The organism is Agreia pratensis, from assembly GCF_900177685.1.
In the GTDB taxonomy this organism is placed as follows: Bacteria; Actinomycetota; Actinomycetes; order Actinomycetales; family Microbacteriaceae; genus Agreia; species Agreia pratensis.
In genome coordinates this window covers 395335-451525 of record NZ_FXAY01000002.1, presented here as the reverse complement: position 1 = coordinate 451525, position 56191 = coordinate 395335, and the positions used below count along the sequence as shown (strand labels likewise).

Below are 56191 nucleotides of genomic sequence, written 5' to 3'. Positions count from 1 at the left end.
CGGGTGTGGCCTCGGCCGAACGCACATTCGAGCTCCTCGACGCCGACGAGCAGCAGCCCGACGAGGTCACGGCCGAATTGCCGATCCGCACAGACGGCCATGTTCGTTTCGACGACGTCTCGTTCAGCTACGACCCCGAGAAGCCGCTGATTGAGTCGCTCTCGCTCGAGGCCAAGCCTGGTCAGACTGTCGCGATCGTCGGCCCGACCGGAGCCGGCAAGACGACTCTGGTCAATCTCGTGATGCGCTTCTACGAGCTGACAGGCGGGCGCATCCTGCTCGACGGTGTCGACATCACCCGGCTTTCTCGTGGCACTCTGCGTTCTCGCGTCGGAATGGTTCTCCAAGATGCATGGCTGTTCGAGGGCACGATCCGCGAGAACATCCGCTACGGGCGTCTCGATGCCACAGACGACGAGGTAGTCGAGGCGGCCAAGGCCACCATGGTCGACCGTTTCGTGCGTCAGTTACCCCTCGGCTACGACACGGTGCTCGACGCCGACGGTGGCAGCGTCTCGGCAGGAGAACGACAGCTCATCACCATCGCCCGCGCGTTCATCGCCAACCCGTCGCTGCTCATTCTCGACGAGGCCACCTCGTCGGTCGACACTCGCACCGAACTTCTCGTACAGCACGCCATGGCCGCCCTGCGCACCGATCGCACGTCGTTCGTGATCGCGCACCGGCTCTCCACCATCCGCGATGCAGACACGATCCTGGTGATGCAGAGTGGTCGCATCGTCGAGCAGGGCAACCACGACGAACTCCTCGAGGCCCATGGCGCCTACTACACGCTATACATGACTCAGTTCCGCGGCGAAGAGATCGACGACCCCGCCCCTCACGAGGGCCAATCGCCCGCTGCTCCCTGAGCCTGTCGAGGGGAACCAACAGAAGGGACGGCTCAGATATGGACTGGACACTCGAAGTGATCGTGCTGCCTGTCGCAGACGTCGAACGTTCGATCGCGTTCTACCGCGACCAACTCGGCTTCACTCTCGACCACGATACGCAGACGCCGCAAATGCGGGTAGTGCAGCTCACTCCGCGAGGATCGGGCTGCTCGATCGTTCTGGGCATGTCGCAGATGAAGCCCGGTTCGATGAATGGCCTGCAGCTCGTCGTGTCAGATGCCGATGCCGCCCGGGCGGAGCTTCTCTCTCGTGGCGTCGAGGTCAGCGAGCTCAGCATCTTCGACGCAGAGCGCGACGGCGGTACGTTCTTCTTCTTCGACGATCCCGACGGCAACAGCTGGGCAGTGCAAGAGATGAAGATCCGCGCCGATAAGCCGCTCATCCCCCGGGCGTAGCGTCCGCTTGGCGCATAACTGTCTCACTTCGCGATTGTGGGTCGATATGCGCCACGTCGATCGGCGGATGGGCCCGCGGCCGCAGCAACAACGACGAAGCGCCCTCGTCCCTGACGGGAGGAGGGCGCTTCGCGTTGCCGCTGTGGCAGGTATTACCGCGTGCTCATTACTGCGAGCGAGTGATTAGACGCTGCGCAGGTCGTCGAGCAGCTGGTCGCCCGGACGGACGTTCACCGTGTTCGCGCGAATCTCTGCGCGGCCGAGCAGCTCATCCATACGACGCTGGCGCGAACGGTTGATGAGCGTGATGACCATGCCCTTCTTGCCCGCGCGGCCGGTGCGGCCGGAGCGGTGCAGGTAGGTCTTGTACTCGTCGGGCGCGTCGGCCTGGATGACCAGGTTGATGTCGTCGACGTGGATTCCGCGAGCAGCGACGTCGGTTGCGACGAGCACGTTGACCCGGCCGCTGGTGAGCAGCTGGAGGTTGCGAGTGCGGCGTGACTGGTTGAGGTCACCGTGCAGGCTGGTGGCGGGGATACCGGCGTCGTCGAGCTGGTCGGCCAGCTCTTCGGCGAAGGCACGGGTACGGGCGAAGACCAGGGTCTTGCCGGGGCCCGAGGCCAGCTGCTGGATGATCTCGCGCTTGTCGCGCTGCTCGATGAGCAGCACGCGGTGGTCGATCGTGGAGGAAGCCTGGTCTTCACCGGCGACCTCGTGCACTGCCGGGTTCACGAGGAACTCGTTGACCAGCTGGGCCACGCCCTTGTCGAGCGTTGCCGAGAACAGCAGACGCTGTCCGCCATCGGCGACCAGACGCAGGATGCGCTGCACCGGCTCGAGGAAGCCCAGGTCGCACATGTGGTCGGCCTCGTCGAGCACCGTGATGGTGACCTTGGAGAGGTCGAGACGACCCTGCTCCACGAGGTCTTCGAGACGGCCGGGAGTCGCGATGATGATGTCGGTTCCGCGCTGCAGAGCCGAGACCTGCTTGAACTGCGGCACGCCTCCGAACACCGTGGTGGTGTTCAGGCCGACGGCGCGAGCGATGGGCTGCACCGTGCGGTCGATCTGCATGGCGAGCTCACGGGTCGGAGCAAGGATGAGGGCGCGGGGAAGGCGACCGGGCTTGCGGCCCTTCGCTCCACCGTTCTCCATAAGACGCTCGACGACGGGTGCACCGAAGGCGATGGTCTTGCCGGAGCCGGTCTTGCCGCGACCGAGCACATCTTTTCCGGCGAGAACGTCGGGGATGGTCGCAGCCTGGATCGGGAACGGGCTGAGGGCACCCATCGACTGCAGCTGGCGCTCGATGTTGTCTCCGAGACCGAGGTCCTTGAACGAGACACCTTCGACCTCGACGGCGGTCGTGGCCTGGGCCTCGAGGCGCTCCAGCACGACATCGTCTACCGGCGCGTGTCCGGCGCTGGGACGGTCGTCGCGCTTCGGGTAGAAGTCGGATCCGCGGTCGTTGCTGCGCTGCGGGCGGTCACCGTAGGAGGGACGCTCGGTGCGCGCCGGACGGTCACCGTAGGACGGGCGCTCGGTGCGAGCCGGACGGTCACCATAAGAAGGGCGGTCATTGCTGCGCTGCGGACGGTCACCATACGACGGACGCTCAGAACGCTGCGGGCGGTCACCGTAGGACGGACGCTCCGTGCGAGCAGACCGGTCACCATACGAGGGACGCTCTGTGCGATCGCCGTAGGACGGACGCTCGGAACGCTGCGGACGATCGCCATACGACGGACGCTCGGTGCGCGCCGGACGGTCGCCATACGAAGGGCGGTCATTGCTGCGCTGCGGACGATCACCGTACGAAGGACGCTCGGAACGCTGCGGGCGGTCGCCGTACGACGGACGCTCGGAACGCTGCGGGCGGTCGCCGTACGACGGACGCTCGGTGCGAGCAGACCGGTCACCGTACGACGGGCGGTCGTTGCTGCGCTGGGGACGGTCGCCATACGACGGACGGTCGTTGCTGCGCTGCGGACGGTCACCGTAGGACGGGCGCTCGGTGCGGTCACCGTAGGAAGGACGCTCTGAACGCTGCGGGCGATCACCGTACGACGGACGCTCGGTGCGAGCAGACCGGTCACCATACGAGGGACGGTCGTTGCTACGCTGCGGGCGGTCACCATACGACGGACGCTCAGAACGCTGCGGGCGATCGCCATACGACGGGCGCTCACTGTTGCTGTATGCCGGGCGCTCAGAGGAGCGCGCTGCACGCTCGTCGGCGTTCCAGCGGGCCTTCTTGGGGGCGCCGGATGCGGGGGCGGCCTGGTAGCCGCGGTGTCCGGGCGACTTGCTGCCGGACTTCGAGCCGTTCGGCACGTAGTTCTTGGCAGGCTTGAAGCCGCCGGATTTGTTGGTTTTAGGCATGGTACTTTCCGGGTTTTATTAGATTGCATGGCAAAACGACAACCGGAATTGGTTGTAACTTCGCTAGAACCCGGAATATCTTCAGTCCGGGGCCGTGTCATACGTTGACAATTCCTTGTGAGCAACGGGGATATTCGTATACGACACGAATGACCGCTGGCCAGCGCGTCCATACGCTGACAAAGGAAAACCGGCCCACCAGACTTACAAACCCTTCCGCGACAGAATCGCGGTGTCTAGAGCCGACTTGTAAACGTTACACGCCGGCCGCGCCTTTGTCACGCTATCGATCGAAGCGCGCGCCCTCGGGCACCGACAGTCGCACGGCCAAGATCAGCACGATCAGTCCGTTGACGAGCGGCACGAACACGAGAAATGCGAAGAAGCCCGACAGATTGCTGTCGTGCAGGCGGCGAACAAAGAGAGCGATCGTCGGCACCGCTGAGACGAGCAAGAACAGCCACGGCAGAGCAAAACAAATATAAAAGCCGATCCGGGGTGGTTCCACGGTTCCGTCGGCGGCTACCTGGCCCGCGTGATGGGCATCGTGGATTCACACAACCGCGCGCAAGGCGCGACCTTGTGGGAGTCCACGATGAATCATACGAGACACGTCGCACGTCGCGACAGAACACAGTCGCCTGTTACGCGACACGTCCTTCTTCGCGTTCTATACGCCGCGCCTTGCGCCGCTCGAGTGCGCCGTAGACCACGGAGTACAGCACCGGCAGAACGAGCAGCGTGAGCACCGTCGACGAGACCAGCCCACCGATGACGACGAGCGCGAGCGGCTGCGAGATGAAACCGCCGTGACCTGTGAGCCCGACCGCCATGGGCAGGAGCGCGAAGATCGTGGCCAACGCCGTCATCAGAATGGGCCGAAGTCGGCGGCTCGCGCCATCGATCAGAGCCTCGCGCACAGAGCGCCCCTTCTCGCGATACTGGTTCACGAGGTCGATGAGAACAATGGCATTGGTCACGACGATTCCGATGAGCATGAGCACACCGATGATCGAGGGCACGCCGAGCGGGATACCGGACACGAGCTGCAGGATGATCGCGCCGGTTGCCGCAAACGGCACCGACACGAGCAGCAGGAGCGGCTGCAGCAGACTGCGGAACGTCGCGACCATCACCACATACACAATCAGGATGGCGACGAGCAGCGCGATTCCGAGCTGGCTGAACGCATCTCCCTGGTCGCTGGTCACCCCGCCGAGAGTAGCGGTCGCTCCGGCGGGGAGCTTGGTGTCGTTGACAGCCGCCTGCACCTCCGCGCTCGCCGTACCGAGGTTGTCGCTCGCCGGCGTCGCCGTGATGGTGGCGGTACGCACACCCTTGACCGTCGTGATCGATGCCGGCCCGTCGACCGTCTCGACCTTCGCGACCGAGTCGAGGCGAACCAATCCCGCCGCGCTGGGAATCTGCAGCCCAGCGAGGTCTGCGACCGTCGCCGGCGAGGTCTGCGATTGGATGTACATCGTGTAGCTGGTGTCGTCGATGAAGATCGTGCCGAGAGTCTGCGGCTGCATCGCCTGCGACACGATTCCGCCCACGACGGTCTCGCTGAGTCCCGCCTCCGTCGCTTTGACCCTGTCGACGGTGACGGCGATATAGGGCCGCGAGTTGCTGAGATTGCTCTCGCTCTGTGTGATCGCGTCGAGCTTCGAGACCTTGGCCAGAATGGCATCGGATGCCGTCTGCAGGTCGGCCGCGCTGGTCGCGGTCACGTCGATGGCGATGTCGCTCGATGTTCCGAATCCGGCCGAGGCCGCCACCTGGATGTCACCGGCGTCGCTGGTCTTCTCGAGCGTCGTGCGAACGGTCTCGGCGAGGGCGTCTTGATCGGCACTCTCGTCGGTGGTGATCGAGTAGGTGATCGCTCCGGCTCCGCCGCCGACGAAGGCGTCTCGAAGCGCGGAACCGCTCGAGCCGATGCTGAGCTGCACGGTCGTGATGCCCTTGATGCCGAGCAGCGCCTTCTCGACCGACTGTGCGGCCGTGTTCTGCGCATCCAGACTCGTGCCGACGGGCACCGTCTGCGTGACAGTCAGGGTGTTCTGCCCGCTCGACCCGAGAAAGTTCGTCTTCATGAACGGGGTCAGGCCGAGAGTGAGCAGCAGCAGCAGTGTCGCCGACACGAGCGTGATGACCGGTCGCTTCAGCGTGCCCTCGAGAATCGGCAGGTAGCGCTTCTGCAGCGCAGACGGCTTCTCCTCCTCGATGACCAACTGTTCCTGCCGCCTGGCGCGGCGCGACTCGAGCCCTGTGGCAGCGTCGACCGGCACGACGGGAGCGGATGCGATGTCGTGCGCGTGTGTCTTCGTCTTGCGTGAGCGGAGGAACCAGTAGGCGAGCACGGGCACGATCGTGAGCGCCACGATGAGGGAGGCCAGCAGCGCGATGGTGACCGTCAGAGCGAACGGCCGGAACAACTCGCCTGTCGTCCCCTCGACGAACGAGATCGGAAGGAACACGGCGACGGTCGTGATCGTCGACGCGGTGATGGCACCGGCCACCTCGCGAACGGCCTCGACGATGATGGCGGCTCTCGCCGCGCCCGCCCGGTCGGTGCCGCCCTGCATGCGGGCCACTCCCTCGGGCGACGCCAGATGCCTTCGAATGTTCTCGATCACGACGATGGAGTCGTCGACCACTCGTCCGATGGCGATCGTGAGCGCACCGAGGGTGAGGATGTTGAGCGAGTACCCCGCGGTCTGCAGACCGATGAAGGTGATGAGCAACGAGGTGGGAATCGAGATCGCGGTCACGAGCGTCGACCGGATCGACAACAGGAACACGAGGATCACCACGACGGCGAAGAAGAGACCGAGCAGGCCCTCTTCGGTGAGCGCCTGAATCGACTGCTGAATGTAGGGGGCCTGGTCGAATACCACCGTGAAGGTGGCGCCGTCGAGAGCGGTCTTGAGCTTGGGCAGCAGGTCTTGAACGGCGTTCGACACCTCGACCGTGTTCGCCGCGGGCAGCTTCGTGATGGCGATGGTGAGGGCGGGTTTGCCGTCGACCCTCGAGATCGAGGTGACGGGGTTGTCTGTCAGCGCGACCGACGCCACATCGGCGATCGTGTAGACGCCACCCTCCGGCTTCGGCGCTCCCCCGAGCGGCAGGCCCTGGATGTCCGCGACGCTCGTGAGCTTCGTTCCGGCCTGCACAGAGAGGGTCTTGTCATTCTCTGTGAGCGAGCCGGCCGGAATCAGGAGCCCGTTGTTCTTGACGGCATCCCGGATCGCCTGGGTCGACAGTCCGGCCGAGGCCAGCTTCGCCGGATCGGGCGTGATCGTCACCCGTTGACCGATGTCGCCCACCAGTTGCGCGTCACGAACACCCGCCACGTCGGTGATATCAGGAAGAGTGTTAGCCCGAAGCAGTGCCGCGAGCGCTTTGGTATCGGTGGTGCCATCCGCCGGAGTCACAGCGATCTGCACGACCGGGAAGTCGTCGATTCCACCCGACAAGACCTGAGGATCGAGGTCTTCGGGCAGGCTCGACTTGATGCGGTTGATCGCCTGGTTGATCTTCTGCTCGGCGGTCGCGAGGTTGGTGCCGTAGGTGAAGGTGGCGCTGATGATCGAGAGATTCGTACTCGATGTCGCGGTGGTGGTCTCGATGCCGGCCACGCCCTGAATGGCGGTCTCTATCGGAACGGATACATCGTCGTTGACGACCTCGGGCGATGCTCCGGGATAGTTCGTCAGCACGGCGAGCTGCGGAAACTCGATCGACGGGATGAGCTCCTGCTTCAAGCTCGTCAGCGCCAGACCGCCGAAGACGGCCGCCACAATGGTGACGAGCGCGATCAACGCACGGTTCTTCATGCTGAGAATGGCGAGAAAATGCACAGGGGTACCTTCTGTCGAGCGGCGCAGCGACCGTTTCGCTTAGTCAACTATGACATCCGGCCTCGGGGTGGCCGCACTCGCGAGGCCATGCTTACGGCGAACAGCCCAGCAATGCAAGGCGTTGTGACTCGAGATCATCCCCGCCAGTATCGGAACATGAAACGTATCCTCTACAGCGGCGGCGGCGTCGTTACCGGCGACCAAGTGGCGGATGCCATCCTCGAGTACGCAAGTGAGCTCGCCCGACAGGAATCCAGCGACACGCTGGACGTGCCCAGCATCAATGACGCGGGCCAGCTCGTCCACACCCAATTGCTGCTCGGCCCTGCCAGCCAGTTCATCGTCGAAGAGGTCGAGACCCCGATCGAAGACCCGGTAGACCCAGAACTCGTGGATAAGATCCGCGAGAGGACCAGCCACCTGCAGGCACCCAAGCCCGTGGCGTCGAGCAACACCTCGGACTACCCCGATCTCGACGAACCCACCGAAGTACCTGACCCGCCGCTGGCCTGATCCGCGTGGCCTGACGCGTCAGGCCACGTCGCCGAACGCCTGCGCACCGGGAACCGGATTGCGCATGATCGCCTGCCAGGCCCGGCCGAGCGCATCCATGCCCTGTTCGAGTTGCGCGATCGGGCAGCCGAGCGGGATGCGCAGAAATCGCTCGAGGGCCCCGTCGAGCCCGAATCGCGGCCCGGCCGTGATGAGGAGCCCTTCGGCTCGCGCCGCGAGCGCGAGCTGAGACGACACGGGAGACCCGAGCGCCACCCAGCTCGCGATGCCGCCGACCACAGGCGGTGCGCTCCATTCCGGAAAGCCGGTGGCGACGAGCTGCTGCAGGCGATCGCGCCCGGCCCGAAGCTGCTCGCGACGACCCTCGAGAATCGCCGGCATGTCGTCGAGCATGCGCGTGACGATGAGCTGCTCGAGAACCGGCGTGCCGAGATCACTGGCCGGTCGGGCCGCCGCCAGGGTTCGGATGAGCCCGGGTTCCGCGCGGATCCAGCCCACACGCAGGCCGTCCCAGATGGTCTTGCCGACAGAGCCGATAGAGACCACGCTGCGTTCGTCTCCCGGCGTCGCGTAGGCGGCGAACGGAAGATAACTGCCCTCGCGGTCGATATCGAGTTCGCCCGAGGTCTCGTCGATGAGCAGCGTCGTTCCCGCTCGCATCGCCTGATCTATGGTGCGTTCGCGGAGTTCGTCGGACATCGACTCGCCGGTGGGGTTGTGAAAGTCGGGCATGAGGTAGCCCACAGCGGGAGTCGTTCGGCGCATGAGCTGCTCGAGCGCCGACTCGTCCCACCCCTCGCCCGGCGTGACGCTCACCGGCACGAGTCGTGCCCCGGCCAGGGCGAGGGCCTCGTACGCGTGCGGATAGCTCGGCAACTCGACGAGAGCCCGATCGCCGCGGCTGAGCAGCACCCGCGACAGCAGGGCGATGGCGGCCTGCGCACCCGTGGTTACGAGGATCTGCTCTCTGCTCGTCGGCAGCCCCCGCGCCGTGTAGCGTGCAGCGACGGCATCGCGCAGCTCCGGTATTCCCTCGAAGTTGTAGCCCGGGCCTTGCAGATAACGACCGAAGTCGTCCATCGACTGCTGCGTCGCCAGGGCGATGCCCGGGCTCGCCGGCATGACCGCCTTCGTGAAATCGAGAAACCCTCCTTCTGCGTCGACGGCGAGGTGTGCCCGGCCGGGTACTCGGGTGACGCTGCCCGAGCCTCTGACGCTCGTGGTGTAGCCGCCCTCGCGCAGTTCGCGATAGGCGCTGGTGACCAAGGTGCGACTCACCTCGAGCGCCTGCGCCAGCTCGCGTTCGGCGGGGAGCCTCGTGCCGGCGGGGATGCGGCCGTCGAGAACGAGAAGGCGGATGCGGTCGAACAGCGCTTGATACAGCGGCCCACCACCGTCTTTCCAGTCGCCGAGCAGCGAACGTAGTGCGCGTGTGCCGAGAAGAGCATCAGACATGAAACCACTTTAGCGAGATTGGCTTCTTGATCCAGGGCCAATTCTGCAATTGGATGCATGAATGACCTTTTCGTTCGCTCGTCGTCTCGCTCGCCTCATCACCGGTCTCGCGTTGTACGCCTTCGCCGACGCCCTGATGATCCGAGCCGCTCTCGGAGTCGACCCGTGGACTGTCTTCGCTCAGGGCCTCATGGCTCAGACGGGCCTCGGCTACGGCCTGCTCACGAACATCATCGGCGCGCTCGTGCTTCTGCTGTGGATCCCACTGAGGCAGAGGCCCGGACTCGGCACCGTACTGAACGTGCTGCTCATCGGACCCATCATCGAGCTGAGCGTGTGGCTCCTGCCGTCGATGCCGAACGTATGGGCCCAGGCGGGCATGTTCGCCGCTGGGCTCGTGCTACTCGCCGTCGCGAGCGGCATCTACATCGGCGCCCAGATGGGGCCGGGGCCGCGCGACGGGCTGATGACCGGCATCCACAATCGTCTCGGATGGCCGATCTGGGTAGGCCGCTTCGGCGTCGAGGCCACGGTGCTGCTCATCGGCTGGCTGCTGGGCGGCAATGTCGGCCTGGGAACGCTCGCGTTCGCGCTGCTCATCGGCCCGCTCTGCAACATCACTCTCCCCTTGATGGGCGTGCGTCGGCCCGCGATCAAAGGCGCGCACGGCGCCAACCCAGAGCAATCGACTGAGGTGCCGCTCTCCGATCGACTCGGGTCGGCCACCCACTAGACTCCCCTGAGAAGGGGTGATGGTTGCCCTCCTGAGACGGAAATCCTGTTCTGTCCGACGACGAGTTGAGGCGACATGTCTGGACCAATTCGAGTCAGCACTGACGGTATGAGCTGGCCGACCGGCGCACGTATGGCGGCCTCATCGTGACTCCCGACTCACGTGCTTCCGAGCCTGCGCCGTCATTCGAGATGCTCGCCCTGCGCGCGCGCATCTTCACGGTGGCCTTCTGGGTCGCCGTCATTCTGATCGGCATCGCGATCCTCGCCTTAGCCCCGTCGCGCACGAACCTGATATTCATGTTCGGCGGCACATCACTGGCCGCGGCCATATGGTTGCTCGCCTACACCGCCCTGCAGCAGGACGCAGCCGCCGCGTGGTACCGCGACACGTTCAATTCCGATCCTCTCCTCGCGCTTCGCACCATCGATGTCGGGTATCTCTCAGAGATCATCACGACGCAGTCGATGCGCCGGTTCGCGACCGTCCGCCTTGTCACCACTCGTTTTCCCCTCTTTCCGGGCTCTGCCAGTGTCGACATCGTTCACCGCGTCGCGGGCTTGCGCGATGATCCGGATGCTGTCGGGGCGTTTGCGGGAACCGACGCAGCGGCACACTTCGAGCCGATCGATCATGGCGGTTTCTCCCGTCGCCTCGAACGGCTCTCACCGTCGGCGTTGACGGCCCTGGGCTGGGTTCTCGCGATCGTCGGCGTGGCCCTCGCCGCGTTAGGCCTCGTCGTGGCGCTGACGTCAGACGACAGTGGTCCAAGCCTGATCGCCGCGTGGCTCTGCTTCATCGTGGGCGTTATGCTCGCGGCCAGCAGGGGAGGTCTGGTGCTGCCGGCACGCCGTGCGTCGTGGGCTCGACAGATGGGCGGCCCATCGGCCGCCAGGCTACTCAGCGAGGCCGGAGCGCCCCTTCGCGAGCGAATTCTTGCCGCGCTGCAACGGACGCCTGGCGTCCAGTCCGCCGTCGATGTCGTGCAGCGCTCCTACCCTCTGGCGACCGCATGGGATGCTGTTGCTCTGGTTCGCTACGCCCGTTCCACCACAGAGGAGTCCCGATGACCAACCCGTACCGGCCAGGTAACACCCGCACCGACCCCCTGGCGATCGTCTCGCTCGTCTCGGCCTTCTTCCTCTCGCTGGCGGCCGTCATCACCGGCCACATCGCGCTGCACCGGATCAAGCGCACCGGCGACAAGGGACGCGGGCTCGCTATAGCGGGCGTCGTCATCGGGTACGCGGGCCTCGTCGCCGGAGCGATCACGATCGTGCTGGTCATCACGAGCCTGTCTGGCATCGGCGACCAGATCCAGGACAACGAGCGCGACCCGTCGTCATCGTCGACCGAGGCTCCGTCGACGAGCGCGGTCGACGGCGCCCCGTCTCCCTCACTCGCCGAGAACCGCGACTGGACGGGCACCATCACGATCAATGGTCAGGACGTCGGCGTCACGCTCGACGGAGCCGCCGCTCCGCAGGCCGTGTCGTCGTTCCTCTCGCTCAGCGACGACGGCTTCTTCGACGGCACCTCATGTCACCGGCTGGTGACCGAGGGCATCTACGTGCTGCAGTGCGGCGACCCCACGGGCACAGGAACGGGCGGCCCGGGATACTCGTACGGCCCCATCGAGAACGCCCCGAAAGACGACGTCTACCCTGCCGGCACCCTCGCGATGGCGCGCATCGGCGGCGACGGCGAGAGCATGGGCAGCCAGTTCTTCATCGTCTACGCCGATTCGACGATCCCCTCGGATGCCGCGGGCGGCTACACGGTGCTCGGCACCATCACCAGCGGACTCGACGTGGTCACCAAAATCGCCGATGACGGCACCAAGAGCGGCGCCAGCGACGGAAAGCCTGCCGACCCCGCCGTGATCGACGGGGTCAGCTTGAAGTAGGCGTCAGACCAGAAAGTTCGGTGCGTCAGGCCCGCGAGCGCAGCAGCGTGAACGACCCACCCGAGACGATCAGGGTGGTGACCGGGCCAGCGACGACCTGCGCGGGATCGCTCGACGTAGCCAATTCCCACTCCGATCCGGGCGCATCCGGAACCTGGAACTCGACGCCGTTCTCGGCCGCGTTCAACAGCAAGGCGAACGAGTCCGCGCCCTCGTGAGTGAACACGAGCGTCTCGGTGCGAGCGTTCGGGTTGTCCCAGTCGTGGTCGTCGAAGCTCTCTCCATCGCTTCGCACGATCTCCACGGCGTCGGAGGCGATCGCATCCGGCACCTCTGACAGCACCTCGGGGGCCTGACGGAACCAGGTGGGCCGCAGCGCCGGATTCTCAGCGCGGAGAGCGATCAGGAAGCGGGTGAACTCGAACAGCTCGTGGTCGGCGTGCTCCCAGTCGAACCACGAGATCTCATCGTCCTGGCAGTAGGCGTTGTTGTTGCCGCCCTGGGTGCGCCCGAGCTCGTCGCCCCCGAGCAGCATGGGCACGCCGGCCGAGAGCAGCAGCGTGGCGAGCAGATTGCGCCGCTTCCGGTCACGCCGTGCGTTGATTGCCTCGTCGTCGGTCGGTCCCTCTGCTCCCCCGTTCGACGACTTGTTGTCACTCTCGCCGTCGTTGTTGTCTTCTCCGTTGGCGGCATTGTGCTTGGAGTTGTACGACGTGAGGTCGTGCAGGGTGAAGCCGTCGTGTGCGGTGACGAAGTTGACGCTCGAGAGCGGCGAGCGCCGTGACGCCTCGTAGACGTCGGGCGACCCGAGAATGCGCTGCGAGACCGTGCCCAGCACAGAGTCGCTTCCGTTCCAGAAGTCGCGCACGTCGTCGCGGAACTTGCCGTTCCACTCCGACCAGTCGGCGGGAAATCCGCCCACCTGATAGCCCGCGGTGTCCCAGGGCTCGGCGATCATCTTCACGGGCGCGAGCACCGGGTCCTGCGCGATGAGAGTGAGAAAGGCGCTGTGCAACTCGGCGTCGCCGCCCTGGCGGGTCAGCGTCGTGGCCAGATCGAAACGGAATCCGTCGACGTGCATCTCGGTCACCCAGTAGCGCAGGCTGTCCATGATCAGGCCGAGTGCGGCCGGGTGGCTGACGTTCAGGCTGTTGCCCGTGCCCGTGGTATCGAAGTAGTGCGCCTCGTCGCCCTCGACCAGTCGGTAGTACGCCGCGTTGTCGATGCCCTTGAAGCTGAGCGTCGGGCCCAGGTCGTTGCCTTCGGCTGTGTGGTTGTAGACCACGTCGAGAATCACCTCGAGGCCCGCGGCGTGAATGGCCTTGACCATCTCTTTGAACTCGGTGACCTGCCCACCCGCCTGGCCCGCGGCATCCGACACGTATTCGTTGTGCGGCGCGAAGAACCCGATCGAGTTGTAGCCCCAGTAGTTGCGAAGCCCCTTCTCTGTGAGGTGGCTGTCCTGCACGAACTGGTGCACGGGTAGCAGCTCGACGGCGGTGACGCCGAGATCGGTGAGATGTTTCAGGGCGGCCGGATGTGCCAGGCCCGCGTAGGTGCCTCGGATCTCCTCGGGCACCTCGGGATGCAGCTTGGTGAACCCCTTCACGTGGGTCTCGTAGATCACCGACTCCGAGAGCAGGGTGCGCGGGGCGGTGTCGCCCTGCCAGTCGAACTCGGAATCGGTGATGACGCAGCGCGGAGAGTGCGGTGCGGAATCCGAGTCGTCTCGCTCATCGGGAGAGTTCATGTCGTGGCCGAAGAACGACTGATTGTCGGCGGCCCAGTCGTAACCGCCCTCGATTGCGGTGGCGTGCGGATCGAGGAGCAGTTTGTTCACGTTGTGACGCAGCCCCGCGGCCGGATTCCACTCGCCGTCGACTCGGATGCCGTATCGGGTACCGACGCCGACACCATCGACGAATCCGTGGAAGACGTGTCCGGTGCGCTGAGGTAGTTCGACGCGGCTCTCTTCCCCGTTCTCGTCGAAGACACTCACGAACACGACGTCGGCCGTCTCGGAGTAGAGGGCGAAGTTGTAGCGGCCGTCGATGAGGGAGAAGCCGAGGGGGTAGGGAAGGGAGCGGGCGGAGGCCATCGGTGATCCTGTCTGAAGAGAGCGAAGCTATCGCTATCGCAGACTAGAAGCGCCAAGCGCTCATCGACGGATCGGTGCTGGGGGCTAGCGCTCCGCCGCAGTTTGTGATGCGGCGGAGCCAGTACGGGCTACGCGCCGATGAGCCTCTCGGCGAGGTACGCCTGCAGGCGGTCGAGCGACACACGCTCCTGCGCCATCGAGTCGCGCTCGCGCACGGTCACCGCGTTGTCCTCGAGCGACTCGAAGTCGACCGTGATCGCGAAGGGCGTGCCGATCTCGTCTTGACGACGGTAGCGGCGGCCGATGGCGCCGGCGTCATCGAAGTCGACGTTCCAGCTCTGGCGCAGGTCTTGCGCCACCTTGCGAGCGAGAGGCGACAGGGCCTCGTTGCGCGAGAGAGGAAGCACGGCGGCCTTGACCGGCGCGATTCGCGGGTCGAGCTTCAGCACGGTGCGCTTGTCGACGCCGCCCTTCGAGTTCGGCGCCTCGTCTTCGTGATACGAGTCGACCAGGAACGCCATGAGCGCCCGGGTCAGACCGAACGACGGCTCGATCACATAGGGGATCCAACGCTCGTTCGACGTCTGGTCGAAGTACGACAGGTCGGTGCCCGAGGCTTCGGAGTGCGTCTTGAGGTCGAAGTCGGTGCGGTTCGCGACACCCATGAGCTCGCCCCACTGGCTGCCCGGGAACTGGAAGCGATACTCGATGTCGACCGTGCGCTTGGAGTAGTGCGACAGCTTCTCCTGCGGGTGCTCGAACTGGCGGATGTTCTCGGGGTTGATTCCGAGCCCGATGAACCATTCCCAGCTCTGGTCGATCCAGTACTGGTGCGCCTCTTCGTCGGTGCCGGGCTGCACGAAGTACTCCATCTCCATCTGCTCGAACTCGCGGGTGCGGAAGATGAAGTTTCCGGGCGTGATCTCGTTGCGGAAGGCCTTGCCGACCTGGGCGATACCGAACGGCGGCTTCTGCCTCGAGGTGTTGAGCACCGTGGCGAAGTCCACGAAGATTCCCTGAGCGGTCTCGGGTCGCAGGTATGCCATGCCCGACTCGTCTTCGAGCACGCCAAGGGTGGTCTTCAGCATTCCCGAGAACTTCTTGACCTCAGACCACTGGCCCACGTTGCCTGTGTCGGGGTCGCGCACGTCGGCGAGGCCGTTGACCGGCGGATGCCCGTGCTTGGCCTCGTAGGCCTCGAGCAGGTGGTCGGCGCGGTAGCGCTTGTTGGTCGCGAGCGACTCGACCATCGGGTCGTTGAAGACCTCGACGTGGCCCGAGGCCTCCCATACCTGGCGGGGAAGAATGACAGCGGAGTCGAGGCCCACGACGTTGTCACGGCTCTGAACCATGAACTTCCACCACTGCCGCTTGATGTTCTCTTTCAGCTCCACGCCGAGGGGGCCGTAATCCCAGGCACTGCGAGTGCCGCCATAGATCTCTCCCGTGGGAAAGACGAATCCTCGGCGCTTGGCGAGGGCAATGACAGAATCAAGAGGAGATGTGGGCATAACGGCTTCCGTAAGTCGCCCACCGGCCGGCTGCCAGCGGGTGGATAAGCCACAATCTTATGGGAGGGGCCATGGGGGACCGCGACACCGAGCACTGGCCATTCTGATGATGAGGCCGCTTGTCACGGTTGCCGCGACCTATCGAGGCACCCGATGACCTCACTGCTCGATCTCGACATCAGCACCGGTCCCGGGCTCTGGATCGCCGACATCCTGGCCCTCGCTGCGCTGGCGGCGCTCGTCGTACGCCGTCCCGCTCGGCGATGGATGCTGGTGGCCGGCCTCGGCGCGCTCGTCGGCCTGATCGTCGGCCTGGCCGTCGTCTTCGTCGTGCAGGATCTCCTCGACGTATTCAACTCCCCCATCAGCGTGGTGTCTCGACTCTGGATCTACGCGGCCTCCGCCGCATGCGGACTCGCCGCCGCGAGCCTGTGGGTGACCCGCGGGTGGCGTCGAGCCGTCGGGGTCTTCGCCGTTCCCTGGTTTCTCGTCACTGCGGCTCTCGGGGTGAACGCCGGATTCGGTCTCGAGCCGACGATCGGCGATCTCATCGGAATCGAAACGCAGCCAGCGCTGGCGGTTCCGCCTCTCGTTCCACGCACGTCCTCAGATGCAGACAGCACGATTCCTCTCGCCGACCGGTGGATGCCGCCCTCGGAGCTGCCGGGATCGCGAACGGGTCGCATCGTCATCCCTGCCATCTCCTCTGACTTCGCGGCAAGAGACGCCGTCGAGTGGTTGCCGCCGGCCGCTCTCGTCGACGACCCGCCCGATCTGCCCGTTGTCGTCATGATGATGGGTCAGCCCGGCAGCCCCAGCGTCGACATCATCGGAGATGTCCTCGACGAGTTCGCTGCTCACCACTCGGGACTCGCGCCCATCGTCGTCTCCGTCGATCAGCTCGGTGGCGCCGACACCAACAACCCGCTGTGCATCGACGGATATCAGGGAGACGCACGAACGTATCTGTCGACCGATGTGCCCGCGTTCATCCGGTCCACCTTCAACGTGCAGGATGCACGCGAGGCCTGGACAGTGGCGGGGTTCTCGAATGGCGGCATCTGCGCGCTCACCCTCGGAGCCCTCTATCCAGAGACGTTCGGCAACATCATCGATGTTTCCGGCGAACTGCAACCCGATCTCGGTTCGGTCGAGAAGACGATCGACACAGGCTTCGACGGCGACAGCGCGGCATACAAGCGAGCGAAGCCCACGTCGATCCTGGCCACGCACCGCTTCACCGACACCTGGGCGATCTTCGCCAGCGGCGCATTCGACGAGCCGTACCTCGGTGCATCCAGAATTCTCGAGAAGGATGCCTCCGCCGCGGGGATGACGACGAGTCTCGCGATCTCGCCCGGAACGTCTCACGGCGGCGCGACGCTCGAATACGGCCTGCGCCACGCCTTCGAGACCCTCTATCCCCGGCTCGGCCTGTCGACGGAGTGAATCACGACGACGAGCTCACCTCGGCCACATTGACATGAGGTTCGCGCGGAGTAGTGTTCTCACTCGTGACTAACGAAGTCAAGTCGGCAAAACGCTGGTTTATCGGCGAACCGCTCCCGACCGACAAACTCGAAGGGCAGCTTCTTCCGAAGCGGCTCGCGCTGCCCATCTTCGCCAGCGACCCGCTTTCCTCCGTGGCGTACGCGCCGCAGGAGTTGCTGATGATCCTGCTCATCGGCGGTCTCGCGTTTCTGAGCTTCGCACCCTGGGTCGCAGCGGCGGTCGTGATTCTGCTCGTGGTCGTCGTGGCCTCGTACCGTCAGCTGGTGAAGGCGTACCCCTCGGGCGGCGGAGACTACGAGGTCGCACACAAGAACCTCGGCGAGAAGGCAGGGCTCGTCGTCGCCTCTGCGCTGCTGGTCGACTACGTTCTGACCGTGGCCGTCTCGGTCGCCTCGGGCGTCGACAACATCATCTCGGCCCTCCCCTTCCTCAATGACTACCGGGTAGAGATCGCCGTCTTCTTCGTGATCGTGCTGGCCGCGGTGAACCTCCGGGGCGTCGCCGAGTCGAGCAAGGCCTTCGCCATTCCCACCTATCTCTTCGTGGGCAGCGTCGCGCTGATGATCATCACGGGTCTGGTCCAGGCGATCCTGGGCCACGCTCCCGTCGCCGAATCGGCCGACTACGGCGTCAAGGCCGAGAGTCTCGGCCAGGCCGCCGTCATCCTGCTTCTTCTGAGGGCTTTCTCGAGCGGTTGCAGCGCCCTCACCGGCGTCGAAGCCATCTCCAACGGTGTACCCGCGTTTCGCACTCCCAAAGTGAAGAACGCCCAGCGCACCCTCGTTCTCATGGGCAGCATCGCCATCATGCTCTTCGCCGGACTCGTGACGCTGGCACTCATCGCGCGTGTTCACTACGCCGAGGACGCCTGCCATCTCATCGGCTTCGAGAACTGCGAAGGGCAGCCGCAGCGCAGCCTGATCGCACAGATCGCCTCGGCCGTCTTCGGCAACAACTCCGTGCTGTTCTACGTGATCCAGGCCGCCACCGCCGCGGTTCTGCTCCTCGCAGCGAACACCGCCTTCAACGGATTCCCGTTGCTCGGCTCCGTTCTGGCGAAAGACTCCTACGCACCGAAATCGCTGCTCACCCGCGGCGACCGCCTCGTCTTCTCGAACGGTGTGCTCATCCTCGGACTGTTCGCCACGCTCATCATCGTCGTCTACCAGGCCAGCCTCACCCACCTGATCCAGCTCTACATCATCGGCGTCTTCGTGTCGTTCACACTGGGGCAGACCGGAATGGTCAAGCACTGGTGGGGGCTGCTGAAGGGCGGATGCTCGAACCGCGGAGCCGTGTGGCGCGGCCTGGTGATCAACGCGTTCGGAGCCCTGCTCACCGCCGTGGTGCTCATCGTCGTGACCATCACGAAGTTCACCCACGGCGCCTGGCTGGTCTTCGCGATCATGCCCGTGCTCTACGTTCTGATGCTCGGCGTCAACCGCTACTACCGCGATGTGAACAAAGAGATCGAGGTCGACGCCACGACCACCTTCGGCGCCGATGGCGACCACGCCATCGTGCTCGTCGGGCGCATGCAGAAGCCCGTGCTCAAAGCGCTCGACTACGCGATCGCGGCCCAGCACGACAGCATCGAGGCCGTGCACCTGTCGATCGATGACGAGTCGACGAACGCGCTCGAAAAGGCCTGGGCAGAGATGAACATCCAGGTGCCCCTGAAGATCATCGTCTCGCCCTACCGCGACGTGGCCGAGCCTCTCTGCCAGTACATCGCGAAGCGACGCACGATCCACGGCTCCGAGGTCGTGACCGTCTACACGCCCATCTATATCGTCGGCCACTGGTGGGAAACCCTCCTGCACAATCACAAGGCGCGTCGTATCCGTAAGCGTCTGATGCTGGTGCACGGCGTCACGATTGCCCTGGTGCCCTGGCTTCTCGACTCCTCCGAAGTCATCTACGGCCGCAGGTCGCGCCCTCTGCCCGGAGCTGAACGCCGAGGCGAGCCTGTGCGCCCGGTTGCTCGCACGCCTCGCCAGGAACGGCGGCACGCGAAGTCGCATCAGCAGTAGGTGCTAAACTGACGCAAGTTTTGTAAGTTATTCGACTCCCGGGTGGCGTTCTCATCCCCCGGCCCGAGAGGTGAGGGGGTCTCGCATGGGGCGCGGCCGTCAAAAAGCTAAGCACACCAAGGTTGCTCGCGAGCTGAAGTATTTCAGTCCCGACACCAACTACTCCGCGCTCGAGCGCGAATTGAGCCACCCCTCCGACGGTGAGCCCGACTACTCCAAGTGGATCGACGAAGACGAAGACGAGTCCGAACTCGATGGCGTCTCTGTTGTGAACCCCGAGCTGCTCGATTCTGACGAGCCTCGGCAGAAGCGCGCCTAGTTCGCTGATCCCTCGTTCGGCTCGACATCATCGGAGTCGTCCGGGGCGGTGCCGACCTCAGCGTTGCCCTCGACCCGTTCGCTCGTCGTCATGACGACGGTGCGGGCACGCCGAGTCGAGGCACGGTCGACGGCCACGGCAACCGCGGCCGACAGCCCCACGAACACGATGACCATGATGATCCCGACGAAACCGAACACCTGCGCTCGCGAGTAATTCGGCTCTTCAGGAAACACGAACGTCAGAATCAGAGTGATGATAATCGCGAGAACGATGCCGACGGCGATGAACCGTACGAAGCGCGGCGATCGCCTCACCACCACGTCGTGCGTTGCGCTGACAGGGGCAGAAGAAGTCGAGTCGTCGGGATGAGCCACACCCCATTGTCTCGCACATTGCCGGGTGGCCGACGTGCCCCGAGAGCATAATCGTCTGATGGATCTCGACCGCACCGTGCTCACCCTGCGTGCAGCGGGCTGCGTCTTCGCAGAAGACGAGGCACGGCTGCTCATCGAGGCGACGAGCACGGGTTCGGCAATCGATCTCGATGCGCTCGACGCCCTCGTTGCCCGACGCGTCTCAGGCGTACCACTCGAACACCTCCTCGGCTGGGCCGAGTTCGCCGGATTCCGGGTTCTGGTCGACGAGGGCGTCTTCGTCCCTCGGCGCCGAACCGAGTTCCTCGCGACGCGTGCCGCCGAGTTGGCGCACGAGACAGAGCGTCCGGTCGTTCTCGATCTCTGCTGCGGGTCGGGGGCTATCGCGCTGGCGATCGCGAAATCGCTGGCGCTGTCGACGAGTCAGTGTGAAATCCATGCCGCCGATATCGACCCGGCCGCGGTGGCGACCGCTCGACGAAACCTTCCGCATCCGGCCGTCGTCGTCTGCGGCGACCTGTTCGAGCCGCTCCCCCGAACGCTGCGCGGGCGCGTTGATGTTCTCGTCTGCAACACCCCGTATGTGCCGACGGATGCGATCGGCTCGATGCCGCCGGAGGCCCGGCTCTTCGAGGCGGCGCTGGCGCTCGACGGCGGCGACGACGGCCTCGATGTGCAGCGCCGTGTGGCGGCCGAATGCCGCGCATGGCTCGCGCCGGGCGGCCATGTGCTGGTCGAGGCAAGCGCACAGCAGGCACCGCGATCGGTCGAGCTGTTCGAGCGGGCAGGGCTCACAAGCCGCGTCGAGTACTCCGACGACTACGACACCTCGATAGTGATCTCGACGAATCCGCGCTAGGGCCGATCGAAGGGGTGCAGCGACGCACGCGCTCCACGGCGAACGGCGTCGCTCACCGCATCGAGAATGGCGGATGCGAGGTTCCAGCGCTGCCAAAAAAGGCGGACTTCGGTGAACTCGCCGGGCGCCAGGTCAATCAGCTGGCCCGACGCGAGCTCGGCCGTGCACTGCCGCTCTGGGAGCATGGCCCAGCCGAAGCCCAGCACGACCGCTCGGGCGAAGTCGCTCGATGTGGGAACGAAGTGCCGAGCCTGCGCCGGCGCATCGGCGCCGCCGCTGCCGCGACGAACGAACTCGGCCTGCAATTCGTCGCGCCTGTCGAAATCGACTCGCGGCGCTCGCGCGAGCGACGAGGCGTCGCCCGGTTCGATCGCGTGATCGATCTGGAACCGGGGCGCACATACCGCCCGGTATCGCATGGCTCCAAGCGGTTCGACGGAGCACCCCTGAACGGCATCCCGCGTCGAGGTCACCGCCGCCATCACGGTTCCCGAACGCAGCAGCGACGTCGTGTGCTCCTGATCTTCACGATGAATGTCGAACACGACGTCGCCCGCTCGAGCCAGTGGCGCCACTGCCTCGAGAAACCAGGTCGCCAGACTGTCGGCGTTGACCGCGACCGCGAGGGGAAACGAGCCCTCGCGCTCGTCGATGCGGAGGGCCGCCCGAGCATCCGCCTCGAGAAGCGAGACCTGCCTGGCCAGCCGCAGGACCACCTCGCCAGCCTCGGTCGGCGCCACCGGTGTGGTGCGCTGAAGCACAATCTGTCCCGAGGACTGTTCGAGGGCCTTGATTCGCTGCGACACGGCAGAGGGCGTCACTCGGAGCCGACGAGCGGCGGCATCGAAGCTCCCTTCCTCTACGACGGCACGAAGCGTCTGGAGATGGTCGAGCTGAAAGGCAGTCATTAGCTCTCCTAATCATTGCTAAGAAAGATTAGCTGTACCTCGGCCAGCCCATCTCCTACTTTCGGAACATGCACCTCGAAACCACGCTGCTTTCCGCCTTGTTCGGCCTCGGCACCGGACTTGCGCTGATCGTCGCCATCGGCGCCCAGAACGCATACGTCTTGCGGCTCGGCATCGCGGGTCGGCTACGCACCGTCGCCGTGGTCGTCACGATCTGCGCCGTATCCGACGCCGTGCTCATCGCAGTAGGAGTGCTTGGGATCGGCGTGGTCATCGAGGAGGCGCCGGTAGCCCTCGTGGTCATCCGTGTCGTCGGGTCGGCTTTTCTCATCGTCTACGGACTCCTCGCGGCCCGTCGCGTCTTGCGCCCGCAGGCCCTCGAACCCGCCGCCCAGCACGGGTCGATCTCGCTGACGACAGCAGCGCTGACCACGCTGGCGCTCACCTGGCTCAACCCCCACGTCTACCTCGACACCGTCGTCTTTCTCGGCTCGGTCGCCAACCAGCAGGGCGCGGCCGAGCGGTGGTGGTGGGCCGGTGGCGCAATGGTCGGCAGCGTGCTGTGGTTCAGCGCACTCGGATTCGGAGCACGTCTGCTCCGACCGTTCTTCGCTCGACCGAGCTCGTGGCGCATTCTCGATGCCGTGATCGCCGTGGTCATGCTGACCCTCGGCATCCGGATGGCCGTCGGGTTCTGAGTTCGCGGAACCCCGTGTCGCTAGGCTGCACGCATGACCGCTGTCACGCTCATCCGCTCGGACTCCCTGAGCCAATCGGCCCCGTACGCGTACGCTTCGACGGCTCCTGCCGATGCGCGGCTCGTCTTTCTCGCCGGCGCCTGCCCACTCGATGCAGACGGCGACGTCACGGCTCGCGGCGACATCGCCGCCCAGGCCCGAACCTGCATGCAGAACCTCGAGTCGGCTCTCTCTGCGGCGGGAGCGAATCTCGACGACGTGCTGTCGACCCGCGTGCTCGTCGCGACGACCCGACAGCCCGATCTGGTGGCCGCATGGAATGTCGTGCGCGAGGCCTTCGATGAACACGACGCGCCGAGCACACTTCTCGGCGTGACCGTGCTCGGGTACCCGAATCAGCTCGTCGAAGTCGAGGCGATCGCGGCCGTACGCGACTGATCGCTACGGTCGCTCGACCGGCACATAGCCCGTGAGATCGGCGCGTTGTCCCGACGCGTGGATGCGGGCGGCAGCGACACCGTCGGCCCACGACAGGCGCCCCATCGCCAAATCGAGCCAGGTGGCGGCATCCATCTCTACGACGTTCGGCGGAGTGCCCCGCGTGTGACCGGGGCCTTCGATGCACTGCACCGCGCCGAACGGCGGAACCCGAACCTCCACGGTGTTGCCCTGGGCCGCGTCTGCGAGGCACTGGAGCAGGTAACGCGTCGCCGTCGCCGTCGCATCGCGCGAGGCGGTGGCTCCTTCTGCAGTGGTGGCCGCAATAGCCGCTTCTCCATCGAGAGCCCGAATGCGTGTCTTTGCCATAGCTCTCAGAGTATGACGCGCGGTCTGAAAATTTCTTCGAAGCTAAACTGTGGCTGTGAAGATTCTTGTCCTCGGATCCGGCGCGCGCGAGCATGCCATCATCACCGCGCTCCTCGCTGAGCCCGGTCAACACGACATCGTCGCGGCACCGGGCAACGCGGGCATCGCCCTCGTCGTTCCCGTCGTCGGCATCGATGCAGAAGACCCGGATGCCGTGGTCGATTTCGCCCAGGACGGCGACATCGACCTCGTCGTCGTCGGGCCCGAGGCGCCGTTGGTGGCCGGGGTAGCCGACGCGCTGCGCAGTCGGGGCATCCCCGTCTTCGGGCCAAGCCGAGAGGCTGCCGCTCTCGAGGGCAGCAAGACGTTCGCGAAACACATCATGGCGGAGGCCGGGGTGCCGACCGGTCGGGCCGAACTCGCGGGCACCGTCGCCGACGCGGAGCGCATCCTCGACGAATTCGGCGCGCCCTACGTCGTCAAGGCCGACGGGCTGGCCGCAGGCAAAGGCGTTCTGGTCACCGAGAGCCGCGATGCGGCGCTCGAGCACGCTCGGCATTGGCTGGGTCACGGAGAGGTTCTCATCGAGGAGTTCCTCGCCGGACAAGAGGTGTCGCTGTTCCTGCTCAGCGACGGACATACCGTTCGCCCCCTCTCGCCCGCGCAGGACTACAAGCGACTGGGTGACGGCGACGCCGGCCCGAACACGGGCGGCATGGGTGCATACTCTCCTCTGCCCTGGCTCGACGAATCATTCGGAAGCGAGGCCGCATTCGTCGACGAGGTCATCGAGACCATCGCGCTTCCCACCATCAGGCAGCTCGCGGCAGAGGAGAAGCCGTTCATCGGTCTGCTCTACTGCGGACTGATCCTCACCGACGACGGCATCCGCGTCATCGAATTCAACGCTCGGTTCGGCGACCCCGAGACCCAGGTCGTGCTCCCCCGCCTCACAACCCCGCTGAGCGAGCTGCTGTTCGCAGCAGCGAGCGGCACCCTCGTTGACCAACCCCGACCCGAGTTCTCGAGCGATGTCGCGGTCACGGTCGTGGTCGCCAGCGAGAACTACCCGGGCACTCCGGTCACCGGCCGCGTCATCACCGGGCTCGAGCAGGCCGAGCAGGTGCCGGGCACGCACATCGCGCACGCCGCTACCGCCGTCGAGAACGGCCAGCTCGTCGCATCCGGCGGGCGTGTGCTGAGCGTCGTATCGACGGCGCCCGACTTCGCCGAGGCACGCACGCGCGTATATCAAGCCGTCGATCTCATCGGTCTCGAGGGCTCGCAGCACAGAAGCGACATCGCAGTGAAGGTCGTCCCAGAATGACCATCGACATCGAGGGCTTCACCGCCGTCTACAGCGGCAAGGTGCGCGACCTCTACATTCCCACCGACGCTGTGTCGATCGACGACGCCGACACCCTGCTCGTGGTAGCGAGCGACAGGGTCAGCGCCTATGACCATGTTCTCGAGCCGGGCATCCCGGGCAAGGGCGAACTGCTCACGACCCTCAGCCTGTGGTGGTTTGAGCAGCTCTCGGGCATCCCGAACCACCTCGTCGGCCTGCAGGCCGATGTGCCCGCCGAGGTCGCGGGCCGCGCCATGCTCGTGAAGCCGCTCGACATGTTCCCCGTCGAGTGCGTCGTTCGGGGGTATCTCTCTGGCAGCGGATGGCTGGAGTACCAGAAGACGCAGTCCGTGTGCGGCGTGACGCTTCCCGCGGGGCTGGTCAACGGCGATCGCCTGCCCGAGCCCATCTACACGCCGGCATTCAAGGCCGAGCTCGGCGAACACGACGAGAACATCACCTTCGAGCGCACGATCGAGCTCGTCGGATTCGAGGTGGCCACGCGGTTGCGCGACCTCTCGCTCGAGATCTACAGGCGCGCATCCGACATAGCCGAGGCACGCGGGGTGATCCTCGCCGACACCAAGTTCGAGTTCGGCGCCGATCGCATCTCGGGCGAGATCACCCTCGCCGACGAGGTGCTCACGAGCGATTCGAGCCGTTACTGGGATGCCTCGGCCTACGCCGCGGGCGATCGACTCGCCAGCTTCGACAAGCAGATCGTGCGCAACTGGCTCTCGGCAAACTGGAACACCACCGACCCGAACGCCGGCCCGCCCCCGGAGCTTCCGACGGAGATCGTCGAGCGCACCGCCGCGCGCTACCGCGAGCTGCTGACGCGACTCACCACGTAGCCGGCCCCGGTCTCCGCCCGTTGCCGGTGGCGACGGATGCCGCCGGCCGACCGGCAACATCCGTCGCTCTGGTTACAGGCGCTCTGGATCACAGTCGCTCTGGATCACAGTCGTCTCGCCGAGATCAGCGCGGGGCGTGGAACGTGTGCCTCCTCGGGAAGCATGGGAGCGCCCGCTTCGATGAAGGCGCGGGTGGCGGAGCGCTCGAGCGCCCCACTCCACACCTCGGGATGCGGCACGCTCGGGTCGACCAGCAGACAGTCGAGCCGAGTGGGATACAGCGAGTGCGCCGGGCCCCACCAGATGCCTCGGGCTAGCGGGCGGCCGTCGAGGAAGGCAAGCCAGGTCCACTCGTCACGATAGTTGCCGGAGTCTTGGCCGGCGAGGAACTGCAGAGCGTCTACCCACGGGCCGGGACCGGGAGACGAGAAAGAGAGAACGGCGCCGAGGTCGGAGCCGGTGGTTGAACGGAACACGAGAGTATCCTCCGAGAGATGTGGAGGCGCTGCTCGGCTTGGTTCAGTCGATGACTACCGAAGGGAGGAGCGCCGGGATAAGGGTGCTTGCGCAGTAATTGCCTGTCGCATTCGCGTTGTTCTTGTCCATTGCCATCAACTCCCTTCCTCAGATTGTGGACGCCCGGGTTGGCGTGCTCACCGACAGTAGCGCTTGGGGTCCGACGATCTCAAGGTCTCGTTACATTTCTGTTATATTCTTGCGCCCGCATATGAAGGCTGCGGGAGGCCTAAATCAGCCCGCGTAGGTGCCCACGAGGCGCACTGCTCCGCCGTCGACGCCCTTGGCACCCTGCTCGAAGCCCGCGAGGTCGCGAGCGCCCAGCGAGACGACGCCGGCTTGCCAGGTGGGGATGCCATCGGCCGTGAGGGCCGCCGATACGGCGCCGGCCGCATCCGCTTTTACGACGGCGAACATGCCGATGCCGAGGTTCCAGGTGCCCTCGGAGCTCTCGAGGGTCGAGCCCGCCATATCTGACAGAACGCGGAAGACAGGGGCGGGCGACCAGCTCGATCGATCGACCTCGACCCACGAGCCCTGCGGAAGCACGCGGGCGAGATTCGCCGCGATGCCGCCGCCGGTCACGTGCGAAAGCGAATGGATGGCGCCGGCCAGCGCGGGGTCGCCGAGAACGCGCAACAACGGCGAGGTGTAGAGCCGGGTCGGCTCGAGCAGCACCTCACCGACGACGCCGCCGAGCTCGGCCGAGGCGTCGGAGTAGCCGATGCCGCGACCCGCGAGAATGTGCCGAACCAGCGAGAATCCATTCGAGTGCAGCCCCGACGAGGCGAGTGCGAGCACCACATCGCCGTCTTCGACGAGGTGCGCTCCGAGCAGGCCGTCGGCTTCGACGGCGCCGACTGCAGCGCCGGCCACGTCGTAGTCGTCGGGGCCCAGCAGGCCGGGGTGCTCCGCCGTCTCTCCGCCGATCAGCGCCGTGCCCGTGTCGGAGCAGGCCCGCGCGATGCCGGCGACGATGTCGGCGATGCGCCGGGGAACGACCTTGCCGCAGGCGATGTAGTCGGTCATGAAGAGAGGTGTGGCGCCGACGACGATGATGTCATCGACGACCATGCCCACGAGGTCTTGCCCGATCGTGTCGTGCTTGTCGATGGCCTGTGCGATGGCGACCTTCGTGCCCACGCCATCGGTCGACGTGGCCAGCAGGGGCCGATCGAACCGCTTGAGAGCGGAGACGTCGAAGAGGCCGGCGAATCCGCCGAATCCACCCACGACCTGAGGGCCATGCGTGTTCGAGACCGCGGCCTTCATCAGCTCGACGGCGAGGTCTCCGGCGTGAGTATCGACGCCGGCCTGGGCATAGCTGTTGCTCATACTGTTCATTCTTCCCTATGTGCGCCACCTGCGACGGTCGTAGCAACATCTGTAAACCCCCTGCCGCACTGTCGGTCGACGGGAGTAGCGTGTTGATCGATGGTGGCCAGACATCCACCGTGGGAGGAGAACCGATGGGTATCAACGACGAGGACATCACATCAGGAACCGACAACGCAGGCGAAGGCCCCGCTGACGGCGGAGCAAACGTAGGCGGACACGACGGTGGCGCGGACGGCGCGGCCTCTGCGGGCGAAGGCCCGGCAGACGGCGGCGCGAACCCAGACGGCCACGACGGCGGCGCCGACGGATCGGCCAATGAAGGAGAAGGCACCGCTGACGGCGGCGCCAACCCCGGCGGCCACGACGGCGGCGCCGACGGATCGGCGTGATGAACCCTAGCCCTCACGAAGCGAGGGCCGAGCGCGGGTCGGGAAACCGGCCCGCGCTTTCTCGCTGCATCAACATCGACGCCGCTGAATTCGCCGCCCACTACTGGGGGCGCGGCCCTCTTCTCTCTCGGGCCGACAGCCTCGAGCGCGACTTCTCCGACCTGTTCTCGAGCGATGCGGTCGACGAGCTCGTCTCGGAGCGCGGCCTTCGCACTCCGTTCATGCGCATGGCCACCGAGGGCAAGGTCCTCGCCACAGATCGCTTCACCGCTCCCGGCGGTTTCGGGGCAGAGGTCGCCGACCAGGTCTCGAGCGACAAGGTACTCGCCGAATTCGCGGCCGGTGCCACGATCGTGCTGCAAGGGCTGCACCGCACATGGCCGCCGATCATCGACTTCACCACGCACCTCGTGGCCGACCTCGGGCATCCGGTGCAGGTCAACGCCTACGTCACCCCTGCGTCGTCTCGGGGCTTCGACCCCCACTACGACGTGCACGATGTGTTCGTCCTGCAGATCGCGGGCGAGAAGCGCTGGAGAATCCACTCGCCCGTGCATCCCGACCCACTGGCCGATCAGCCCTGGTCTCAGCATTCGAAGGCGGTCGCCGACGAGGCGACGAACGCACCCGTCATCGATGAGGTGCTCCGGCCCGGCGATGCCTTGTACCTTCCCCGAGGCTGGATCCATTCGGCCGAAGCGCTCGGCGACACGTCGGTGCACCTCACGATCGGCATGAGCGCTTTCACTCGGGCCGACCTCGTGGCGCACGTGATCACGAAGACCCGCGCCGACGCATCCCTGCGTTCGTCGTTGCCGCTGGGCCTCGACCTCGACGAGCCGGATGCCCTGGCGGGCGTTCTCGCCGAGACGCTGGCCGATCTGGTCGCAGCGATCCAGCGCGATCCGATCACCCCCGACGCCGCGGCCGCATCGCTCGCCCGCCGTCTCACGAATATCACCCGGCCAGAACCGGTGCGCCCCCTCGCGACGGTCGCGGGTCTCGCCCATCTCGACGTCGCATCCGTCGTTCGCTGGCGGCTCGGGCTCGCGGGCCGAGTCGAGGCTCGTGGCGCCACGGTGAGCCTCACCGCCGGCACTCGCACGCTCTCGTTGCCCGTCGTAGCCCACGCAGCACTCGAACGGCTGCTCCTCGGAGAGTCGACGCCGGTAGGGGCCCTGCCCGGCCTCGACGACGAAGACGCCATCGTGGTGTGCCGCCGGCTGGTGCGCGAGGGCGTTCTGGTGCTCGAGGCGTGACAGACCTCAGCGCGCGACAGGTGCTGCCAGACTGGCGCCCCTGCAGCGACCGCTCCCGCGAGCGCGGCGACCCCTTGCCCGGCACGGGGTCTCGCGGAACGGAGTGGTTTCTCGTCGAGATCTCAGGCGCCTGGGGCCAGCACGCTTTTCTCGAATCCACGCTGCCGACCGAGGTCGGCCGCGCGCTGGTCAAGCGAGTCGAGTCGCTCGGCATGCGGCCACTCGCCATTCGTAGAACCGGCAAGCGCGAGCCGCAGGTCGGCTACCGCTGGGCACTCGTCGACTCCAGGCCTGGCTCAGAGGGTGTGAAGTGGGGATGGGTCGAGACGGCCGAGGAGCTGCTCGACGTTCCTCTCGACGGCTCGGTCGGCGTCGTCTCGCACAAGCCGATCATCGCTGTCTGCGCCCACGCTCGACACGATCAGTGCTGCGCCGTGCGCGGCAGGCAGGTCGTGAAGACGCTCGCCGAGGCTTTTCCCGATGAGACGTGGGAGTGCTCCCACCTCGGAGGAGACCGCTTCGCGGGCACTCTGGTGCTGCTGCCTCACGGCCTCTACTACGGTCGGGCAGACGGGGCGGATGCGGTGGGTCTCGTCACCCGGTACCTCGAGGGCCGGGTCGACGAACGTTTCTTCCGCGGCCGCAGCTCACTGCCGAATGCCGTGCAGGCCGCCCAGCACCACGCCCGAGCCACCCTCGACGACGAACGCATCGACATCCTCGGCCCGAGAACCGCGCAGTTCACCGACGGCGTCTGGCGCATCGAACTCGATTACCCAGCGGCCACGATCAAGGTGATGTTGGCCGAGACACTGTCGGAGCCGCTCCTGTCGACCTGCTCGGCAACACGGCCGGGCCGCAGCCGTGAATACCGCCTGCTGTCAGTCGAGATCGCCGACGCGCCCTCGCCCTGACGCCGAGGGGTTCGGGCATCCGTTGCTCACGTAGAATAGGGCACGGCCTATTTCTCTACAGCGTCTGGAGCCCGCCCGGTATGTGCGGCATCGTCGGTATCGTCTCGTCCGGTCCGGTCAATCAACAGGTTTACGACAGCCTCCTTCTTCTTCAGCACCGCGGGCAGGATTCGACCGGCATCGCGACGGCCGACGGCTCGAGGTTTCACATCGTCAAGGCCAAGGGCCAGGTACGCGAGGCGTTCCGCACGCGCGACATGCGGTCGCTGCTCGGCAACGTGGGTCTCGGCCATGTGCGCTACGCGACGAAGGGTGCCGCAGGCAACGAGCAGGAGGCGCAGCCGTTCTATGTGAACGCGCCCTACGGCATCGTGCTGATCCACAACGGAAACCTCACGAACACCCGCGAGCTCAACCAGGAACTCTTCCACATCGACCGCCGACACCTGAACACCTCGAGCGACACCGAGTTGCTGCTCAACGTGCTGGCCACAGAGCTGCAGGGGCAGGTCTCAGGACTCGACCTCGAACCCGATCAGGTCTTCGATGCCGTGGCCAATGTGCACGAGCGCATCGAGGGTTCCTATGCCGTGATCTCGATCATCGCCGGCCACGGTCTTCTCGCATTCCGCGACCCGTTCGGCATCCGACCACTCGTCCTCGGCAAGCGCAGCGATGCCAATGCCCTCCCGGGCGTGCAGCGCGACGAGTGGATCGTAGCGAGCGAATCTCTGGTGCTCGAGGCATCCGGCTACGAGGTCGTGCGCGAGGTTGCGCCCGGAGAGGCCATCTTCATCACGCAGAACGGCGAGATGTATTCGCGCCAGTGCGCGAAGAACCCCGTGCTCGTGCCCTGCTCATTCGAGTACGTCTACCTGGCGCGACCCGACAGCGTCATGAACGGAATCTCGGTCTACGAGGCACGGCTTCGACTCGGCAACCGTCTGGCCACCACCATCGCCGATCTCACCCCGATGGGCGATATCGACGTGGTCATGCCGATTCCCGACTCGTCGCGACCCGCCGCCATGCAGGTCGCTCAAAAGCTCGGCGTCGAATACCGCGAGGGGTTCTACAAGAACCGCTATGTGGGCCGCACCTTCATCATGCCCGGCCAGGCCGAGCGCAAGAAGAGCGTCCGCCAGAAGCTCAACGCCATGTCGACAGAGTTCAAGGGCAAGAACATCTTGATCGTCGACGACTCGATCGTGCGCGGAACGACCTCGAAAGAGATCGTCGAGATGGCCAGGGCCGCTGGCGCGAACAAGGTCACATTCACCTCGGCCGCTCCCCCGGTTCGCTTCCCGCATGTCTACGGAATCAACATGCCCTCGCGCGAAGAGCTGATCGCCCACGGACGCAGCTTTCCGGAGATCGCCAGGGAGCTCGGAGCCGACCACCTGATCTACCAGGAGATCTCCGATATGGAGAGCGCCATCATCGAGGGCAGCGACGTGAAGAACCTCGAGATGAGCTGCTTCACCGGCGAATACGTCACGGGAACGGTCAGCCCGGAGTACCTCGCCTGGGTCGAAGCGACACAGCGCTCCTAGAATTCGACAACGACGAAGGCCCGGGGTGCGAACCCCGGGCCTTCGTCGTGGGAGCTCTGATCCTACGAAGTCGACCTCGCCGCACGGCGGCGGCGCAGCACGAGCAGCGCACCCGCGGCGAGCAGCAGGCCTGCTCCGACGAGTGGCAGCGTCGCATCCACGCCCGTAGCCGCCAGCCCGGACGGGGTAGCGCCGGTCGTACCAGCCGAGTCGACGATCGTGACGGTGCCGTCTGCGGCGACCACGATGGAGCGGTAACCGATGACGTTGCCGTCGCGATCCTGAATCACAAGGCGATGCGTGCCGGCCGGGACTCCGTTGATCGTCACCGAGAACGCGCCGGACTCGTCGGCCTGGAACCAGCCGAGTCGCGCGGGATCGGAGAAGACCGATACGTAGTACCACTCCCCCGGCGTGAGCCCGGATACGGTGACCGTCTGCCCGTTCGAGGCGCTGCCTGAGCTGAGGCTGAAAGCGTCGGTCTCGGTGACCGGAAGCGAATCGGCCGACGGCAACGCGGGAACCGTCGTCGGCTTCGGCAGAGGGGTCGTGATGACATTCGATGGCGGTGACTCGACCGACGCTCCCACGGAGTTGACCGCCTTCACTGTGACGGTGTAGTCGGTGTCGGTCTTCAGAGCCGAGAACCCGACCGATGTGGCGACAGCGTCGACCGCGGCAGAGTCGGCCTTCTTGCCGTCTGCGTAGAGCGTGGCCTCGTAACCGGTGACGGGCGTTCCGCCATCCACGGTCGGCGGCGCCCACGACGCCGTCACGGCCGAGAAACCGTCAGCCTTCAGGCTCGGCGCGGCCGGCGCATCCGGAACCTCGAACGGGATCTCGCCCGTCGTCGTGACCGGGAACGACACCGACCTACCAGTGGCCGGAAGCGCGAAGCTCACAACGTGGTCGCCGTCTCGGGTGTATTTCGGAATCGTGACCGTCACCGCCGCTTTGCCCTGCTCATCGGTCGTATCGACGATGGCCGGATCGATCGCTGCCGTACCGATCTCGACACCGTCGAACCGAATCGAGACGGCCGAGTCCTGAACAGGAACTCCCGACAGCACCAGCGAGCTCAGTGCGAACGCGAGGGATGTAGACGGCTGCACTGTGCCCAGATCGATCGGCGCGCCCGGAGTCGCGGCGGGCGATGTCTGCGTGACGCCGATCGAGCGCGACCCGTAGTCGGGTGATACGGGGGAGTTCGCCGCGAGGTAGTCGACGAATGCCTGCAGGTCGGCCTGCCCCGAATCGGCGGCCTGCTGAGCATTGGCGAACTCGGTGAAGTTGTCGCCTCCGGCAGAGAGGAAGCTGTTCGTCACTGTCGTGAACGTCTGCTGAGGTGAGACAGGTTCCCCTTTGTAGAAGATCCCTGTGATGTGCGATCCGACGGCAGCCGACGGGTCGTACGTGTAGCTGAGGTCGGAGTTGATGCCGAGCTTGAGCATGGGACGGCTCTTGCCGGGCTGCCACTGCTGCTCGAGAACCGTCTTCACCTGGGCGCCGGTCATCGTGGAGGTGACGAGCGTGTTGGCGAACGGTTGAACAATCGCCGCCTCCTTGTAGGTGACGTTGCCATCGGCGTCTCCGGCGGCCGCGGATGCGTAGGCGATGTTCTCGCGCAGCCCGCCCGGGTTCATAAACGCCAGTTGGGTTCCCTGTCGACTGGTCGCCCAGAGCTGAGCATCGGCGACGAGGTTGCTCAGGGTCGACTCGCCGCCACGGTTCTCGGTGCCATCCGTCTGCACCGCCCGGGTAAGGGAGGCGGTGATGTCGCCGGCCCGCACCTTGCCCTTCTCGTCGGCGATCGCGACGGCCGTCGCGACCTTGGCCGCGACATCCGGATCGGCAGGGTAGGCGGGAACCCCCGCGGCAAGCAGAGGAATCAGCGACCCCGTGATCGAGTCGAGCTTCTTCGTCTCTGAGTCGACCGACAAGGCCAGGTGGCCGAGGTTACTGCCGTAGCTTCCCGTCTGGATCACCGGGATGGTGTGACCGCCGCCGACGTCGACGTTGTTGTGCGCGTAGGCCTGGTGAGTGTGGCCCGATGCGATCGCGTCGAGGTTCGGACCGGCGCCCATGACGATCTTGCCGAATACGGTGCTGGTGTCTGTCACGCTCGCGCTTGTCGACGAGGCGCCCTCGTGCACGACGAGAATCAGGATGTCGGCTTCGCCGTTCGACGGGTCACCGTCTTTCAGCTCACCGGCGACGCGGTTGACGCTGTCGACGATGGGAGCGACGTCGAGCGTCGCGATCCCAGCAGGGTTCACGAGGTACCCGAGGTCCTCGGTGACGGCCCCGATAAAACCGACCTTCACGCCCTGGAACTCCTGAATGTCGTAAGGGGCGTACGCGTAGTCTTGCGTGCCCTTCTTGAGCAGGTTCGACGAGAAGAAGCTGAAATCGGCGTTCGGAATGATGTGGTTGTCGAGGTCTTCTGTGCCCTTGTCGAGCTCGTGGTTGCCGATCGTCGAGGCAGTGAGACCGATGGCGTTGAGAACGTCGATGGTGGGGTCGTCATTCTGGATGAACGAGGTGAACGTCGACGCTCCGACGTTGTCGCCGGCGGAGACCAGCGTGCTGTTCGGGTTGGCGGCGTGCAGTTGCTTGTACGCGGTGGCCAGCGTGGCCGCTCCCGCAATGGGGTTCGATCCGCCGACGGTCTCGAGGCGCCCGTGAAAGTCGTTCATCGTGTAGACATCGATCGCGAGATCACCGGGCGCGGCGGCGGCGGGCAATGCCCCCAGGCCGACGAGAGCGATGGTGGACGAGACGATGAGCGCGGCCGAACGCACGAATCGGCTGCGGTGGCGGTGGGGCTGCATGGGTGTAATTCTCCAGACGAATTCGAGGACAACTCCCAGCAAATGCGACACCTGCGGCCCAGTCAACGGAATAGAGAAATCGAAATCAACTGTTCACAATCGACAAGATCTCAGCCCGCGCAACCTCCCGTTGTGGGGACGTCCTGTTACTTGTAGCTACAAGGAATATTGAGATCGACGGCGTCGTTGTCCTCGACATGAGCACACGTAACGATCTGCTGTCGGCCCAGACCGGCATGGGAGCCGTGACCCTGCGCGTCGGAGACCTCGACGCCATGGTCGCCTACTACCGCGACGCGGTGACACTCGAGCTGCAGAGCCAGGCGGGCGACGTGGCCGTTCTTGGCCGGGGCGATGTTCCCGTCGTCATCCTGCAGCACGCCCCCGAGCTGAGGCATGCCGCGCCGAGGTCGGCGGGGCTGTATCACACGGCGATCCTGTTCGAGTCTGAGGCCGCGCTCGCCGCCGCGCTGTACTCGGTGGCACGTCACGCGCCCGGAACATTTACCGGGAGCGCCGACCACCTCGTGTCGAAGGCCTTCTACTTCACCGATCCCGAAGGAAACGGCGTCGAACTCTATTGGGATCGCGCCCGCACCGAATGGAGTTGGGCGCACGGTCAGATCGAGATGGGAACCGTCTATCTCGACCCGAACGAGTTCTTGCAGCAGCATGTGACGCCCGAGCTGGTCGACAATCCGCGACTGGGCGGAACCACGGTCGGGCATGTGCACCTCTCTGTGGGCGACGTGGCCACGGCCAAGGAGTTCTACGTCGACAGGCTCGGCTTCGAGACCACGATCGCGATGGGCAGCTCCGCCCTGTTCGTCTCGGCCGGCGGATACCACCACCACATGGCGATGAACGTCTGGGAGTCGAAGGGAGCCGGGCGCCGACCGCTCGCCCTCGGGCTGGGCCTCGTCGAGATCGCGGTACCCACGTCGGATGAGGTGGGCCAGGTCGGCGAACGACTCCAGCATTATGGGCTGCAGACCCGCGACGATGGCCGCTCCCTCATGGTCTCAGACCCCTGGGACAACCAGATCAAGATCGTGGCGGCGGGGTCTGCGCCAGTCGAGTAGCCCATAAGGACTACGATTCGTGGCGCGCCACGAGTTCTCGCTTCAGCACCTTGCCGCTCGGCCCCATCGGCAGAGCCTCCACGATCGCGATCTGACGGGGGTACTTGTAGGCCGCGACGTGCTCTTCGGCGAACGCCACCAGTTCCGCACCGGTCGCGCTCGCTCCGGGAACGAGCACCACAGCGGCCACCACCTCCTGGCCATGAACCTCGTGCGGAATACCGTAGACCGCGGCCATCGAGACCTCCGGATGACCGGCGAGCACCTCTTCGACCTCGCGGGGATACACGTTGTAGCCGTTGCGAAGAATCATGTCTTTCTTGCGGTCGAGAATGCGCAGGTAGCCGTCGTCGTCCTTCGTTCCGAGGTCGCCCGTGCGGAACCAGCCGTCGACAACCGCGCGAGCAGTGTCCTCCTGCCGGTGAAGGTATCCCTTCATGAGGTTGTGGCCCCTGATCACGAGTTCACCGAGCTCGCCTCGAGCGAGCAACTCGATCGCATCGTCGTTGTCGGCACGGGCGATCTCGACATCCACACCCCAGATCGGCTTGCCGATCGTGCCGGGCCTCGGCGGCACACCTCTCTGATTGAAGCTCGCCACGGGTGACGTCTCGGTCAGCCCGTAGCCCTCGTGGATGTCAGCCCCGAACAGCTGCGTGAACCTGTCGATGATGGCCACCGGAATGGCGGCACCGCCCGAGATGCCGTACCGCAGATTCGTCTGAACAGGCTCGGTTCCGGCGGCGGAAAGGATCACCATGTACATCGTGGGCACACCGAAGAAGATCGTGCACCCGTGCCGCTTGATCAGCTCGATCGCACCCGCCCCATCGAACTTCGGCATCAGCACGATCGTCGCACCCGCGCGAAACCCCGTGTTCAGAACGCACGTCTGGCCGAAGGTGTGGAACAGCGGCAGGCATCCGAGCAGCACGTCGTCGCTCGTCATGTCGAAGGTGTCGAGCAGCAGGGTGCTCGTCTGCTCCACGAGCGCAAAGTGGCTGCCCTCTGCGCCCTTCGGCGAGCCCGTGGTGCCGCTGGTATAGAGAATGGTCGCCGTATCGCCGGGCGCACAGGCCACGTAGGTCTCGAGCGGAACCGCCTGCTCGGCCAGGTCTTCGAGGCGATCGAAACCCACGGCATCCAATGATTCGTCGCCCGAGTGCGGCGGCATCATGAGCGATACGACGTCGATCGACGCCAGCGCGGCGCCCTTCGCGCCCTCCGTGAGCAGCGGCGCCGAGCAGACCAACAGGGTGGCTCCGCTGTCGCGCAGCACGAACGCGATCTCCTCGGCCTTCAGAAGCGCATGGATCGGCACGACGATCGCGCCGAGCGCCAGGAGCGCGTAATAGACACGGGGAAAGTCAGGCACATTCGGAATCAGGATGGCGACGGGGTCGCCTCGCCCGACCCCTCGTTCGCGAAGGGCCCCGGCGTAAGCGAGAGTCTCCTCCCACAGCGCGGAGTAGCTGATGCTCTGTTCCCCAACGATGAGCGCGATCTTGTCGGGCCGGCGTGCCGCTGTCTCGGCGAGGATGGCGGCGACCGAGACGGTCGCGTACCCCGTCGGGGCGGCTGCTGCAGCGGGGCTCACGGATTCACTCATCACGATCTCCAGTCGTCATTGACCTCAGACTCCGAGGCTACGGTCGAGCGGCTCTCCTGCCAAGTGCCGCGCTCGGGCGAGAAGCCGACGCCCAGCGTTTAGACTGGGGTCGAATCCACCCGTCACTTCTCGAAAAGAGTTCTCCGGTGCCCACAATCGTCGTCGAGGTCATGCCCAAGGCCGAACTTCTCGATCCCCAGGGCAAGGCCGTGCTCGGCGCCCTCACGCGTCTCGGCCAGTCGCAGTTCAGCTCGGTTCGAGTCGGCAAGCGCTTCGAGCTCACCGTCGACGGAGAGGTCACCGACGCGGTTCTCGCCGAGGTGGCGACTCTGGCCGACGAGATGCTGTCGAACTCGGTCATCGAAGACGTCGTTGGCATCCACGTCGTCGAGACCGCCGCGCCCGCCGGAGCCTCCGTCTGATGCGCATCGGCGTCGTCACCTTTCCCGGCTCGCTCGACGACCGCGATGCGCAGCGCGCCGTGCGCATCGCCGGTGCCGAGCCCGTGGCCCTGTGGCACGGAACGCACGACCTCGACGGCGTCGACGCCATCGTGCTGCCCGGCGGCTTCAGCTACGGCGACTACCTGCGCTGCGGCGCCATCGCGAGCCACTCGCCAATCATGGCCGAGGTCATCCAGGCTGCCGATCGCGGCGTTCCCGTGCTCGGAATCTGCAACGGCTTCCAGATGCTCACCGAGGCGCACCTGCTGCCCGGCGGCCTCATCCGCAACGATCACGGCTCGTTCATCTGTCGCGACCAGCGCCTCCGCGTCGAGAACACGTCGACCGACTGGACCAACGGCTTCACCGAGGCCCAGGAGATCACCATCCCGCTCAAGAACGGCGAGGGCGGCTTCATCGCGTCGGCCGCAGAGCTCGAGCGGCTCGAGGGCGAGAACCACGTGGTCTTCCGCTACCTCGACGTGAACCCGAACGGTTCGCTCAATAACATCGCCGGCATCACGAACGCCCGCGGCAACGTGGTCGGACTCATGCCGCACCCCGAACACGCGGTCGAGCCGGGCTTCGGCCCCGATACCCCGGATGCGATGCGCTCGGGAGTAGACGGGCTCACGTTCTTCACCTCCGCGCTCGAGGGCCTGCTCGCCCGCGCGTAGTGCCAGGCTGCGGGTCGGCTGCGCGCATCCATGTGTCGCAAATCGACCTGACTTTCGAGTCTTGGGTCGATTCGTGACACATGAGAGTCGGCGCTGCCTACGACTGGGCGCAGATCGACCTAAATCCGCGAGGATGGGTCGATTCGTGACACATGGATGCGCGGGGCCGGCTCCGCGCGCGGCCATCTGTGGATAACGCGCGCGGGCCCCAGGCCAGAGGATGCATCATGTCGGGATGCCTCGTCGTGTCCCTCTCCCTCGAGAGTTCTTGCGGAAGCCCTTCGCTGTCGGTGATGCTCGCGCGGCCGGCGTAGGCGAAGGACGACTACGAGGCAAGGATCTCGAACGCCCCTTTCACGGAGTGCGCTCCTCCGGTGGTTCGCGCGACACACTTCTCTCTTTCTGCCGCGCCTACGAACCGAGGCTCGGCGCCGGTCAGTTCTTCAGTCACTGGACCGCGGCTCAGCTGTGGCGCGCGCCGCTTCCCTACGAGTTCGATCCGACCGAGAACCTGCACGTCGCCACAAGAGCTCCTCACCGCGCGCCGAGATCTCGCTTCATCACCGGGCATCAGGTCACCGATCCGCTCGCGTCGGTGCGGCTCCGATTCGGGCTCCCGACGGCCGACCCCGCGACCACCTGGCTGCAGCTCGCTCGTACCCTCGGTGAAGCAAACCTCGTAGCCGTAGCAGACCATCTCGTGCTCACGCCGGTCTATCCCGAACCGACGGAGCTCCGACCGTACGTCACTCTGGACGAGCTGAGCAGCAGGGTCGCCGCGTACAGCGGACCCGGCAGCAGAAGGGCTGCGGCGGCCCTCGAACGGGTGCGGCTCGGAGTCGAGTCGAGGCCCGAGACCCTCGTGCGCTTGATGATCGTCGATGCGGGCATGCCCGAACCCGAGATCAATCCCGAGGTGTGGAGCGACGACGGCGAATGGCTCGGTCGCGGCGACATGGTTTTGCGTCGTTGGAAGGTGCTCGTCGAGTACGACGGTGACCAACACCGCACGAACACGGCGCAGTACGAGAAGGACATGGCTCGGCGCGAGCGTTTTCGTCAAGCGCACTGGAATGGCGTGTACATACGCAAGCGAGGCCTACGTTATCCCGCCGAAACCGTGGAGCGAGTGCGCACGGCCCTGCTCCGCGCGGGATGGCGCCCGTGAGCGCGGGTCACGCGCATCCATGTGTCACGAATCGACCAAACCGGGCAGATTTGGGTCGATATTCGACCAGCGGATGCCCTCCGGCAGGCTCAGGCGGCGGGGCTCTTCGCCAGAGCGTCTTCGAGCGCGACCCAGGCGAGCATCGCGCACTTGACGCGTGCGATGTAGCGCGAGACACCACCGAGAACGACCGCATCACCCAGCAGTTCTTCGTCACCCTCGAGCGTGCCCTTCGAGCGCATCAGCTCACGGAAAGCGTCGATGCGTTCCTGCACGGCAGCCCGGTCGAGATCGACGATCACGTCTGACAGCAACGAGGCCGACGCCTGCGAGATGGCGCAGCCGTGGCCCTCCCAGCTGAGCGACGTGATGGTGTCGCCCTGCGAATGGATGCGCAGGGTCACCTCGTCGCCGCACGTCGGGTTGAGCTGGTGCGACTCGGCCGATCCGCCCTCACGCAGCCCGTGATTGTGCGGGGTGCGCGAGTGATCCATGATGACCTCCTGGTAGAGGCTCTCCAACGAACTGCTCACAGCTGACTTCCTTGTGGGTATTGGGTCGGCACGACGCCGAAGAATGCGGTGACGCCGCGCACGCCCTCGAGAAACGCGTCGACCTCGGCCGGCGTGTTGTAGAGGTAGGCACTCGCGCGCGTCGAGGCGGTGACGCCGAAGCGACGGTGCAGGGGCTGGGCGCAGTGGTGCCCGACTCGCACCGCGATGCCGAGGTCGTCGAGATACTGACCCACGTCGTGCGCGTGCACCCCCTCGACGACGAAGCTCGCGAGACCGGCCCGCTCGACGCCCGGGCCGGGGCCGAGCACGGTGATTCCCGGAATGGACTCGAGTCCCTCGACGAGACGCTGCCCGAGGGCCGCCTCCCAGTCGTGGACGCGCTGCATGCCCACCTGAGAGAGGTAGTCGACGGCGGCACCGAACGCGATGACCTGCGACACCCGCTGGGTGCCGGCCTCGAAGCGCTGCGGCGCTGGCAGGTACTCGGCCTTCTCGAGCGTGACCGTGGTGATCATCGAGCCGCCTGTGAGAAAAGGAGGCATGGCGTCGAGCAGCTCGCCGCGCCCGTACAGAACTCCGATGCCGGTGGGACCGAGCATCTTGTGGGCCGAGAACACGGCGAAGTCGACGCCCAACGCACCCAGGTCGAGCGGGCGATGCGGGGCCGACTGGCAGGCATCCAGAAGCACGAGCGCGCCGACGGCGTGCGCCAGAGCCACGAGCCGCTCGACGGGATTGATGACGCCCGTGACGTTCGACACGTGGGTGAAGGCGAGGATACGCGTGCGTGATCCGATGATCTCTTCGGCGGCGACCATCTGCAGTTGGCCGTCGTCGTCGATAGGGATCACCCGAAGAGTGGCCCCCGTGCGAGCCGCGAGTTCCTGCCAGGGAATGAGGTTGGCGTGATGCTCGCCCTCTGTGGTGACGATCTCATCGCCGGGGCCGAGCACGAATCGCGACGACGCGGGCGCTCCTCGACCCAGGCTCGCGTTCGAGAACGCGTAGGCCACGAGGTTGATGGCCTCCGTCGCATTCGACGTCCATACGATCTCGTTCTCGCGCGCACCCACGAAGTCGGCGACCCTGGCGCGGGCGCCCTCGAAGCTCTCGGTCGCCTCGGCCGCGAGGGTGTGCGCTCCGCGGTGAACAGCCGAGTTGCGGTGCAGCAGATAGTCGCGCTCGGCATCCAGAACCTGCAGCGGGCGCTGAGAGGTCGCGCCCGAGTCGAGGTAGGCAAGCGGATGCCCGTTCACGGTCTCGTCGAGAATCGGGAAGTCGGCGCGCATCCTGTCGACTTCGGCCAGAGTCAGCGGCGCGGATTCCGCGCCGGATGCGAGCGAGGATGCGTCGGTGACAGTCATGAAGGCGGGTCAACTTTCACTGGTTCGGGAGATGGCGCGGGCAAGCCCAACGTCTAACGCTACTTCGTCAGAGCAAACCCCGCCCCGGGCCGCAGCATTCCCGGGACAGATAGGATTGAGGCGCTCACCGCCTGCCCCACTAAGGAGCCTTTTCCGCGTGTCTGAATCCGCTGCCGTCACTTCCGCCCGCGCCGCCGCCGATACCGTGCAGAACGCGATCGACACTCCAGACCGGGAACAGCCGTACGCGGCCCTCGGCATGAAGCCCGATGAATACGCCAAGGTGCGCGAGATCCTGGGTCGCCGCCCCACCTCGGGCGAGCTCGCCATGTACTCGGTCATGTGGAGTGAGCACTGCTCGTACAAGAGCAGCAAGATCTACCTGCGGCAGTTCGGCGAGAAGGTGTCGCCCAAGATGAAGCAGAACCTCATGGTCGGCATGGGCGAGAACGCCGGAGTCGTCGACGTGGGCGAGGGCTGGGCGGTCACATTCAAGATCGAGAGCCACAACCACCCCAGCTACATCGAGCCGTTCCAGGGCGCCGCGACCGGCGTCGGCGGCATCGTGCGCGACATCATCTCGATGGGCGCGCGCCCTGTCGCGGTCATGGATGCGTTGCGCTTCGGCGACATCTCAGACCCCGACACGGCTCGCGTCGTGCACGGCGTGGTCTCGGGCATCTCGTTCTACGGAAACTGCCTGGGCCTGCCGAACATCGGTGGAGAGACCTGGTTCGACCCGGTGTACCAGGGCAACCCGCTCGTGAACGCTCTCAGCGTGGGCGTGCTGCGCCACGAAGACCTGCACCTCGCGAACGCGCGCGGCGTGGGCAACAAGGTCGTGCTCTTCGGAGCCCGCACCGGCGGCGACGGCATCGGCGGAGCATCCATTCTGGCTTCTGACACGTTCTCTGCCGGCGGCCCCACCAAGCGCCCGGCCGTTCAGGTCGGCGACCCCTTTGCCGAGAAGGTGCTCATCGAGTGCTGCCTCGAACTGTTCCGCGAGAAGCTCGTCGAGGGCATCCAAGACCTGGGAGCCGCGGGCATCTCGTGCGCGACCAGCGAGCTCGCCTCCAACGGCGACGGCGGCATGTTCATCGAGCTCGAGAAGGTTCTGCTGCGCGACCCCTCGCTCACCGCGGAAGAGATTCTGATGTCGGAGAGCCAGGAGCGCATGATGGCCGTCGTGACCCCCGAGAAGCTCGAAGGCTTCTTGAAGGTCGTCGAGAAGTGGGACGTCGAGACCAGCGTTCTCGGCGAGGTCACCGACACGGGCCGTCTGATCATCAACTGGCACGGCGAGGAGATCGTCAACGTCGAGCCGCGCACCGTCGCCGTCGACGGCCCGGTCTACACCCGCCCCGTCGCCTACCCGAGCTGGATCGACGCACTGCAGGCCGATACCGCCGCCACGCTCCCCCGCGCCACGACATCGGACGAGCTGCGCGACCAGCTGCTGCGCCTGCTGGGATCGCCGAACCTCGCAGACCCGAGCTGGATCACCAACCAGTACGACCGCTACGTGCTCGGCAACACGGCACTCAGCTTCCCCGACGACGGCGGCATGATTCGCGTCGACGAGGAGTCGGGCCTCGGTTTCGCGATCGCTACGGATGCCAATGGCCGGTACTGCCAGCTCGACCCGTACCAGGGCGCGCAGCTGGCCCTGGCCGAGGCGTACCGCAACGTCGCCGCGACCGGCGCGACCCCCGTCGCCGTCTCCGACTGCCTCAACTTCGGTTCTCCCGAAGACCCCGAGGTCATGTGGCAGTTCTCGAAGGCCGTCGAAGGCCTCGCCGATGGCTGCCTCGAACTCGAGATCCCCGTCACCGGCGGCAACGTCTCGTTCTACAACCAGACCGGAACCAAGCCGATCCACCCGACTCCGGTGGTCGCCATTCTCGGCGTGATCGACGACGTGGCCAAGCGCATCCCTAGCGGTTGGCAAGACGAGGGCAACAACATCTACCTGCTCGGCACCACGACCGAGGAGTTCGACGGCTCGGCCTGGGCCGGCGTCGTGCACGACCACCTCGGCGGCCGTCCGCCCGCGGTCTCGCTGCCGAACGAGGCGACACTCGCCGGCCTGCTCGCCGCGGGCGCCCAGCAGTCGATCATCGCCTCGGCGCACGATCTGAGCGACGGCGGTCTCGCGACCGCACTCGTCGAGAGCGTCATGCGCTTCGGCGTTGGCGCGCGCGTCTTCCTCGACGAGCTGATGCTGCGCGACGGAGTCGACATCACGACAGCACTCTTCTCCGAGACCACGGGGCGCGTGCTCGTCAGCGTTCCACGCGAAGACGACGTGAAGTTCATCGGCCTGTGCGACGGTCGCGGCTACCCGGTGATCCGGGTCGGCGTGACCGACTCGACCGAGCCGGGCATCAGCATTCAGGGCCAGTTCGACGTGTCGCTCGACGAGCTGCGCGGAACGCACCGGGCAACGCTGCAGCAGCACTTCGGCGACGTCGTCGGCTACTGAGGCGCTAGCGGAGAGGCGATGCTTCTCCGCGAGCGCGATCAAACGCCTCTCGTTCGTTTGAGACACGGTGTCCTCATTTCGGTGCGACGTCCTTCAACCCCTGCGATACCGTGAATCGGATAGCTCGGTGATGCAGAACTGACGGACGAGGCATGAGAACGTCGAGATCTCAGAGCGGCACTCTGCGTGCGTGGGATCGGTGCGCTCGCAAGTGCGGGGCTGCTCCTTTCCGCGCTGAGCGGATGCGCGTTGTTGCCATCGAGTGACGCGCAAGGCGCTGCGCAGGCTTACCTCGATGCACTCAGTAGTGGCGACGGAAAGGCCGCGCAGGCGCTCGAGTCGGATCCCGACGCGTCTGCGACCGCGGCCGAAAGGCTTGACGACGCGACCCTGCGCATTGCCGATGCCCACGCCAGTGTGTCCGGACGACTCGCATCCATCAGTTACAGTCTCGGCGGCACAAAAGTTGAGGCGAGGTTCACCATGTCGCAGCAGGGTGGCGAGTGGAAGGTCGACGACACGCTGGCCCAGCCCCTCGAGCTGCCGACCGGCGCCGGGTGGGACTTCACGGTGGGCGGCACCGCTGCCCCTGCGGGCGGCCTCTCGCTGTATCCCGGAGAGTATGCCCTGACCGGCCCGGAAACGGATCTGTTCACCACCGCGTCGCAGATCGAGGTGTCGTCGAACACCTCAGATAAGAGAGCATCCCTCGAACAGGTCCTCGCACCGACCCCCGCTTTCGAAGACCTGGTCGAAAACGCCGTCTCGCGCGACTTCGACCTCTGCGCGAGCGGAGAGGCGGTCGCTCCCCTGAACTGCCGTCTTCCAGAAGTGCCCGACGGTTTCCCCGCAATGGCGCGCAGCTCAGATGTCGTGACCATCACGTCATCGCCCACCAGGAGCGACAGCGGGTCTTTTGCACTCGGTCCGATGTCGTCCGACTCGTCGGCAGGGGGCGAGACCCAGCTCATCGGGTTCTACGAGCTGCTCGATGGAGACCTCGGGGTTTCGCGCACGATCACGTACAGCCAGGCCCCCGACGGCAGCGGCCCGCTGTCACGCACGACGACAGCGTCGGATGAGGCGTCGCTGCTCGTCACCCTGCGACCAGACGGAACCGTGGTGTCTGTGGATGTGGGCCGTTCGGGCTTGTGAGCGGCGTCTGCTCGCCTCACCGACGAGGTCATGCTGATGGCCGCGTGACGGCATGGGGAGTTCTCCCCATCGAGTTCCATAAAGACCGCCGATAGCCTGAACCGACAACAACACGTTCGAATTCAGCACGGAGGATCACGATGGCACAAGGGTTCTACGGCGCCGATCCCGAACAGCTCAGGGCGCTGGCGAAGCAATTCTCGTCGGGCTCGAACCAGATCCGCTCATCTCTTGAGACGGTGTCGTCTCTGGTCAACTCCACGCAAAGCTGGCAGGGCCCCGACGCCGGCGCATTTCAGCAGCGGTGGAACTCTCAGGTCAAGCAGCTCGGCAACACGGTCGTGCACGCGCTGGAGCTCGGTTCGACCACGCTCATCAAGAACGCAGACGAGCAGACTGCGACGAGCCAGGTCGATGGTGGAGCGGGCGGCAACGGCGGACCTGGCGGCAATGGCAGCGATAAAGGTCCTGGGCCAGGCACACCGAAATCGCCGAGCGATCCCGGATTCTTCGAACCGGGATCATCGTTCCGCGATGCTTGGAGCAAGTACGGGAATCTGACGACCTACGCGGATCTGTGGAAAGTCGCCCGAGGAACCACCGATTGGGGATTCCGCGGGTTGCCGATGTTCGCCGGAAACACCGCTCCATACCGACTGCTGGACTCGATGGCCGACGTCATCAAGTTAGACAACCTCAACAAGTACATTCCAGCCCTCAACATTTCGGACGATGTCCTCAACTCCAGCACGGGGCTGATGGGGGTGAAGAACGGGGTCCTCAACTTCGTGGGCGAAGGCGGCCTGGGGAAGGGCCTCGGCGCACTGGGCGTGGGCCTCGACGCGTACGACGCGGTCACCAGCGCCGCCAAGGGTGAATACGGTGACGCCGCCTGGTCCGCGACCAAAGCAGCCCTAGGGGCAGCCTCGTTCCTTCCTCCTCCCGCCGGCACCGTAGCCGGGGTGGTGAGCCTCGGAATCGCTGTCTACGAGATCCCCGCCGTGAAAGAGTTCGTCGACAATGGAGCGAAAGCCGTGGCCGACACGGTCTCGAACGCCGTGAAAGACCCAGGCAAGTTCGCGAACGACGTCGCAAACAATTTGAAGGATGCGGGGGAAGGCGTGAAGAACTTCCTCGGTTTGTAAGCTCTAACTCCCCCGAAAGGACTAATTGATGACTGACCAGACCGCGGAGAAGACCGCCGACGCCATCGGTTTCGGCTACGCCGAGATCGCCTACCTACTCAAGCGCATGTCGACCCCCGAATCCGAGATGAGCGCACGAGTACTACGTCTCACGGAAGAGATGCAATCCGATGTTCTTCCGGTCGCTGGAGCATCCTCCCTCCTGGGCCGAGGCTTTGCCACGGTCGTCGACGAAGAGATCGAGGTTGAAGAGGCGGCACTGCCCGTCGCGTACGCCCTCGGACGCGCCACCCTGTGGACCGAGATCACTCTCATCCACGATGAGATCGCCGACACCGTCGTGCACGTAGAGTCTGACCCGGTCAGCCTGCTGATGCAGCCGCGCACTTTGCTCACCTGGTTCGTCTTCGCGCAAGATCCCGATGTATCCGGCCCGAACGCCGAACTCGAAATCCTGCAGGAGCACGTGCGACAGTATCCGGAAGGTACAGCGATGCTGCGTGCCCGCGTAGATGGGGCGGAGTCGCTTCTGCTTGTGCGACCGGATGGCGCGAACTGGGCCGTCGGTACTGTCACCGAGGGCGACCCCGACGTGATGGAACGTATCGGCCTTACCGACCTCGAGTTGCGTGACGCGATTGCGGAACTCCGCAACACCTTGACCCCGTTGTCGTGACCGATGAACAGCCCCGGCCCCGCCGCGGATATTATGCGCGCCTTTCCGAGGAAGATGCCGCCGCCCGTGGGCTGACTCTCGAGGAGTATGGCGTCTACAAGGGGAGAAAAGGCAGCCTGGTTCTTCCTGTGAACTCTGCGGGTGGACTACTCGCTCTGTCGATCATCCTCACCGCGGCCGCCGTTGGTGTCGGTGTACTCTTAGCGATAATTGCGGCCCAAGATGCCGGCCTCCTACCTGCGCCGGAGAAATCCACGCCGTGGGAGCCCTACATGTGGGTCACCTACATTGGATTCCTGGCGTTCCCCATCTTCTCCTGGGTCTACTACGCCAAGGAGCGTCGCGCGCAGAAGTTGCGGATAGCGCGGGGACTACCCCGTACGCTCCGCAACCGAGACACCGTGGTGCCCCAGCGAGGCCACTCATGAGAGAGTATCTCGAGAGAAAGAGACCCACACATGCCCTTTGAACTTGCCCAGACCGGATTGCCCGTCTCGACCTACATCGTGCTCGGACTCGTGGTGCTGCTCGTGGGAGCAGCGCTCTTCATCGTGGCCCGCGCTCTGCGCCGCCACAACAAGAACAATCAGTTCTAGGCTGCGCGCCTACTCAGCCTCTCCGGCTATACGCCGGTGGTGGTGGATGACCTCGGCCACAATGAAGTTCAAGAATTTCTCGGCGAGGTCGGGGTCGAGGTGAGACTCCTCGGCCAGAGCGCGCAGGCGCTTGATCTGACGCGCCTCGCGATCGAGATCTGCCGGCGGCAGTCCGTTCGCGGCCTTGAGCTCGCCCACACCCTGCGTGAACTTGAACCGCTCGGCGAGAAGGTGGATCAGGGCCGCATCGATGTTGTCGATCGACTGCCTGATGGCTTCGAGCTTGCGGAGGGCATCGTCGGGTGCGGCGGCGGTGTCAGACATAACCAGAACTTTAGCGACTTAAGCACGTACGTTCCCTGAGCCTGTCGAAGAGATGCTCTTCGACAGGCTCAGGGAACGACGGGATTGCTATTCGACGGGGTTGCTATTCGACGATGTTGAGAACGACGGGCACGTTGCCGTTAATCGCCTTCGAGTAGGGGCAGATATCGCGGTGGGCGGTTTCGGCGATGGTACGAGCCTCGTCGGCCGTGACGTTCGGAATGTAGATGTCGAGCTCGGCAGCGATCTCGAAGCCGGTGTCGGCGCTCGGACCGATCGAGACGCTGGCTGAGACTGCGGCATCTTTGGTGTCGAGCTTCATCTCACGCCCCACGGCGTGAACAGCACCGAGGAAGCAGGCCGAGTAGCCGGCGGCGAAGAGCTGCTCGGGGTTCGTACCCTCGCCGCTTCCACCCATCTCGACAGGGGGCCTGGTGTCGAAATCGAGTCGGTCGTCTTCGCTTCGAACGTGGCCATCGCGGCCACCGCCGGATGCGTGGGCAATTGCAGTGTAGAGAGCGTCCATGAAGACAAGTCCACCATGAAACGGCGCCGGATGCAGCGTCATACAATGTGTCTTTGCAGGGACTATTGTGCGCTCTGCCGAAGCTCGACCGGTCGCCCGCCCTGGCTGTCGAGACGCTCTTCGAGACGCCGCCTGATGCCCGGCCACTCGCTGCTCAGGATCGAGAAGATGGCGGAGTCGCGCCACGCTCCGTCTGCTCGACGCATGTCGTGGCGGGCGACACCCTCGAACGTCGCACCGAGCTTCTGGATCGCCGCGCGCGATCGAGTGTTCAACACGTCGGCCTGGATCTTGACGCGCTCGAATCCACTATCGAAGGCCGAGCCGAGAATCAGCAGCTTCGCCTCGGCGTTCACCACCGTTCCCCACACCCGCGGGTCGTAGGCGGTCCAACCGAGGTGCGCGTAGCCCAGCGACACATCGAAGTCGCCGAGCGTCGACGTGCCGACCAGCAGCCCGTCGTGCGGCCCGCCGACGAGGCGCACCGCGTGCACATTCGCGGCATCCCACGCGTAATACGACTCGGCGAACTCGGTGAAGCCCTCGAGCGTGTCGCGGTAGGCGGCGGGCCCGCCGCCGTAGCCGCCGGCGAAGATCTGCGGATGCCCGATGGCCGCGAACAGCTCCGGCACGAGTTGCCGGGTCAGCGGCTCGAGCGAGACGAAACGCCCCTCCAAGACGCCACCGAAGGGCGGCCGCGTGCACCGCACCGTCGCTACTCGAGCAGGTCGTGGCGCACGACGATCTCGTCGCGACCCGGGCCGACTCCGATGGCGGAGATGCGGGCGTTGCTCATCTTCTCGATGGCCAGCACGTAGTTCTGCGCGTTGATCGGCAGGTCGGAGAACTCACGGGCACCCGTGATGTCTTCGCTCCAGCCGGGGAACTCTTCGTAGATCGGCACGGCGTGGTGGAAGTCGGACTGCGAGACGGGAACCTCGTCGACGCGGACTCCATCGACGTCGTAGGCGACGCAGACGGGGATCTTCTCGAGACCGGTGAGCACGTCGAGCTTGGTCAGCACGAAGTCGGTGACGCCGTTGATGCGAGCGCTGTAACGCGCGATAGGCGCGTCGTACCAGCCGCAGCGGCGGGGGCGCCCGGTCGTGGTGCCGAACTCGAAGCCCTGCGAACGCAGGAACTCGCCCGACTCGTCGAAGAGCTCAGTGGGGAACGGTCCGGCGCCGACGCGGGTCGTGTAGGCCTTGACCACGGCGATGACGCGGTCGATGCGGTTCGGAGCGACGCCCGAACCGGTGGCCGCGCCGCCCGACGTGGCATTCGACGACGTGACGAACGGGTACGTGCCGTGGTCGACATCCAGCATCGTCGCCTGGCCGCCCTCGAACAGAACGGTCTTGCCCTCGTCGAGCGCGCGGTTGAGTACGAGCGACGTGTCGGCGACCATCGGCCGAAGACGGTCTGTGTAGCTCAGCAGGTCGTCGATGACCTCGTCGGCCGTGATCGCGCGACGGTTGTAGACCTTGACCAGAATGTGGTTCTTGAGATCGAGCGCTCCTTCGACCTTCTGACGCAGGATGCCCTCGTCGAACAGGTCTTGGATGCGAATGCCGACGCGGTTGATCTTGTCGGCGTAGCTCGGGCCGATGCCGCGACCGGTCGTGCCGATCTGCTTCTTGCCGAGAAAGCGCTCGGTGACCTTGTCGAGCGTGCGGTGATAGGCCGTGATGACATGGGCGTTGGCCGAGACCAGCAGCTTCGACACATCGACGCCTCGGGCGGCGAGGGCTTCGAGCTCGTGGAAGAGCACCTCGATGTCGACGACGACGCCATTCGAGATGACGGGCGTGACGCCGGGGCTCAGGATGCCTGACGGCAGCAGGTGCAAGGCGTATTTCTTGTCGCCGACGACCACGGTGTGGCCGGCATTGTTGCCGCCGTTGAACTTGACGACGTAGTCGACCCGGTCGCCGAGGAGGTCGGTGGCCTTGCCCTTGCCCTCGTCGCCCCACTGGGCGCCGATGAGAACGATCGCTGGCATGAATGTGTCCTATCGGTCAGAAGCCTCGGTGTCGAGGAGTGGCCGGAACCCGCTAAGAGATTCCACCCCATAGTAACTCCAGGCGGATGTCTGAGACTTCGCCGACAAGGCCAACCCGCATTCTGGTCTGCTACGAATCGATATCATGAGCAGAAGAGTTGTGGGTGCCGTGCGCCTTCTTGCCGGCATCGGTTTGTTGGCGACCATCGTCATCCAGATCAACGACCGGGTGGTGAACAACGCCTTCGATCCGTGGGAGTACTTCAGCTACTTCACCATCGAGACCTCGTTGATGAACATCGTCGTCTTCATCGTCGGAGGCATTCTCGCGCTCCGAGTGTCGCGCGACACGGAACTCTTCACCACCGTTCGGATGGCGACGCTCACCTACGCGATCATCACGGCGGGCGTCTACAACCTGCTGCTGCGCAACGTGCCGTACAACGGATTCCAAGGACTCAGCTGGCCGAACGAGGTCATCCACGTCTGGATCCCGATTCTCATCGTTCTCGATTGGCTCATCTCGCCCGGTCGCCCGGCGTTGAGTTGGCGCACACTGCGGATCGTCATGATCTACCCGGTTGCCTGGCTCGCGTATTCACTGCTGCGCGGCGCCGTATCGAACGGCATCTACCCGTACCCGTTCCTCGACCCGGCCACCGCCGGATGGGGCAGCGCGATCGCTTATATCGTGGCGCTGAGCATCGTTCTGCTGGGACTGGCCGCACTCGCGATCGTCTACAGCAGGCGCGTGGGACGAGAAGCGATCCGGCGTCAGTCTTGACCGCGAATGATGATGGCCTCGGTCACCGGCTGATCGTTGACGGGCCGGATCGTCGCCTCGATGGCGTCGATCGCTCGGGGATCTGACATCTGCAGGAAGTCTCCGAGCCGCTTGACCTCGTCGACCTCACCGAATGCCTCCGCAGCGCGACGCAGCGTGTAGAGCGACAGAAGCACCCCGCGGTTGGGCTCGTGCGACCAGGGAACCGGCCCCTGCCCACGCCAGCCGCCCTTGCGGAGCGCGTCGAGGCCGCGGTGGTAGCCGACCCGCGCGTACGCGTAGGAGGGCAGAACCGCTCCGACCGCCCACAGCTCCTCAGCTAACAGCGCCCACAGCAGTGACGAGGTGGGGAACCGCTTGACCAGTTCGCCGAGATCTGCCGCCGTCGCGGGAGAACGCTCCGCGAGCGCCTCCATAACAGCCGTGTCTTCAGAAAGGAGTGTCTCGGGCAGGCCGAGGAGGTTGTCGCCGCTCATAACTCGATGGTACGCCAGGGTCGTCGGGAATCCCGGGGCCCGAATACCGTTGCACTCTGTATGCCGCTCTCCGTACACCTCTACAGCTCGAGCTTCTGTGGCGCGTGCACACAGACCCGAAGCGTTCTCGAGCAGGTGCAGCCCCTCGTGGGTGAGCGCGTCGAGTTCAGCGAGTCGAACGTGGCATCGAGCCCCGACGACGCCGAACGGGCGAACATCGTCGCGACCCCGACCGTCGTGGTTCGCGACGAATCGGGTGCGGAGCTCGCCCGAGCATCCGGCGTGCCGACAGCCGACCAGGTGCTGACCCTGCTCGCCCGCCACCTCGGCTAACCGTCACATGTCGATAACTTGCACATGAGTGTGCAAGTTATTAGAATCGACCAGTGACCAACACCAGCACCTCACCTCATCGAGCCGCTCGCGCCCCTCGGCGCGACGCCGCCGAGAACAGAATCGCTATTCTCGACGCCGCGATCTCCGAGCTCAATCACAACCCGGATGCGTCGCTCGAGACGATCGCATCGGCCGCCGGTCTGTCGCGACGCTCGATCTATGGGCACTTCAGCACTCGCGACGAGCTCGTCGCGGAGTTAAACGATCGCGGCATCGCCCGGGTCACCGCGGCGCTCGCTCCCATCCGGCATGACGACGCGCGCGTGGCACTCGCCCTCGTCGGGGCTCGCCTCTGGAGCGAGGTCGAGGACGTGCGCGTGACCGCCCAACTCGCGATCCGCGGACCACGCCGAGAGATCGTGGCCGAAGGGCTCGATCCCGTTCGCCGGGGAGTTCTCGCCATCGTCGAGCAGGGTGTCGCCGCGGGCCAGCTGCGCACCGACATCGAGCCGCGCACACTGGCTCGACTCATCGAGGGCGCTGCCCTCTCGGTGCTCGACGAGGCTGTTCGCGACGACATCTCTCACGGAGAGGGCCACCGCCTCGTCATTCTCGTGGCGCTCAGCACCGCCGGTCTGTCGTGGCGCGAGGCGGCCGAACTCATCGACGCCTCGCCCGAGCTCGCCCTCGAGGCGCAGCCCCCAGCATCCAGCCGCCTTTCAGAACGTTCAGCAGGAGCCAGACCATGAGAATCGACCTCATCGACGTGACCGCGGGTGAGGGCGCTGATGCGCTCCCCGCGACGACCGTCGGTTTCGAAAGCGGCTCCGTCACCCTCGTGGCGACGGAGACTGCACAGCGACCGACACTGCTCGCGCTCATCGCGAGCGGGCGCATGGTGCCCGAGCAGGGCTCGGTGACCCGCGACCCCGAGATGAGCGATGACGAGCTGCGCGCATCCGTGGCTGTCGTCGACGCCCCCGATATCTCAGAGCCGGCCAGCGGTCTGCGTCTCGATGGCATCGTGCAGGAGGAGCTGATGTTCGCCGAGATGCCATCGTCGTCGAAGGCCGTTCTCGAGACGCTCGACACCCTCGGCGCCCGCGAATTCGCCCGCATGCCCATCGAACACGTGCCCGCCACCGTTCGACTGCACGTGCTGGCCGAGCTGGCCGCCATGCGCGACAACGTGGAGGCCCTTGTGCTCACCTCTCCCGATCGACACGGTGGCCACCCGCTCGAGTGGTACCCGATCGCCGAAGGCCTGGCCGAGCGCGGCTACGCGGTGCTAGTGATCGCGGGCGCGGCCTCGGTGGCACTGCTCGACGCGGCGCTCGCCGAACCCGAGGCGACGGTGGCACCGAAACATGTGCTGCCTGAATCGCCCGTTGCCGACGTGATCGAAGAACCCGACGTGATCGAAGAACCCGACGTGATCGATGAACCCGACGTGATCGAAGAACCCGAAATTACCGAAGAACCCGAGATCGTAGAAGAGCTCGACGTCGTAGAAGAAGAAGACACGAAATGACCATCGTCACGCTCGTCCGCGCGGAACTGCGCAGACTCACCTCCTCGAAGATGGGAATCCTGGCGCTCATCGCGCTGATGTGCGTTCCCATCATCTACGCCGGTCTCTACCTCTGGGGCAACAACGACCCCTACGGCAATCTGAAAGATGTGCCCGTGGGCCTCGTCGTCGAAGACACGGGCGCCAAGCAGACCGATGCCGACGGAACCGCGTCGACCGTGAACTACGGCGATGAGGTGCGCGACGAGCTGCTGAAAGACAACAGCGTCAAGTGGATCGAGGCTACGTCGGCCGAGGCGAAGACCGGGGTCAGCGACGGCACGTTCGACTTCGTGCTCACCCTGGGCAAGGACTTCTCGACCGACCTCACGTCGCCCACCACCACGTCACCGAAGCAGGCGTCGGTCGAGCTCACCACGAACGATACGAACAGCTTCCTGGCCACCACGATCGCCGGAAACGTCGCGGAGAAGGTGCGCTCGTCGATCGCCGAGAAGGTCGGAAAAGAGGCCGCACTCAAGTTCCTCGATGGTTTCGCAGACGTGGGTACCAGCCTCGAGACCGCCATCGACGGAGCGAACCAGCTCGCCGACGGCACGACGACGGCCGCGAACGGATCGGCCCAGCTCGCTGCTGGCGCCGCTTCCGCGAACGACGGGGCGCAGCAACTCGCGACCGGCGCGTCACAGGCGAACACGGGCGCCTCCGACCTCAGCACCGGATTGCAGCAGCTGGCGAACGCGACGTCGACCCTGCCTGCAGACACGGAAGCGCTGAATACCGGTGCCCAGCAGGTGGCAGCGGGCAACGCAGAGCTCGCAACCACGGGAGCGACCTACGCCGCCCAAGCGAACACCATCGCAACGGACCTGCCGCAGACGAAGGCTAAGCTCACCGACCAGGTGGCGAAGCTCGTCCAAGACAAGGTCATCACCCAGCAACAGGCAGACGAGCTGCTCGCGGCCCTCGACCCGATCGGGCAGCAGGTCGTCGACGCCAACACGAAGATCCAAGATCTGAACGGCAAGCTCGCCGCCCTCGCCTCCGGAAGTCAGCAGGTAGCCGACGGCACGGCGACTCTCGCGGCCTCGGCTCCGACCCTGGCCGGGGGAATCTCCGACGCGTCGGCAGGCGCATCCACGCTGGCCGACGGAACCCAGCAGCTCGCCGACGGCAGCGCTACCCTCGCGGCTGGCACTCCCGCCCTCGCATCGGGCGCCGCCGATCTGCAGACCGGCATCCTGAAGCTCGACGACGGGGCGCACAAGCTGTCGACCGGGCTCACGGAGGGACTCGGCAAGCTTCCCATCGAGACAGCCGCGCAGCGTGAGAAGAGCGCCTCGGTCATCTCCGACCCGGCCGCGATCAACACGAGCGCGGTCACCAAGGCGAGCACCTACGGCGCGGGAATGGCGCCGTTCTTCATCAGCCTTGCAGCCTGGATCGGCATCTACGCCCTGTTCCTCATCATCAAGCCGCTGTCGAAGCGCGCGCTCACGGCGCTCCGCAAGCCCGGTCGGGTGACCGCCGCAGGCCTCATGACCCCCGGCATCCTCGGCGCCGTTCAGATGATCGCCGTGTTCGGCATCGTCACTCTCGCCCTCGGGTACCAGGTGGCGAACCCGCTGGGCATGCTCGGATTCATGATCGTGACCTCGGTGACGTATGCAGCGATCATTCTCGCGCTCAACGTGTGGCTGGGCAGCGTCGGTCAGTTCTTGGGGCTCGTGCTGATGGTGCTGCAACTCGTCACCGCCGGCGGCACGTTCCCGTGGCAGACCTTGCCTGGCCCGCTTGCCGCGTTGCACCATGCGCTGCCGATGGGATACGCGGTCGACGGCATCCGGCAGCTCATGTACGGCGGCAACCTCGCGCTGGCGTGGGCCGACGTGGCCGTACTGCTCGCGTTCATGCTCGGAGCGCTCGCCCTGTCGTGGATCGGCGCACGTCGAATGACGAGAACGCGCACTCTGAGAGACCTGCGCCCGTCGCTGATCGGCTGACGCCGCCCGTTCTCGGCTAGCTTTCGTCGACCGAGGCGCGAGCTTCGGCTGCCTCGGCGTGGCGACCCAGCTGCTCGAGCACGTCTCCGAGCTCGAGTGTTGCAGCGACGCGGGCCTGCGGAACATCGCCCAGACGCTCCAAGGCGCCCCGGTAGATCGTCACCGCGGACTCCGCGTTCTGCTGCGCGACGAGCATGCGTGCGGCGAGCAGCTCGGCGAGCCCTGCGGCCACCTCATCGCCGGATGCCGCATAGCCGTCGGCGGCCGAGAGTGCCGCGGGCACGGCCTCGGCGAGACGGTCGAGTTGCTGCAGCGCCCTCGCCTTCGAATCGGTGACGTCTGCGACGAGCCACTCCGCCTCCTCGGCCCGCGCGATGGCCAGCACCTCGTCGAGCTCGGCGAGTCCGGCATCGTCTCCGAAGCGGCAGCGTGCGCGACCGAGCGAGTGCAGCGCCTCGACCAAGAGCTGCAGTTCGTCAGCGCCGCGGGCCGAGGCCAACGCCTCCTCCAGCACCTGGATGCACTGCTCGTCGTCGTACGTCAGAAGGAGACCACCGAGCGCGATGCCCGATTGCGTCGCCCCGATCGGATCACCGGCCTCGGTGTACAGCTCGATCGCGCGGCTCCAGGCTCCGTAGGCCGCGGACCCGTCGCCGGACTGTCTGTGCGCCTGGCCCAGCCAGAACAACGTTTCAGCTCGGGCTCCCGGCAGCGCATCAGACGACACCTCCGAGGCGTACACCTCATCGAGCACCTCTGCGGCGGCCTCGGCTTGACCCGCCTGCACGAGCAGCCGGCCCAGCCCGTAACGCAGGCCGTCGACATCCGGCCTCTCGGCCAACTCGGCCTCGCGAACAGCAAGACGCCATCGGGTCACGGCCTCGTCGAGACGACCCGCGTCGCGCAGCAGCGACGCGCTGAGCACTGCGGAGTCGACCATGCCGGAGCGGTGGCCCAGACGAGTCCACAGTGCCAGCGCCGCGTCGGCCGACGCCAGACCGGGCTCTATCTCGCC

The 56191-nt window shown here is 65.6% G+C and carries 54 protein-coding genes (2 of these 54 running past the window's edge); 33 read left to right on the top strand and 21 right to left on the bottom strand.

From position 1 onward, the window contains the following. Positions 1-872, top strand: the 3' end of a protein-coding gene (locus B9Y86_RS07510; RefSeq protein ID WP_085484569.1) for an ABC transporter ATP-binding protein. The gene continues 1177 nt to the left of window position 1, outside the view; only the last 872 of its 2049 coding nucleotides appear in the window; its start codon lies off the left edge, out of view; it ends in the stop codon at positions 870-872. Between the two features lie 38 nt (positions 873-910). Then, positions 911-1309 carry a VOC family protein gene (locus tag B9Y86_RS07505; RefSeq protein ID WP_085484567.1) on the top strand — a complete coding sequence of 133 codons (399 nt, stop codon included), beginning with the start codon at positions 911-913 and terminating at the stop codon, positions 1307-1309. Positions 1310-1492: 183 nt separating this feature from the next. On the opposite strand, the gene B9Y86_RS07500 is transcribed toward B9Y86_RS07505, so the two are convergent. From B9Y86_RS07500 to B9Y86_RS07490, 3 genes are all read right to left on the bottom strand, one after another. Beyond that, positions 1493-3691 carry a DEAD/DEAH box helicase gene (locus tag B9Y86_RS07500; RefSeq protein ID WP_085484565.1) on the bottom strand — a complete coding sequence of 733 codons (2199 nt, stop codon included), beginning with the start codon at positions 3689-3691 and terminating at the stop codon, positions 1493-1495. A gap of 283 nt (positions 3692-3974) precedes the next feature. Then, positions 3975-4199, bottom strand: a complete 225-nt coding sequence (locus B9Y86_RS07495) for a DUF805 domain-containing protein (protein ID WP_217809183.1) — start codon at positions 4197-4199, stop codon at positions 3975-3977. A gap of 136 nt (positions 4200-4335) precedes the next feature. After that, positions 4336-7551 (bottom strand): efflux RND transporter permease subunit, encoded by a 3216-nt coding sequence (locus B9Y86_RS07490; protein WP_139824797.1) that lies wholly within the window; start codon positions 7549-7551, stop codon positions 4336-4338. A gap of 156 nt (positions 7552-7707) precedes the next feature. Between B9Y86_RS07490 and B9Y86_RS07485 the strand changes: the two genes are divergently transcribed. Next, positions 7708-8064 (top strand): hypothetical protein, encoded by a 357-nt coding sequence (locus B9Y86_RS07485; protein ID WP_085484561.1) that lies wholly within the window; start codon positions 7708-7710, stop codon positions 8062-8064. Between the two features lie 18 nt (positions 8065-8082). On the opposite strand, the gene yczR is transcribed toward B9Y86_RS07485, so the two are convergent. After that, the gene (gene yczR / locus B9Y86_RS07480; RefSeq protein ID WP_085484559.1) at positions 8083-9519 is read right to left on the bottom strand and encodes a MocR-like transcription factor YczR; all 1437 of its coding nucleotides are present in this window, start codon (positions 9517-9519) and stop codon (positions 8083-8085) included. A 61-nt stretch (positions 9520-9580) separates the two neighbouring features. Between yczR and yczE the strand changes: the two genes are divergently transcribed. The 3 genes from yczE to B9Y86_RS07460 all read left to right on the top strand — a co-directional run bounded on the left by yczE (position 9581) and on the right by B9Y86_RS07460 (position 12158). Then, positions 9581-10252: a membrane protein YczE gene (gene yczE / locus B9Y86_RS07475; protein ID WP_085484557.1), complete on the top strand. Its 672-nt coding sequence runs from the start codon at positions 9581-9583 to the stop codon at positions 10250-10252. A gap of 146 nt (positions 10253-10398) precedes the next feature. After that, positions 10399-11322 carry a hypothetical protein gene (locus tag B9Y86_RS07470; RefSeq protein ID WP_139824796.1) on the top strand — a complete coding sequence of 308 codons (924 nt, stop codon included), beginning with the start codon at positions 10399-10401 and terminating at the stop codon, positions 11320-11322. Continuing rightward, entirely contained in the window at positions 11319-12158 is an 840-nt protein-coding gene (locus tag B9Y86_RS07460; RefSeq protein ID WP_176223298.1) for a peptidylprolyl isomerase, read from the top strand. Before B9Y86_RS07470 ends, B9Y86_RS07460 begins: the two co-directional genes overlap by 4 nt. A gap of 25 nt (positions 12159-12183) precedes the next feature. On the opposite strand, the gene glgX is transcribed toward B9Y86_RS07460, so the two are convergent. Both glgX and B9Y86_RS07450 read right to left on the bottom strand, forming a co-directional pair. Further along, on the bottom strand, positions 12184-14256 hold the full coding sequence (glgX, locus tag B9Y86_RS07455) for a glycogen debranching protein GlgX (RefSeq protein WP_085484553.1): 2073 nt from the start codon (positions 14254-14256) through the stop codon (positions 12184-12186). 128 nt (positions 14257-14384) lie between these two features. Continuing rightward, entirely contained in the window at positions 14385-15767 is a 1383-nt protein-coding gene (locus B9Y86_RS07450; protein ID WP_055945121.1) for a glycine--tRNA ligase, read from the bottom strand. Between the two features lie 153 nt (positions 15768-15920). Between B9Y86_RS07450 and B9Y86_RS07445 the strand changes: the two genes are divergently transcribed. The 3 genes from B9Y86_RS07445 to B9Y86_RS07435 all read left to right on the top strand — a co-directional run bounded on the left by B9Y86_RS07445 (position 15921) and on the right by B9Y86_RS07435 (position 19631). Next, entirely contained in the window at positions 15921-17216 is a 1296-nt protein-coding gene (locus B9Y86_RS07445; RefSeq protein ID WP_085484551.1) for an alpha/beta hydrolase, read from the top strand. A gap of 65 nt (positions 17217-17281) precedes the next feature. Continuing rightward, on the top strand, positions 17282-19312 hold the full coding sequence (locus tag B9Y86_RS07440; RefSeq protein WP_244894675.1) for an APC family permease: 2031 nt from the start codon (positions 17282-17284) through the stop codon (positions 19310-19312). A gap of 85 nt (positions 19313-19397) precedes the next feature. After that, the gene (locus tag B9Y86_RS07435; protein ID WP_085484547.1) at positions 19398-19631 is read left to right on the top strand and encodes a DUF3073 domain-containing protein; all 234 of its coding nucleotides are present in this window, start codon (positions 19398-19400) and stop codon (positions 19629-19631) included. On the opposite strand, the gene B9Y86_RS07430 is transcribed toward B9Y86_RS07435, so the two are convergent. Further along, the gene (locus B9Y86_RS07430) at positions 19628-20008 is read right to left on the bottom strand and encodes a hypothetical protein (protein ID WP_176223297.1); all 381 of its coding nucleotides are present in this window, start codon (positions 20006-20008) and stop codon (positions 19628-19630) included. The genes B9Y86_RS07435 and B9Y86_RS07430 overlap by 4 nt on opposite strands. Before the next feature lie 58 nt (positions 20009-20066). Here B9Y86_RS07430 and B9Y86_RS07425 point away from each other — a divergent pair, with 58 nt between their 5' ends. Continuing rightward, on the top strand, positions 20067-20867 hold the full coding sequence (locus tag B9Y86_RS07425) for a putative protein N(5)-glutamine methyltransferase (protein ID WP_085484545.1): 801 nt from the start codon (positions 20067-20069) through the stop codon (positions 20865-20867). Here the strand turns inward: B9Y86_RS07425 and B9Y86_RS07420 are convergent. Then, positions 20864-21775, bottom strand: a complete 912-nt coding sequence (locus B9Y86_RS07420; protein WP_085484543.1) for a LysR family transcriptional regulator ArgP — start codon at positions 21773-21775, stop codon at positions 20864-20866. The two genes, B9Y86_RS07425 and B9Y86_RS07420, sit on opposite strands and share 4 nt — an antisense overlap. A 68-nt stretch (positions 21776-21843) precedes the next feature. Between B9Y86_RS07420 and B9Y86_RS07415 the strand changes: the two genes are divergently transcribed. Together B9Y86_RS07415 and B9Y86_RS07410 are read left to right on the top strand one after the other, a co-directional pair. Then, positions 21844-22473 carry a LysE/ArgO family amino acid transporter gene (locus B9Y86_RS07415; protein WP_085484541.1) on the top strand — a complete coding sequence of 210 codons (630 nt, stop codon included), beginning with the start codon at positions 21844-21846 and terminating at the stop codon, positions 22471-22473. 33 nt (positions 22474-22506) lie between these two features. Beyond that, positions 22507-22911: a RidA family protein gene (locus B9Y86_RS07410; RefSeq protein WP_085484539.1), complete on the top strand. Its 405-nt coding sequence runs from the start codon at positions 22507-22509 to the stop codon at positions 22909-22911. A 3-nt stretch (positions 22912-22914) separates the two neighbouring features. Here B9Y86_RS07410 and B9Y86_RS07405 read toward each other — a convergent pair whose 3' ends face one another. Beyond that, entirely contained in the window at positions 22915-23280 is a 366-nt protein-coding gene (locus B9Y86_RS07405) for a sterol carrier family protein (protein WP_085484537.1), read from the bottom strand. A 55-nt stretch (positions 23281-23335) separates the two neighbouring features. Here B9Y86_RS07405 and purD point away from each other — a divergent pair, with 55 nt between their 5' ends. Both purD and B9Y86_RS07395 read left to right on the top strand, forming a co-directional pair. After that, positions 23336-24607: a phosphoribosylamine--glycine ligase gene (gene purD, locus B9Y86_RS07400; protein ID WP_085485318.1), complete on the top strand. Its 1272-nt coding sequence runs from the start codon at positions 23336-23338 to the stop codon at positions 24605-24607. Next, positions 24604-25482 (top strand): phosphoribosylaminoimidazolesuccinocarboxamide synthase, encoded by an 879-nt coding sequence (locus B9Y86_RS07395; protein ID WP_085484535.1) that lies wholly within the window; start codon positions 24604-24606, stop codon positions 25480-25482. The genes purD and B9Y86_RS07395 overlap by 4 nt, the downstream gene beginning before the upstream one ends. A 104-nt stretch (positions 25483-25586) precedes the next feature. On the opposite strand, the gene B9Y86_RS07390 is transcribed toward B9Y86_RS07395, so the two are convergent. Then, a complete protein-coding gene (locus B9Y86_RS07390; protein WP_085484533.1) occupies positions 25587-25958 on the bottom strand; it encodes a hypothetical protein in 372 nt (123 codons plus the stop codon). A 274-nt stretch (positions 25959-26232) separates the two neighbouring features. Beyond that, positions 26233-27333 (bottom strand): phosphoribosylformylglycinamidine cyclo-ligase, encoded by a 1101-nt coding sequence (gene purM, locus B9Y86_RS07385; protein WP_425319467.1) that lies wholly within the window; start codon positions 27331-27333, stop codon positions 26233-26235. A 134-nt stretch (positions 27334-27467) separates the two neighbouring features. On the opposite strand from purM, the gene B9Y86_RS07380 reads away from it, so the two are divergent. The 4 genes from B9Y86_RS07380 to purF all read left to right on the top strand — a co-directional run bounded on the left by B9Y86_RS07380 (position 27468) and on the right by purF (position 31451). Next, positions 27468-27725: a BatC protein gene (locus B9Y86_RS07380; RefSeq protein WP_085485316.1), complete on the top strand. Its 258-nt coding sequence runs from the start codon at positions 27468-27470 to the stop codon at positions 27723-27725. Beyond that, positions 27725-28984, top strand: coding sequence for a cupin domain-containing protein (locus B9Y86_RS07375; protein WP_085484530.1), 1260 nt, complete (start codon positions 27725-27727; stop codon positions 28982-28984). The genes B9Y86_RS07380 and B9Y86_RS07375 overlap by 1 nt, the downstream gene beginning before the upstream one ends. Continuing rightward, complete coding sequence (locus B9Y86_RS07370) at positions 28981-29898, top strand: ferredoxin family protein (protein WP_217809182.1); 918 nt, start codon at positions 28981-28983, stop codon at positions 29896-29898. Before B9Y86_RS07375 ends, B9Y86_RS07370 begins: the two co-directional genes overlap by 4 nt. Before the next feature lie 80 nt (positions 29899-29978). Beyond that, positions 29979-31451: an amidophosphoribosyltransferase gene (gene purF, locus B9Y86_RS07365; RefSeq protein ID WP_085484528.1), complete on the top strand. Its 1473-nt coding sequence runs from the start codon at positions 29979-29981 to the stop codon at positions 31449-31451. Positions 31452-31513: 62 nt separating this feature from the next. On the opposite strand, the gene B9Y86_RS07360 is transcribed toward purF, so the two are convergent. Then, positions 31514-34282 carry a 5'-nucleotidase C-terminal domain-containing protein gene (locus B9Y86_RS07360; RefSeq protein ID WP_085484526.1) on the bottom strand — a complete coding sequence of 923 codons (2769 nt, stop codon included), beginning with the start codon at positions 34280-34282 and terminating at the stop codon, positions 31514-31516. Positions 34283-34479: 197 nt separating this feature from the next. Here B9Y86_RS07360 and B9Y86_RS07355 point away from each other — a divergent pair, with 197 nt between their 5' ends. Further along, the gene (locus B9Y86_RS07355) at positions 34480-35364 is read left to right on the top strand and encodes a VOC family protein (RefSeq protein WP_085484524.1); all 885 of its coding nucleotides are present in this window, start codon (positions 34480-34482) and stop codon (positions 35362-35364) included. A gap of 10 nt (positions 35365-35374) precedes the next feature. Here B9Y86_RS07355 and B9Y86_RS07350 read toward each other — a convergent pair whose 3' ends face one another. Continuing rightward, positions 35375-36973: a long-chain-fatty-acid--CoA ligase gene (locus B9Y86_RS07350; RefSeq protein WP_085484522.1), complete on the bottom strand. Its 1599-nt coding sequence runs from the start codon at positions 36971-36973 to the stop codon at positions 35375-35377. 146 nt (positions 36974-37119) lie between these two features. Between B9Y86_RS07350 and purS the strand changes: the two genes are divergently transcribed. The 3 genes from purS to B9Y86_RS07335 all read left to right on the top strand — a co-directional run bounded on the left by purS (position 37120) and on the right by B9Y86_RS07335 (position 39261). After that, positions 37120-37395 carry a phosphoribosylformylglycinamidine synthase subunit PurS gene (purS, locus tag B9Y86_RS07345; protein WP_085484520.1) on the top strand — a complete coding sequence of 92 codons (276 nt, stop codon included), beginning with the start codon at positions 37120-37122 and terminating at the stop codon, positions 37393-37395. Continuing rightward, on the top strand, positions 37395-38093 hold the full coding sequence (gene purQ / locus B9Y86_RS07340) for a phosphoribosylformylglycinamidine synthase subunit PurQ (RefSeq protein WP_085484518.1): 699 nt from the start codon (positions 37395-37397) through the stop codon (positions 38091-38093). The genes purS and purQ overlap by 1 nt, the downstream gene beginning before the upstream one ends. A 235-nt stretch (positions 38094-38328) precedes the next feature. Continuing rightward, complete coding sequence (locus tag B9Y86_RS07335) at positions 38329-39261, top strand: hypothetical protein (RefSeq protein WP_139824795.1); 933 nt, start codon at positions 38329-38331, stop codon at positions 39259-39261. An 89-nt stretch (positions 39262-39350) separates the two neighbouring features. Here the strand turns inward: B9Y86_RS07335 and sufU are convergent, their stop codons facing one another. Beyond that, positions 39351-39794: a Fe-S cluster assembly sulfur transfer protein SufU gene (gene sufU, locus B9Y86_RS07330; RefSeq protein WP_217809181.1), complete on the bottom strand. Its 444-nt coding sequence runs from the start codon at positions 39792-39794 to the stop codon at positions 39351-39353. Beyond that, positions 39791-41140, bottom strand: coding sequence for an aminotransferase class V-fold PLP-dependent enzyme (locus B9Y86_RS07325; protein ID WP_085484514.1), 1350 nt, complete (start codon positions 41138-41140; stop codon positions 39791-39793). Before B9Y86_RS07325 ends, sufU begins: the two co-directional genes overlap by 4 nt. Positions 41141-41297: 157 nt before the next feature. Between B9Y86_RS07325 and purL the strand changes: the two genes are divergently transcribed. From purL to B9Y86_RS17525, 6 genes are all read left to right on the top strand, one after another. Further along, positions 41298-43622, top strand: coding sequence for a phosphoribosylformylglycinamidine synthase subunit PurL (gene purL / locus B9Y86_RS07320; RefSeq protein ID WP_244894674.1), 2325 nt, complete (start codon positions 41298-41300; stop codon positions 43620-43622). A 252-nt stretch (positions 43623-43874) separates the two neighbouring features. Beyond that, complete coding sequence (locus tag B9Y86_RS07315) at positions 43875-44777, top strand: hypothetical protein (protein WP_176223296.1); 903 nt, start codon at positions 43875-43877, stop codon at positions 44775-44777. A gap of 140 nt (positions 44778-44917) precedes the next feature. Next, positions 44918-45922: a WXG100 family type VII secretion target gene (locus B9Y86_RS07310; RefSeq protein ID WP_085484507.1), complete on the top strand. Its 1005-nt coding sequence runs from the start codon at positions 44918-44920 to the stop codon at positions 45920-45922. Between the two features lie 28 nt (positions 45923-45950). Further along, positions 45951-46598, top strand: a complete 648-nt coding sequence (locus tag B9Y86_RS07305) for a hypothetical protein (RefSeq protein ID WP_085484505.1) — start codon at positions 45951-45953, stop codon at positions 46596-46598. After that, a complete protein-coding gene (locus B9Y86_RS07300; RefSeq protein WP_085484503.1) occupies positions 46595-47026 on the top strand; it encodes a hypothetical protein in 432 nt (143 codons plus the stop codon). The genes B9Y86_RS07305 and B9Y86_RS07300 overlap by 4 nt, the downstream gene beginning before the upstream one ends. A 30-nt stretch (positions 47027-47056) precedes the next feature. After that, positions 47057-47194, top strand: a complete 138-nt coding sequence (locus B9Y86_RS17525) for a hypothetical protein (protein WP_176223295.1) — start codon at positions 47057-47059, stop codon at positions 47192-47194. A gap of 9 nt (positions 47195-47203) precedes the next feature. On the opposite strand, the gene B9Y86_RS07295 is transcribed toward B9Y86_RS17525, so the two are convergent. The 4 genes from B9Y86_RS07295 to B9Y86_RS07280 all read right to left on the bottom strand — a co-directional run bounded on the left by B9Y86_RS07295 (position 47204) and on the right by B9Y86_RS07280 (position 50046). Further along, complete coding sequence (locus B9Y86_RS07295; protein ID WP_085484501.1) at positions 47204-47518, bottom strand: chorismate mutase; 315 nt, start codon at positions 47516-47518, stop codon at positions 47204-47206. A 103-nt stretch (positions 47519-47621) separates the two neighbouring features. Next, entirely contained in the window at positions 47622-48044 is a 423-nt protein-coding gene (locus tag B9Y86_RS07290; protein WP_085484499.1) for an organic hydroperoxide resistance protein, read from the bottom strand. A 62-nt stretch (positions 48045-48106) separates the two neighbouring features. Beyond that, positions 48107-48721, bottom strand: coding sequence for a GNAT family N-acetyltransferase (locus B9Y86_RS07285; RefSeq protein ID WP_228515659.1), 615 nt, complete (start codon positions 48719-48721; stop codon positions 48107-48109). A gap of 38 nt (positions 48722-48759) precedes the next feature. After that, on the bottom strand, positions 48760-50046 hold the full coding sequence (locus tag B9Y86_RS07280) for an adenylosuccinate synthase (protein ID WP_085484495.1): 1287 nt from the start codon (positions 50044-50046) through the stop codon (positions 48760-48762). Between the two features lie 145 nt (positions 50047-50191). Here B9Y86_RS07280 and B9Y86_RS07275 point away from each other — a divergent pair, with 145 nt between their 5' ends. Next, positions 50192-50830: a Pr6Pr family membrane protein gene (locus B9Y86_RS07275; protein WP_139824794.1), complete on the top strand. Its 639-nt coding sequence runs from the start codon at positions 50192-50194 to the stop codon at positions 50828-50830. Here the strand turns inward: B9Y86_RS07275 and B9Y86_RS07270 are convergent. After that, complete coding sequence (locus tag B9Y86_RS07270; protein WP_085484490.1) at positions 50821-51306, bottom strand: DUF3151 domain-containing protein; 486 nt, start codon at positions 51304-51306, stop codon at positions 50821-50823. The genes B9Y86_RS07275 and B9Y86_RS07270 overlap by 10 nt on opposite strands. Before the next feature lie 60 nt (positions 51307-51366). Between B9Y86_RS07270 and B9Y86_RS07265 the strand changes: the two genes are divergently transcribed. The 4 genes from B9Y86_RS07265 to B9Y86_RS07250 are packed head-to-tail and all read left to right on the top strand — an operon-like array spanning position 51367 to position 55176. After that, positions 51367-51639, top strand: coding sequence for a thioredoxin family protein (locus B9Y86_RS07265; protein ID WP_085484488.1), 273 nt, complete (start codon positions 51367-51369; stop codon positions 51637-51639). 53 nt (positions 51640-51692) lie between these two features. Next, positions 51693-52391, top strand: coding sequence for a TetR/AcrR family transcriptional regulator (locus B9Y86_RS07260; RefSeq protein ID WP_085484486.1), 699 nt, complete (start codon positions 51693-51695; stop codon positions 52389-52391). After that, the gene (locus tag B9Y86_RS07255; RefSeq protein ID WP_085484484.1) at positions 52388-53173 is read left to right on the top strand and encodes a hypothetical protein; all 786 of its coding nucleotides are present in this window, start codon (positions 52388-52390) and stop codon (positions 53171-53173) included. The genes B9Y86_RS07260 and B9Y86_RS07255 overlap by 4 nt, the downstream gene beginning before the upstream one ends. Further along, positions 53170-55176 carry a YhgE/Pip domain-containing protein gene (locus tag B9Y86_RS07250; protein WP_085484482.1) on the top strand — a complete coding sequence of 669 codons (2007 nt, stop codon included), beginning with the start codon at positions 53170-53172 and terminating at the stop codon, positions 55174-55176. Before B9Y86_RS07255 ends, B9Y86_RS07250 begins: the two co-directional genes overlap by 4 nt. A gap of 16 nt (positions 55177-55192) precedes the next feature. Here B9Y86_RS07250 and B9Y86_RS17520 read toward each other — a convergent pair whose 3' ends face one another. Then, positions 55193-56191, bottom strand: the 3' portion of a protein-coding gene (locus tag B9Y86_RS17520; RefSeq protein WP_085484480.1) for a tetratricopeptide repeat protein. The gene runs 1671 nt beyond the window's last position; only the last 999 of its 2670 coding nucleotides appear in the window; its start codon lies beyond the right edge, outside the window — the gene reads right to left on this strand; it ends in the stop codon at positions 55193-55195.

Excerpts from the sequence above, each read along its gene's own strand:
- B9Y86_RS07420 (WP_085484543.1), bottom strand. The coding sequence starts at position 21,775 with ATGACTGCCTTTCAGCTCGACCATCTCCAGACGCTTCGTGCCGTCGTA.
- B9Y86_RS07350 (WP_085484522.1), bottom strand. The coding sequence starts at position 36,973 with ATGAGTGAATCCGTGAGCCCCGCTGCAGCAGCCGCCCCGACGGGGTAC.
- B9Y86_RS07250 (WP_085484482.1), top strand. The coding sequence starts at position 53,170 with ATGACCATCGTCACGCTCGTCCGCGCGGAACTGCGCAGACTCACCTCC.
- B9Y86_RS07405 (WP_085484537.1), bottom strand. The coding sequence starts at position 23,280 with ATGGCAAAGACACGCATTCGGGCTCTCGATGGAGAAGCGGCTATTGCG.
- B9Y86_RS07310 (WP_085484507.1), top strand. The coding sequence starts at position 44,918 with ATGGCACAAGGGTTCTACGGCGCCGATCCCGAACAGCTCAGGGCGCTG.
- purM (WP_425319467.1), bottom strand. The coding sequence starts at position 27,333 with ATGAGCAACAGCTATGCCCAGGCCGGCGTCGATACTCACGCCGGAGAC.
- B9Y86_RS07445 (WP_085484551.1), top strand. The coding sequence starts at position 15,921 with ATGACCTCACTGCTCGATCTCGACATCAGCACCGGTCCCGGGCTCTGG.
- B9Y86_RS07410 (WP_085484539.1), top strand. The coding sequence starts at position 22,507 with ATGACCGCTGTCACGCTCATCCGCTCGGACTCCCTGAGCCAATCGGCC.
- yczR (WP_085484559.1), bottom strand. The coding sequence starts at position 9,519 with ATGTCTGATGCTCTTCTCGGCACACGCGCACTACGTTCGCTGCTCGGC.
- yczE (WP_085484557.1), top strand. The coding sequence starts at position 9,581 with ATGACCTTTTCGTTCGCTCGTCGTCTCGCTCGCCTCATCACCGGTCTC.
- B9Y86_RS07275 (WP_139824794.1), top strand. The coding sequence starts at position 50,192 with ATGAGCAGAAGAGTTGTGGGTGCCGTGCGCCTTCTTGCCGGCATCGGT.
- B9Y86_RS07485 (WP_085484561.1), top strand. The coding sequence starts at position 7,708 with ATGAAACGTATCCTCTACAGCGGCGGCGGCGTCGTTACCGGCGACCAA.
- B9Y86_RS07305 (WP_085484505.1), top strand. The coding sequence starts at position 45,951 with ATGACTGACCAGACCGCGGAGAAGACCGCCGACGCCATCGGTTTCGGC.
- B9Y86_RS07395 (WP_085484535.1), top strand. The coding sequence starts at position 24,604 with ATGACCATCGACATCGAGGGCTTCACCGCCGTCTACAGCGGCAAGGTG.
- B9Y86_RS07265 (WP_085484488.1), top strand. The coding sequence starts at position 51,367 with ATGCCGCTCTCCGTACACCTCTACAGCTCGAGCTTCTGTGGCGCGTGC.
- B9Y86_RS07355 (WP_085484524.1), top strand. The coding sequence starts at position 34,480 with ATGAGCACACGTAACGATCTGCTGTCGGCCCAGACCGGCATGGGAGCC.
- B9Y86_RS07450 (WP_055945121.1), bottom strand. The coding sequence starts at position 15,767 with ATGCCCACATCTCCTCTTGATTCTGTCATTGCCCTCGCCAAGCGCCGA.
- B9Y86_RS07380 (WP_085485316.1), top strand. The coding sequence starts at position 27,468 with ATGGGTATCAACGACGAGGACATCACATCAGGAACCGACAACGCAGGC.
- B9Y86_RS07325 (WP_085484514.1), bottom strand. The coding sequence starts at position 41,140 with ATGACTGTCACCGACGCATCCTCGCTCGCATCCGGCGCGGAATCCGCG.
- B9Y86_RS07270 (WP_085484490.1), bottom strand. The coding sequence starts at position 51,306 with ATGAGCGGCGACAACCTCCTCGGCCTGCCCGAGACACTCCTTTCTGAA.
- glgX (WP_085484553.1), bottom strand. The coding sequence starts at position 14,256 with ATGGCCTCCGCCCGCTCCCTTCCCTACCCCCTCGGCTTCTCCCTCATC.
- B9Y86_RS07255 (WP_085484484.1), top strand. The coding sequence starts at position 52,388 with ATGAGAATCGACCTCATCGACGTGACCGCGGGTGAGGGCGCTGATGCG.
- B9Y86_RS07360 (WP_085484526.1), bottom strand. The coding sequence starts at position 34,282 with ATGCAGCCCCACCGCCACCGCAGCCGATTCGTGCGTTCGGCCGCGCTC.
- B9Y86_RS07500 (WP_085484565.1), bottom strand. The coding sequence starts at position 3,691 with ATGCCTAAAACCAACAAATCCGGCGGCTTCAAGCCTGCCAAGAACTAC.
- purQ (WP_085484518.1), top strand. The coding sequence starts at position 37,395 with ATGCGCATCGGCGTCGTCACCTTTCCCGGCTCGCTCGACGACCGCGAT.
- B9Y86_RS07415 (WP_085484541.1), top strand. The coding sequence starts at position 21,844 with ATGCACCTCGAAACCACGCTGCTTTCCGCCTTGTTCGGCCTCGGCACC.
- B9Y86_RS07460 (WP_176223298.1), top strand. The coding sequence starts at position 11,319 with ATGACCAACCCGTACCGGCCAGGTAACACCCGCACCGACCCCCTGGCG.
- B9Y86_RS07435 (WP_085484547.1), top strand. The coding sequence starts at position 19,398 with ATGGGGCGCGGCCGTCAAAAAGCTAAGCACACCAAGGTTGCTCGCGAG.
- B9Y86_RS17525 (WP_176223295.1), top strand. The coding sequence starts at position 47,057 with ATGCCCTTTGAACTTGCCCAGACCGGATTGCCCGTCTCGACCTACATC.
- B9Y86_RS07505 (WP_085484567.1), top strand. The coding sequence starts at position 911 with ATGGACTGGACACTCGAAGTGATCGTGCTGCCTGTCGCAGACGTCGAA.
- purF (WP_085484528.1), top strand. The coding sequence starts at position 29,979 with ATGTGCGGCATCGTCGGTATCGTCTCGTCCGGTCCGGTCAATCAACAG.
- B9Y86_RS07375 (WP_085484530.1), top strand. The coding sequence starts at position 27,725 with ATGAACCCTAGCCCTCACGAAGCGAGGGCCGAGCGCGGGTCGGGAAAC.
- B9Y86_RS07290 (WP_085484499.1), bottom strand. The coding sequence starts at position 48,044 with ATGGACGCTCTCTACACTGCAATTGCCCACGCATCCGGCGGTGGCCGC.
- B9Y86_RS07280 (WP_085484495.1), bottom strand. The coding sequence starts at position 50,046 with ATGCCAGCGATCGTTCTCATCGGCGCCCAGTGGGGCGACGAGGGCAAG.
- B9Y86_RS07425 (WP_085484545.1), top strand. The coding sequence starts at position 20,067 with ATGGATCTCGACCGCACCGTGCTCACCCTGCGTGCAGCGGGCTGCGTC.
- B9Y86_RS07295 (WP_085484501.1), bottom strand. The coding sequence starts at position 47,518 with ATGTCTGACACCGCCGCCGCACCCGACGATGCCCTCCGCAAGCTCGAA.
- B9Y86_RS07335 (WP_139824795.1), top strand. The coding sequence starts at position 38,329 with ATGCCTCGTCGTGTCCCTCTCCCTCGAGAGTTCTTGCGGAAGCCCTTC.